Annotated in this window: 56 protein-coding genes and 1 tRNA gene (1 of these 57 cut by a window edge); 35 read left to right on the plus strand and 22 right to left on the minus strand. The window is 64.5% G+C overall.

Annotation, left to right across the window (positions count from 1 at the left end; all coding sequences use genetic code 11):
- The 5 genes from hflK to FG93_RS19870 all read left to right on the plus strand — a co-directional run.
- The coding region (gene hflK, locus FG93_RS19850) for an FtsH protease activity modulator HflK (RefSeq protein WP_043237446.1) at positions 1 to 1,117 on the plus strand (1,117 nt) is incomplete at its 5' end.
- Positions 1,114 to 2,031 (plus strand): protease modulator HflC, encoded by a 918-nt coding sequence (hflC, locus tag FG93_RS19855; RefSeq protein ID WP_043237449.1) that lies wholly within the window; start codon positions 1,114 to 1,116, stop codon positions 2,029 to 2,031. The genes hflK and hflC, both read left to right, overlap by 4 nt.
- Before the next feature lie 19 nt (positions 2,032 to 2,050).
- Positions 2,051 to 2,242: a DUF2065 domain-containing protein gene (locus FG93_RS19860; protein WP_043237452.1), complete on the plus strand. Its 192-nt coding sequence runs from the start codon at positions 2,051 to 2,053 to the stop codon at positions 2,240 to 2,242.
- Between the two features lie 125 nt (positions 2,243 to 2,367).
- Positions 2,368 to 3,891 (plus strand): Do family serine endopeptidase, encoded by a 1,524-nt coding sequence (locus tag FG93_RS19865; RefSeq protein ID WP_052513960.1) that lies wholly within the window; start codon positions 2,368 to 2,370, stop codon positions 3,889 to 3,891.
- A gap of 149 nt (positions 3,892 to 4,040) precedes the next feature.
- Positions 4,041 to 4,382, plus strand: a complete 342-nt coding sequence (locus FG93_RS19870) for a DHCW motif cupin fold protein (RefSeq protein WP_043237455.1) — start codon at positions 4,041 to 4,043, stop codon at positions 4,380 to 4,382.
- A 200-nt stretch (positions 4,383 to 4,582) separates the two neighbouring features.
- Here FG93_RS19870 and serB read toward each other — a convergent pair whose 3' ends face one another.
- The gene (serB, locus tag FG93_RS19875; protein WP_043237458.1) at positions 4,583 to 5,470 is read right to left on the minus strand and encodes a phosphoserine phosphatase SerB; all 888 of its coding nucleotides are present in this window, start codon (positions 5,468 to 5,470) and stop codon (positions 4,583 to 4,585) included.
- Positions 5,471 to 5,488: 18 nt separating this feature from the next.
- Here serB and miaA point away from each other — a divergent pair, with 18 nt between their 5' ends.
- Entirely contained in the window at positions 5,489 to 6,409 is a 921-nt protein-coding gene (gene miaA, locus FG93_RS19880; protein WP_052513986.1) for a tRNA (adenosine(37)-N6)-dimethylallyltransferase MiaA, read from the plus strand.
- Positions 6,410 to 6,411: 2 nt separating this feature from the next.
- Here the strand turns inward: miaA and FG93_RS31315 are convergent, their stop codons facing one another.
- Positions 6,412 to 7,872, minus strand: a complete 1,461-nt coding sequence (locus FG93_RS31315; protein ID WP_052513961.1) for a diguanylate cyclase — start codon at positions 7,870 to 7,872, stop codon at positions 6,412 to 6,414.
- Positions 7,873 to 8,191: 319 nt separating this feature from the next.
- Here FG93_RS31315 and FG93_RS19890 point away from each other — a divergent pair, with 319 nt between their 5' ends.
- From FG93_RS19890 to FG93_RS19910, 5 genes are all read left to right on the plus strand, one after another.
- On the plus strand, positions 8,192 to 9,952 hold the full coding sequence (locus FG93_RS19890) for an acetolactate synthase 3 large subunit (protein WP_043237460.1): 1,761 nt from the start codon (positions 8,192 to 8,194) through the stop codon (positions 9,950 to 9,952).
- A 30-nt stretch (positions 9,953 to 9,982) separates the two neighbouring features.
- Complete coding sequence (locus FG93_RS19895; protein WP_043237461.1) at positions 9,983 to 10,690, plus strand: aspartate/glutamate racemase family protein; 708 nt, start codon at positions 9,983 to 9,985, stop codon at positions 10,688 to 10,690.
- Positions 10,687 to 11,376: a glutathione S-transferase family protein gene (locus tag FG93_RS19900; RefSeq protein ID WP_043237465.1), complete on the plus strand. Its 690-nt coding sequence runs from the start codon at positions 10,687 to 10,689 to the stop codon at positions 11,374 to 11,376. Before FG93_RS19895 ends, FG93_RS19900 begins: the two co-directional genes overlap by 4 nt.
- A gap of 135 nt (positions 11,377 to 11,511) precedes the next feature.
- Positions 11,512 to 12,054, plus strand: a complete 543-nt coding sequence (ilvN, locus tag FG93_RS19905) for an acetolactate synthase small subunit (protein ID WP_043237466.1) — start codon at positions 11,512 to 11,514, stop codon at positions 12,052 to 12,054.
- 9 nt (positions 12,055 to 12,063) lie between these two features.
- Complete coding sequence (locus FG93_RS19910; RefSeq protein ID WP_043237471.1) at positions 12,064 to 12,285, plus strand: hypothetical protein; 222 nt, start codon at positions 12,064 to 12,066, stop codon at positions 12,283 to 12,285.
- A 116-nt stretch (positions 12,286 to 12,401) separates the two neighbouring features.
- Here FG93_RS19910 and FG93_RS19915 read toward each other — a convergent pair whose 3' ends face one another.
- The gene (locus FG93_RS19915) at positions 12,402 to 12,947 is read right to left on the minus strand and encodes a DUF924 family protein (RefSeq protein ID WP_081881669.1); all 546 of its coding nucleotides are present in this window, start codon (positions 12,945 to 12,947) and stop codon (positions 12,402 to 12,404) included.
- Between the two features lie 199 nt (positions 12,948 to 13,146).
- On the opposite strand from FG93_RS19915, the gene FG93_RS19920 reads away from it, so the two are divergent.
- Both FG93_RS19920 and ilvC read left to right on the plus strand, forming a co-directional pair.
- Positions 13,147 to 13,803, plus strand: a complete 657-nt coding sequence (locus FG93_RS19920; protein ID WP_043237476.1) for a TetR/AcrR family transcriptional regulator C-terminal domain-containing protein — start codon at positions 13,147 to 13,149, stop codon at positions 13,801 to 13,803.
- 21 nt (positions 13,804 to 13,824) lie between these two features.
- Positions 13,825 to 14,844, plus strand: a complete 1,020-nt coding sequence (gene ilvC / locus FG93_RS19925) for a ketol-acid reductoisomerase (protein ID WP_043237478.1) — start codon at positions 13,825 to 13,827, stop codon at positions 14,842 to 14,844.
- Between the two features lie 417 nt (positions 14,845 to 15,261).
- Here the strand turns inward: ilvC and FG93_RS19930 are convergent, their stop codons facing one another.
- Positions 15,262 to 15,633, minus strand: coding sequence for a helix-hairpin-helix domain-containing protein (locus FG93_RS19930; RefSeq protein WP_043237480.1), 372 nt, complete (start codon positions 15,631 to 15,633; stop codon positions 15,262 to 15,264).
- Positions 15,634 to 15,844: 211 nt separating this feature from the next.
- Complete coding sequence (locus FG93_RS19935; RefSeq protein WP_052513962.1) at positions 15,845 to 16,369, minus strand: DedA family protein; 525 nt, start codon at positions 16,367 to 16,369, stop codon at positions 15,845 to 15,847.
- Positions 16,370 to 16,566: 197 nt separating this feature from the next.
- On the opposite strand from FG93_RS19935, the gene FG93_RS19940 reads away from it, so the two are divergent.
- Together FG93_RS19940 and FG93_RS19945 are read left to right on the plus strand one after the other, a co-directional pair.
- Positions 16,567 to 17,451: an ABC transporter ATP-binding protein gene (locus FG93_RS19940; RefSeq protein WP_052513963.1), complete on the plus strand. Its 885-nt coding sequence runs from the start codon at positions 16,567 to 16,569 to the stop codon at positions 17,449 to 17,451.
- Positions 17,448 to 18,239, plus strand: a complete 792-nt coding sequence (locus tag FG93_RS19945) for an ABC transporter permease (protein ID WP_043237488.1) — start codon at positions 17,448 to 17,450, stop codon at positions 18,237 to 18,239. Before FG93_RS19940 ends, FG93_RS19945 begins: the two co-directional genes overlap by 4 nt.
- A 17-nt stretch (positions 18,240 to 18,256) precedes the next feature.
- Here FG93_RS19945 and FG93_RS19950 read toward each other — a convergent pair whose 3' ends face one another.
- A complete protein-coding gene (locus FG93_RS19950; RefSeq protein WP_081881670.1) occupies positions 18,257 to 19,174 on the minus strand; it encodes a LysR family transcriptional regulator in 918 nt (305 codons plus the stop codon).
- A gap of 93 nt (positions 19,175 to 19,267) precedes the next feature.
- Here FG93_RS19950 and FG93_RS19955 point away from each other — a divergent pair, with 93 nt between their 5' ends.
- The 8 genes from FG93_RS19955 (at position 19,268) to FG93_RS19990 (ending at position 27,747) form a co-directional block, all read left to right on the plus strand.
- A complete protein-coding gene (locus tag FG93_RS19955; protein WP_043237496.1) occupies positions 19,268 to 20,239 on the plus strand; it encodes a carbon-nitrogen hydrolase family protein in 972 nt (323 codons plus the stop codon).
- A gap of 165 nt (positions 20,240 to 20,404) precedes the next feature.
- Positions 20,405 to 21,436 (plus strand): ABC transporter substrate-binding protein, encoded by a 1,032-nt coding sequence (locus tag FG93_RS19960; protein WP_043237505.1) that lies wholly within the window; start codon positions 20,405 to 20,407, stop codon positions 21,434 to 21,436.
- 58 nt (positions 21,437 to 21,494) lie between these two features.
- Positions 21,495 to 21,902 carry a nuclear transport factor 2 family protein gene (locus FG93_RS19965; protein ID WP_043237507.1) on the plus strand — a complete coding sequence of 136 codons (408 nt, stop codon included), beginning with the start codon at positions 21,495 to 21,497 and terminating at the stop codon, positions 21,900 to 21,902.
- Positions 21,903 to 22,003: 101 nt separating this feature from the next.
- Positions 22,004 to 22,852 (plus strand): pyridoxal kinase PdxY, encoded by an 849-nt coding sequence (gene pdxY / locus FG93_RS19970; protein WP_043237728.1) that lies wholly within the window; start codon positions 22,004 to 22,006, stop codon positions 22,850 to 22,852.
- 17 nt (positions 22,853 to 22,869) lie between these two features.
- Complete coding sequence (locus FG93_RS19975; protein WP_043237508.1) at positions 22,870 to 24,000, plus strand: endonuclease/exonuclease/phosphatase family protein; 1,131 nt, start codon at positions 22,870 to 22,872, stop codon at positions 23,998 to 24,000.
- The gene (locus FG93_RS19980) at positions 23,997 to 24,896 is read left to right on the plus strand and encodes a PhzF family phenazine biosynthesis protein (RefSeq protein WP_043237510.1); all 900 of its coding nucleotides are present in this window, start codon (positions 23,997 to 23,999) and stop codon (positions 24,894 to 24,896) included. The genes FG93_RS19975 and FG93_RS19980 overlap by 4 nt, the downstream gene beginning before the upstream one ends.
- Before the next feature lie 13 nt (positions 24,897 to 24,909).
- Positions 24,910 to 25,629, plus strand: coding sequence for an NUDIX hydrolase (locus FG93_RS19985; protein ID WP_152579526.1), 720 nt, complete (start codon positions 24,910 to 24,912; stop codon positions 25,627 to 25,629).
- Between the two features lie 48 nt (positions 25,630 to 25,677).
- A complete protein-coding gene (locus FG93_RS19990) occupies positions 25,678 to 27,747 on the plus strand; it encodes a M3 family metallopeptidase (protein WP_043237512.1) in 2,070 nt (689 codons plus the stop codon).
- Positions 27,748 to 27,843: 96 nt separating this feature from the next.
- Here FG93_RS19990 and FG93_RS19995 read toward each other — a convergent pair whose 3' ends face one another.
- Positions 27,844 to 28,179, minus strand: coding sequence for a hypothetical protein (locus FG93_RS19995; protein WP_043237514.1), 336 nt, complete (start codon positions 28,177 to 28,179; stop codon positions 27,844 to 27,846).
- A 77-nt stretch (positions 28,180 to 28,256) separates the two neighbouring features.
- Complete coding sequence (locus FG93_RS20000; protein ID WP_043237518.1) at positions 28,257 to 28,898, minus strand: YoaK family protein; 642 nt, start codon at positions 28,896 to 28,898, stop codon at positions 28,257 to 28,259.
- 421 nt (positions 28,899 to 29,319) lie between these two features.
- On the opposite strand from FG93_RS20000, the gene FG93_RS20005 reads away from it, so the two are divergent.
- Complete coding sequence (locus tag FG93_RS20005; RefSeq protein WP_043237522.1) at positions 29,320 to 30,885, plus strand: 2-isopropylmalate synthase; 1,566 nt, start codon at positions 29,320 to 29,322, stop codon at positions 30,883 to 30,885.
- A 116-nt stretch (positions 30,886 to 31,001) separates the two neighbouring features.
- Here the strand turns inward: FG93_RS20005 and FG93_RS20010 are convergent, their stop codons facing one another.
- Positions 31,002 to 31,826: a class I SAM-dependent methyltransferase gene (locus tag FG93_RS20010; RefSeq protein WP_043237524.1), complete on the minus strand. Its 825-nt coding sequence runs from the start codon at positions 31,824 to 31,826 to the stop codon at positions 31,002 to 31,004.
- Positions 31,827 to 31,922: 96 nt separating this feature from the next.
- Positions 31,923 to 32,405, minus strand: coding sequence for an Lrp/AsnC family transcriptional regulator (locus FG93_RS20015; protein ID WP_043237526.1), 483 nt, complete (start codon positions 32,403 to 32,405; stop codon positions 31,923 to 31,925).
- Between the two features lie 122 nt (positions 32,406 to 32,527).
- On the opposite strand from FG93_RS20015, the gene phhA reads away from it, so the two are divergent.
- From phhA to FG93_RS20030, 3 genes are all read left to right on the plus strand, one after another.
- Positions 32,528 to 33,403 (plus strand): phenylalanine 4-monooxygenase, encoded by an 876-nt coding sequence (gene phhA / locus FG93_RS20020; RefSeq protein ID WP_052513965.1) that lies wholly within the window; start codon positions 32,528 to 32,530, stop codon positions 33,401 to 33,403.
- A 135-nt stretch (positions 33,404 to 33,538) separates the two neighbouring features.
- Complete coding sequence (locus tag FG93_RS20025; RefSeq protein WP_043237530.1) at positions 33,539 to 34,813, plus strand: solute carrier family 23 protein; 1,275 nt, start codon at positions 33,539 to 33,541, stop codon at positions 34,811 to 34,813.
- Between the two features lie 143 nt (positions 34,814 to 34,956).
- Positions 34,957 to 35,032, plus strand: a tRNA-Lys gene (locus tag FG93_RS20030).
- A gap of 390 nt (positions 35,033 to 35,422) precedes the next feature.
- Here FG93_RS20030 and FG93_RS20035 read toward each other — a convergent pair.
- A complete protein-coding gene (locus tag FG93_RS20035; RefSeq protein WP_043237532.1) occupies positions 35,423 to 35,818 on the minus strand; it encodes an Ohr family peroxiredoxin in 396 nt (131 codons plus the stop codon).
- A gap of 149 nt (positions 35,819 to 35,967) precedes the next feature.
- On the opposite strand from FG93_RS20035, the gene FG93_RS20040 reads away from it, so the two are divergent.
- On the plus strand, positions 35,968 to 36,435 hold the full coding sequence (locus tag FG93_RS20040) for a MarR family winged helix-turn-helix transcriptional regulator (RefSeq protein ID WP_043237535.1): 468 nt from the start codon (positions 35,968 to 35,970) through the stop codon (positions 36,433 to 36,435).
- Between the two features lie 80 nt (positions 36,436 to 36,515).
- On the opposite strand, the gene FG93_RS20045 is transcribed toward FG93_RS20040, so the two are convergent.
- Together FG93_RS20045 and FG93_RS20050 are read right to left on the minus strand one after the other, a co-directional pair.
- Positions 36,516 to 37,490, minus strand: coding sequence for a pyridoxal-phosphate dependent enzyme (locus FG93_RS20045; RefSeq protein ID WP_043237538.1), 975 nt, complete (start codon positions 37,488 to 37,490; stop codon positions 36,516 to 36,518).
- A 128-nt stretch (positions 37,491 to 37,618) separates the two neighbouring features.
- Positions 37,619 to 38,296: an HPP family protein gene (locus FG93_RS20050; protein WP_052513966.1), complete on the minus strand. Its 678-nt coding sequence runs from the start codon at positions 38,294 to 38,296 to the stop codon at positions 37,619 to 37,621.
- Positions 38,297 to 38,606: 310 nt separating this feature from the next.
- Between FG93_RS20050 and FG93_RS20055 the strand changes: the two genes are divergently transcribed.
- On the plus strand, positions 38,607 to 39,119 hold the full coding sequence (locus FG93_RS20055; protein WP_043237541.1) for an MgtC/SapB family protein: 513 nt from the start codon (positions 38,607 to 38,609) through the stop codon (positions 39,117 to 39,119).
- 357 nt (positions 39,120 to 39,476) lie between these two features.
- On the plus strand, positions 39,477 to 39,731 hold the full coding sequence (locus tag FG93_RS32960; protein ID WP_043237544.1) for a hypothetical protein: 255 nt from the start codon (positions 39,477 to 39,479) through the stop codon (positions 39,729 to 39,731).
- A gap of 3 nt (positions 39,732 to 39,734) precedes the next feature.
- Here FG93_RS32960 and FG93_RS20065 read toward each other — a convergent pair whose 3' ends face one another.
- The 6 genes from FG93_RS20065 to FG93_RS20090 all read right to left on the minus strand — a co-directional run bounded on the left by FG93_RS20065 (position 39,735) and on the right by FG93_RS20090 (position 46,661).
- A complete protein-coding gene (locus FG93_RS20065) occupies positions 39,735 to 41,123 on the minus strand; it encodes a M20 family metallopeptidase (RefSeq protein WP_043237547.1) in 1,389 nt (462 codons plus the stop codon).
- Between the two features lie 17 nt (positions 41,124 to 41,140).
- Positions 41,141 to 42,154 (minus strand): ABC transporter ATP-binding protein, encoded by a 1,014-nt coding sequence (locus tag FG93_RS20070; protein ID WP_043237549.1) that lies wholly within the window; start codon positions 42,152 to 42,154, stop codon positions 41,141 to 41,143.
- A complete protein-coding gene (locus FG93_RS20075) occupies positions 42,151 to 43,137 on the minus strand; it encodes an ABC transporter ATP-binding protein (protein ID WP_043237552.1) in 987 nt (328 codons plus the stop codon). Before FG93_RS20075 ends, FG93_RS20070 begins: the two co-directional genes overlap by 4 nt.
- Positions 43,137 to 44,033: an ABC transporter permease gene (locus FG93_RS20080; protein WP_052513967.1), complete on the minus strand. Its 897-nt coding sequence runs from the start codon at positions 44,031 to 44,033 to the stop codon at positions 43,137 to 43,139. The genes FG93_RS20075 and FG93_RS20080 overlap by 1 nt, the downstream gene beginning before the upstream one ends.
- Positions 44,034 to 44,035: 2 nt before the next feature.
- A complete protein-coding gene (locus tag FG93_RS20085; protein ID WP_043237557.1) occupies positions 44,036 to 44,953 on the minus strand; it encodes an ABC transporter permease in 918 nt (305 codons plus the stop codon).
- A 178-nt stretch (positions 44,954 to 45,131) separates the two neighbouring features.
- Positions 45,132 to 46,661 carry an ABC transporter substrate-binding protein gene (locus FG93_RS20090; RefSeq protein WP_043237559.1) on the minus strand — a complete coding sequence of 510 codons (1,530 nt, stop codon included), beginning with the start codon at positions 46,659 to 46,661 and terminating at the stop codon, positions 45,132 to 45,134.
- Between the two features lie 170 nt (positions 46,662 to 46,831).
- Here FG93_RS20090 and FG93_RS20095 point away from each other — a divergent pair, with 170 nt between their 5' ends.
- Positions 46,832 to 47,803, plus strand: a complete 972-nt coding sequence (locus FG93_RS20095) for a LysR family transcriptional regulator (RefSeq protein ID WP_043237561.1) — start codon at positions 46,832 to 46,834, stop codon at positions 47,801 to 47,803.
- Positions 47,800 to 49,239, plus strand: a complete 1,440-nt coding sequence (locus FG93_RS20100) for an SNF2-related protein (RefSeq protein WP_052513969.1) — start codon at positions 47,800 to 47,802, stop codon at positions 49,237 to 49,239. Before FG93_RS20095 ends, FG93_RS20100 begins: the two co-directional genes overlap by 4 nt.
- Positions 49,240 to 49,257: 18 nt before the next feature.
- On the opposite strand, the gene FG93_RS32965 is transcribed toward FG93_RS20100, so the two are convergent.
- The gene (locus tag FG93_RS32965) at positions 49,258 to 49,395 is read right to left on the minus strand and encodes a hypothetical protein (RefSeq protein ID WP_161783853.1); all 138 of its coding nucleotides are present in this window, start codon (positions 49,393 to 49,395) and stop codon (positions 49,258 to 49,260) included.
- 161 nt (positions 49,396 to 49,556) lie between these two features.
- On the opposite strand from FG93_RS32965, the gene FG93_RS20105 reads away from it, so the two are divergent.
- On the plus strand, positions 49,557 to 50,318 hold the full coding sequence (locus tag FG93_RS20105; protein WP_043237565.1) for an SDR family NAD(P)-dependent oxidoreductase: 762 nt from the start codon (positions 49,557 to 49,559) through the stop codon (positions 50,316 to 50,318).
- On the opposite strand, the gene puuE is transcribed toward FG93_RS20105, so the two are convergent.
- Positions 50,305 to 51,747: an allantoinase PuuE gene (puuE, locus tag FG93_RS20110; protein WP_043237567.1), complete on the minus strand. Its 1,443-nt coding sequence runs from the start codon at positions 51,745 to 51,747 to the stop codon at positions 50,305 to 50,307. The two genes, FG93_RS20105 and puuE, sit on opposite strands and share 14 nt — an antisense overlap.
- Positions 51,748 to 51,876: 129 nt before the next feature.
- Positions 51,877 to 52,233, minus strand: a complete 357-nt coding sequence (gene uraH / locus FG93_RS20115) for a hydroxyisourate hydrolase (RefSeq protein ID WP_043237570.1) — start codon at positions 52,231 to 52,233, stop codon at positions 51,877 to 51,879.
- A gap of 171 nt (positions 52,234 to 52,404) precedes the next feature.
- Between uraH and FG93_RS20120 the strand changes: the two genes are divergently transcribed.
- Complete coding sequence (locus FG93_RS20120; RefSeq protein WP_043237572.1) at positions 52,405 to 53,640, plus strand: urate hydroxylase PuuD; 1,236 nt, start codon at positions 52,405 to 52,407, stop codon at positions 53,638 to 53,640.
- A gap of 166 nt (positions 53,641 to 53,806) precedes the next feature.
- On the plus strand, positions 53,807 to 55,015 hold the 5' portion of the coding sequence (locus FG93_RS20125) for a hypothetical protein (protein ID WP_152579527.1). Its footprint extends 1,248 nt past the window's final position; only the first 1,209 of its 2,457 coding nucleotides appear in the window; its start codon is at positions 53,807 to 53,809; the stop codon falls past the right edge of the window.

Raw genomic sequence — 55,015 nt, forward strand, 5'->3', positions numbered from 1 at the left:
ACCCTGGGGCCAGCGCGGAGGTGGTGGCGGCGGCGGCCCATGGGGGCAGGGCCCCGGCGGCAGCGGCGGTGGTTCACCACCGGACCTGGAAGAGATTTTGCGCCGCAGTCAGGACCGGCTGAAGGATCTGCTGCCGGGCGGCAATCTCGGCGGACGCGGTCTGGCTCTCGGCATCCTTGCGCTGATCGTGATCTGGCTGTTCACGGGCTGGTATATCGTCCGGCCGAACGAGGTCGGCCTCAACCTTCGCTTCGGCAAATATATCGGCAAGACCGGCGAAGGCCTTAATTACAACTGGCCCTACCCGATCGGCAGCGTGATCAAGCCGCAGGTCACCAATGTGATCACGACCGAAGTCGGATTCCGCACCATCGAATCGGTGCGCACCTCGCGCCAGACCGATGTCGGCGAAGAGAGCCTGATGCTGACCGGCGACGAGAACATCGTCGATATCGACGTGATCGTGCAGTGGCAGATCGATCCGGCCGCGCCGGAGAACTACGTCTTCAACATCCAGGATCCGCCGGGCACGGTGAAGGCCGTGGCCGAGAGCGCGATGCGCGAGGTGATTGGCCAGCGCAACATCCAGCCCGTGCTGACGACGGACCGCGCTGCGATCGAGACCGAGGTGCGCCAGCTGATGCAGGAGACGCTCGACAGCTACAAGGCTGGCGTGCAGATCCGCCTCGTCCAGCTGCAGAAGGTCGATCCGCCGCAGCAGGTCATCGACGCGTTCCGCGACGTTCAGGCGGCGCGCGCCGACCAGGAGCGCCTGCGCAACGAAGCGCAGACCTATGCCAATCGCGTCGTGCCGGAATCGCGTGGTCGTGCGGCGCAACTGGTCCAGTCGGCTGAGGCCTTCAAGGAGCAAACGGTTGCGGAAGCCCGCGGCCAGGCCAGCCGCTTCAACGCTGTCTATCTGCAGTACAAGGCGGCGCCGGCCGTGACCCGCGAGCGTCTCTTCCTCGAGACGATGGAGCGTGTGCTCGGTGGCACCGACAAGATCATCCTCGACCAGAGGGGCAACGGGCAGAGTGTCGTGCCTTACCTGCCGCTGAACGAACTCCAGCAACGGCGCGCTGCGCCGGGTGCGCCGCAGGCGGGAGCGACCCGATGAACGGTTCCATCCTGCGCATTGGTGCGCTCGTCGTCCTCGCTGCCGCGGCGATCGGCTTCTACGCGTTCACTTTCGTGGTGTCGCAGACACAGTCGGCCATCGTGCTCAAGCTTGGCGCCGTCCGGGCCGTGAAAACCGAGCCGGGGCTTTACCTGAAGTGGCCGGCTCCGATCGAGACGGTGACGCTGCTCGACAACCGAATCCTCGATCTCGACCTGCCCGCACAGGAAATCATCGCGTCGGATCAGAAGCGGCTCGTCGTCGACGCCTTCACGCGCTACCGGATCTCCGATCCGCTGCGCTTCTACCAGGCGGTCAACAACATTCCGCGGGCGAATTCGCAGCTTGCCTCGATCGTCAACGGTCAGGTTCGCGCGGTCCTCGCCGATGCCAGCTTCATCTCGGTGGTCCGGACCGACCGGTCGCGGCTGATGAGCCGCATCCGCGACGATGTGAACCGCGAGGCGGCGCGCTTCGGCATGACGGTCGTCGATGTCCGCCTGCGTCGGGTCGATCTGCCGCAAGCGAACTCGCAGGCGGTGTTCCAGCGCATGCAGACCGAGCGCCAGCGTGAAGCGGCCGAGGCGCGCGCGCTGGGCGCCCAGCAGGCGCAGGAGATCAGGGCTCGTGCCGAGCGTGACGCGACCGTGATCGTCGCCGAAGCTCAGCGCCGTTCGGACGAGGTTCGAGGCGAGGGCGAGGGCGAGCGGAACAAGGTCTTCGCCGAAGCCTTCGGCAAGGATCCCGAGTTCTTCACGTTCTATCGCTCGATGCAGGCCTATGAGGCGAGCATCAAGCCGGGGGACACGCGGATGCTGCTTTCGCCGGATTCGCCATTCTTCCGCTACTTCAACGACCCTACGGGGCGCCCCCAGAGCTCGGCTGCAACGCCGGCCCCGGCGGCCAATCCCTGATCGATAGCGAGCGTCGCGTATGCTGGATTTCATCGCGGCGCTCGGCCTCGTCTTCGCCATCGAAGGCATCCTGTTCGCCGCGATTCCAAATCTGGCGAAGGATGCGTTGCGCAGCGCTGCGGAGACACCAGCAGACCGGATGCGGCTGATCGGTATCGGTTCAGCTGTATTCGGGGTTCTGCTCGTCTGGCTGGTGCGCATCGGGGTGTAGGAGCGGCGGTCGGAGTGTCTGGTGACATGATTGTGTGTCGCCCTTCCGCCGCAATTTGAGGTTCAATCTCTAGGCCAACATCCTGGCCGCATGATCGGCCTGCTTCTTCACGAGGATCCTGATTGATGGCACTGAAAATCGTTTCCGCTTCCGGGCATGTGCGGGCCGCACTCGTGGCCGGCGCCGCAGCGCTGCCGCTGCTGGCGGCGCCCGTGGTCGCCCAGCCGCCGATTGCAGCGTCGCCACTCGTCCAGGGGCAGATTTCGCTCGCCGACCTGGCCGAGCGGGTGATGCCCGCGGTGGTCAACATCTCGGCCGTCACGACGAGCGACACACGCGGCCGCAACCTGCCGCAATTGCCGCAGCTCGGCCCCGACACACCTTTCGGCGATCTGTTCGAGGAGTTCTTCAACCGCCGCGGCCAGGGCCAGCAGGGCCAGGGTCAGGGCCAGCCGCCGCAGCAGCGACGGTCGCAATCGGCGGGTTCGGGCTTCGTGATCGATTCCTCCGGCATCGTCATCACCAACAACCACGTCATCGGCGACGCCAACGAAATCACGGTGATCTTCAACAGCGGACTGCGCCTGAAGGCGGAGATCATCGGCAAGGACACCAAGGTCGATCTCGCGGTGCTGCGTGTGAAGCACGACAAGCCGCTCGACGCCGTCAAGTTCGGCGATTCCGACAAGATGCGGATCGGCGACCCCGTCATGGCGATCGGCAATCCGTTCGGCCTCGGCAGCTCCGTGTCGTCGGGTATCGTCTCGGCCCGCAATCGCGATATCCAGCAGGGCCCCTACGACACCTATATCCAGACCGATGCGGCCATCAACAAGGGCAATTCCGGCGGCCCGCTGTTCAACATGGCCGGCGAGGTCATCGGCATCAACACCGCGATCCTGTCGCCGACCGGCGGCTCCGTCGGCATCGGCTTCGCGGTTCCCTCGTCGCTGGCGGTCAACGTCGTCGATCAGCTCCGTGAATTCGGCGAGACCCGCCGCGGCTGGCTCGGCGTCCGCATCCAGAGCGTCGACGACGCCACCGCCGAGGCGCTCGGCCTCGGTACGGCGCGCGGCGCGCTCGTTGCCGGCATCGACGACAAGGGCCCGGCCAAGCCGGCGGGCCTTGAGGTTGGCGACGTCATCGTCAAATTCGACGGCAAGGAAGTGAAGGATTCGCGCGACCTGCCGCGGATCGTCGCCGGTACGCCGGTCGGCAAGGATGCGCCGATCACTGTGGTTCGCAAGGGCAAGGAAGTCGTCAAGACGGTCAAGCTCGGCCGTCTCGAGGATGGTGAGAAGGTCCAGCAGGCCGCCGCCAAGCCGAATGCCGAACCTGCGAAGCCCGCCGTGACCACGGCGCTCGGTCTGGAACTCTCGCAGCAGACAGACGAGCTCAGGAAGCGCTACTCGATCAAGGACGGCACCAAGGGCGTTGTGATCACCAAGGTCGATCCCAATTCCAATGCCGCGGACAAGCGCATCTCGATCGGTGAGCTGATCGTCGAGGTTGGCCAGGAGGCGGTCAACTCGCCTGAGGACGTGACCAAGCGCCTGGATACGCTGAAGAAGGAGGGCAAGAAGTCGGCCCTGCTTCTGGTCGCGAATGGGCAGGGTGAGGTCCGGTTCGTCGCGGTCACGATAAACTGACCCACCTGTCTTCGACAGGTTCAAGGGCGGCCCTTCGCGGCCGCCCTTTCTGTTTTTCCGGATGGGTGATCAGGCCGATGATCAATTTGCATTGGTTGCGCTCCGCCCGGTGTGCGATCAGGGGCGACGAGCAGCGGAGCGGATGTGCCATGCGGATGAGCGAGATTCCTTTCGGAACGGTCGATTGGAGTTCAGTGGAACCGGAGCGTCACCCGGGCGAGGCGGGCGAGGCGATTTGGCGCACGCGCTACTTCGGACCGGCGGAGAATGCGATCAGGGTCCGCATGGTCGAATACTCCGCGGGCTACGTCTCGGATCACTGGTGCTCGAAGGGGCATGTCCTGCTCTGCCTCGAAGGCGAGCTGGAGACCGTGCTGGAAGACGGGCGCGCCTTCACGCTCCGGCCCGGCATGAGCTATCAGGTCGCCGATCAGGCCGAGGCGCATCGCTCGCGGGCGCCCAGGGGGGCGAAGCTGTTCATCGTCGATTAGATCGCCGTGCGTCCATTCGGACGCAGGAGCGGCGATCTAACTCTTTGTTTGAGCATCGGATTTTTTCCGAAAACCGATTCCACTTTTCGGTCCGATGCTTTAGATCATCGGACCGAAAATCGTATCCGGTCCGATGATCCAACTTTCTGTGTTTGCATCGGCTTTCCCGAAAACCGCAATCCACGTTTCGGGCCGATGCTTTAGATCTGGATGATCTCGTCGCCACGATAGCCCTGTGCATAGAGCAGAGCTGTCAGATCCGCGTGGTCAAGCCGGGCATCTGCGGCAGCCGCAACTGCCGGTTTGGCTCTGAAGGCGACGCCAAGCCCGGCCTCGCCGAGCATCGCGAGATCGTTGGCGCCGTCGCCGACCGCCAATGTCGCCGCTCTTGGAAGGCTGCGCTGCTCGCGCAGTTCGACAAGCGAGTCCAGCTTGGCCTGTTTGCCGAGGATCGGGGCTTCGACTTCGCCGGTCAGGACGCCGTTGGCGACGAGGAGCGTGTTGGACCGATCCTCGTCGAAGCCGATGGTTGCACCGAGCGGACCCGTGAACACGGTGAAGCCGCCCGAGACCAGCGCCGTGTAGGCTCCGTTGGCACGCATGGTGCGCACCAGTTGCCGGCCTCCGGGCGTCAACGTGATGCGCTCGCGGATGATTTCGTCCACCACCGAGGCCGGGACGCCTTTCAGCAGCGCAACGCGCTCGCACAGCGCCGGTTCGAAGGCAATCTCGCCGCGCATGGCGCGTTCGGTGATGCTCGCGACCTTGTCCTTGAGCCCGACATAGGCGGCGAGTTCGTCGATGCATTCCTGACCGATCATGGTCGAATCCATGTCGGCGAGGAAGAGTGCCTTGCGGCGAGTCGCAGCCGGCTGGACGATGACATCGACCTCGCTTCCGTCGAGCGCTGCACGAATGTCGGCTTCGAGCTTGCGTGCGTGCGGCCGATCCGCGAAGAGGTCTGCTGCGACCTCGCCATCAAGGCGGGATTGCCGGGTTACGCCGGATACGGCATTGGCCAGACGCGTCAGCAGGGCGTCGCTCAGCAGCGCCTGGCCGTGAGCGGAAACAAGTGTCGCGACGAGCATGAGAAGGACCGGTTGAGCGTGGCGTACAGGGCGGTGCTCATCGCAGGTCCTACGGCGAGCGGCAAGTCCGCGTTGGCGATCGAGATTGCGCGCCGCTTCGGCGGGACGGTCGTCAATGCGGATTCGATGCAGGTCTATGCCGATCTGCGCATCATCACTGCGCGGCCGACGATCGAAGAGGAAGCGATGGTTCCTCACCGTCTCTATGGCCATGTCGACGGCGCCGTGAACCATTCGGCAATGCGCTATGTCGCAGATGTCAGCGCTATCCTCGGCGAACTGGAGCGCAATGGATCGCTTCCCGTGCTGGTCGGTGGGACCGGGCTCTACTTCAAGGCCTTGACCGAGGGCCTTTCGGAAATCCCGCCGGTGCCCGAGGCTGTTCGCTCGGCCTTTCGCGCCCATGCCGAGGCGCGCGAGACAGCCGCGCTCCATATCGAACTTCAGGGCTGCGATCCCGCCATGGCCGAGCGGCTGCGGCCGAGCGACCGCATGCGGATCATGAGAGCGCTGGAAGTCTTTGCCGCGACCGGACGGTCGCTGGCGAGTTTCCAGGGGGCCCGGAAGCCCGGCCCGCTGGACGGGGGAGCGCTGCTCCGGCTGTTCGTCTCTCCCGAACGCGACCTGGTGCGTGCTCGCATCGATCGACGCTTCGAGCAGATGATGGGGGAGGGCGCCCTCGACGAGGTTGCGGCGCTACGGGCGCGCGGACTCGATCCGCTGCTGCCGGTCATGCGCGCGCATGGCGTACCCGGCCTGATCGCCTATCTCGACGGGGCGCTCAGCCTTGATGAGGCCATCGCGAGGGGGCAGGCCGACACGCGCGCCTATGCGAAGCGCCAGGTCACATGGTTCCGTCACCAGATGGCAGGCTGGCACGCTGTTGCGCCTGAGGCGGCTCTCGGCCTTGCGCTGCGCGAGCTGGAAAATACGGCCTGAGGTCAGGCGGCTTCGGCGACGTCGGTCCCCGCGAAGCGGATGCAGTCACGGCCTTCGTGCTTGGCGCGGTACAGGGCGCTGTCGGCGCGCGCAAAGAACTCCGCGAAGCTCTCCGCACCCTCGAGGGTCGCAACCCCAAGGCTCGCGGTGACACGCAGGGACATCGTCTCGGAGGTCGGCAACTCGCGCATCGCCAGCGCATCCTGGATACGATGGGCGATGCGGATGGCGGCTGTGGATCCCGTGCGTGGCAGGAAGACGGCGAACTCCTCGCCGCCGAAACGCCCCACCAGATCGCGCTCGGGCCTGACCAGACCAAGCAGAAGATCGGCGAAGGCCCTGATCACCGCATCGCCTGCCACATGGCCATGCGTGTCGTTGACGCTCTTGAAGTGGTCGATGTCGACAATGATCAGGGACGTATCGTCACCGTCAGTTTCGCACGCGAGGATCTCGCGATTGGCCTTCTCGATGAAGGAGCGCCGGTTTAGAAGTGCGGTCAGCGGATCTGTCTCGGCAAGGCGGCGCAGTTCCTGCTCGCGTTCCTCGCGCTGGCCGATTTCATGAGACAGCGCACGCCGGGTCGCGCGCTCCCGGCCGATCTCGAGTGCCAGCGTCGCGGCACGGCTTTGCAGTGTCAGGTTCGCGATCATCAGCTCGGAGATGTCGGTGAGCGTGATCACCAGCCCGTCGCCGAGAGGAGCCAGCGCGAGCTGGAGCCAGATCTCACGGCCATTCACGGTGAAACTGGATTCGAAGATGTCATTGCGGCGCAGCTCGATGGCATAGAGGCAGCGGCGCCAGATCATGGCGTCAGAGAGGAAGGGCAGGCTCGTGCGTGCGTCCGTGTCGAGCAGGTTTTCGTTGGGGTGACCGGCCATCAGCGCCGCGCGGCGATTGGCGGTGATGATGATCGTGCGCTCGATGTTGCCGTCATCGTCGCGCACGGCCCGCAGTGCGACAATGCCGCTTGGCGAGGTTTCCAGAACCGTGGTCAGCAGTTCCTCGCGGAACTGCAGCGGGCGACTGAATACGACGAGGAAGCGATCACCGTTCGCGGCGCTGGTCGGCAGGACCAGGCGCTCCCAAAGGCAGACCCGGACGGTCTTGAGCGAACGATGCACGGTGTACATCGGCTTGCCGTCCGCCAGGGCCTGATCATAGCATTGGATCGTGAACCGGGCGACCTGAGGGGTCATTTGCGAGATGCGTTCGCCCTGCCTGCTGCCGCCGACATAGCGCGTGATCTCGCGGCCGAAATGCTCATAGCAATAATCGCCGTCTCCGATGGGGACGCAGACCATGAGGTCGTCGCCGAAGCGGGGCATCAGGTCCTGGAGCAGTGCCTCGTAAGGGACGCCGCCTTTGCCAGGGGCGTGCAGGGCAAAGCGTTGCAGAAGTTCGGCTACTTCCGGCGCATGGGCGCGTTCGACAATGTTCTGGGTGTGCACTTCCTGATACATGGCGGCCCCGTTTCGCGCGCAAGGACCTTAGCAAGGTCGTTCTTGAAAAAGTGTTCCCTTTCGTCATGGGATTTTCGGAACCGGCGGCCATTGAGCTTTTGCGGCTTGACCCTGCCAAACCGGTCGTCTAGCGTGCCGCAATTATCGCAAAGGGTGTCGGGCGCGATGCGCAAGCTTATTATCGTACGGGTGCGCTGGTAGGGGGCGGTTGAACAAACCGCTTGGCCCCTGACGCCAGCGCACGCCCAGGCCCCTCCGCGGGCCTTTTTTATTGCCCGATTTTCCCTGAACTGACCCGAAGACCCCCGAGGAGAACGACATGAGCGAGATGATGACCGGCGCGGAAATGGTCGTCCGCGCGCTTCAGGATCAAGGCGTCGAACATCTGTTCGGCTACCCCGGCGGCGCCGTGCTGCCGATCTATGACGCGCTCTTCCTCCAGGACAAGGTCAAGCACATTCTGGTTCGGCACGAGCAGGGTGCCGTCCATTCGGCGGAGGGCTATGCGCGCTCCTCGGGCAAGGTTGGCTGTGTTCTGGTGACCTCCGGTCCCGGCGCGACCAATGCCGTCACCGGACTGACCGACGCGCTGCTCGACTCGATCCCGGTTGTCGTCATCACCGGGCAGGTCCCGACGCATCTGATCGGCTCCGACGCCTTCCAGGAATGCGACACGGTCGGCATCACGCGCTCCTGCACCAAGCACAATTATCTCGTGAAGAGCATCGCGGACCTGCCGCGCATCCTGCATGAGGCCTTCTATGTCGCCGCCAACGGCCGTCCCGGGCCCGTCGTCGTCGATATCCCGAAGGACATCCAGTTCGCAAAGGGCGAGTATACCCGCCCGCGCGACAACCAGCACAAGACCTATCGTCCGACGGTCAAGGGTGACCTGAACAAGATCAAGGCTGCGGTCGAGTTGATGGCCAAGGCCAAGCGGCCGATCTTCTACACCGGCGGCGGCGTCATCAATTCCGGCACGCACGCCTCGGCGCTGCTGCGCGAACTGGCGCGGCTGACCGGCTATCCCGTCACCTCGACGCTGATGGGCCTGGGTGCCTTCCCGGCGGCCGACAAACAGTGGCTCGGCATGCTGGGCATGCACGGCACCTACGAAGCCAATCTTGCGATGCATGACTGCGACGTCATGATCAATATCGGTGCGCGCTTCGACGACCGCATCACCGGTCGGCTCGACGCTTTTTCGCCGCGCTCGAAGAAGATCCATGTCGATATCGACCCGTCCTCGATCAACAAGAACGTCAAGATCGACATCGGCATCGTGGGTGATTGCGCGCATGTGCTGGAAGACATGGTCCGCATCTGGCGTGAGACCAGCCCCCAGGTCGACAAGGAGGCCTTGAAGGGCTGGTGGGAGCAGATCAGCGGCTGGCGTGCGCGCAACAGCCTCGGCTACAAGCAGTCCGGCGCGGTCATCAAGCCGCAATACGCGATCGAGCGGCTCTATGAGCTGACCAAGGACCGGGACACCTACATCACCACCGAAGTCGGCCAGCACCAGATGTGGGCGGCGCAGTACTTCCGCTTCCAGGAGCCGAACCGCTGGATGACCTCGGGCGGGCTCGGCACCATGGGCTACGGCCTGCCGGCGGCAATCGGCGTGCAGATGGCCCATCCGAAGGCGCTTGTCGTCGACATCGCCGGCGAAGCCTCGATCCTGATGAACATGCAGGAGATGTCGACGGCGGTGCAGCACCGGCTGCCGGTCAAGATCTTCATCCTGAACAACGAATACATGGGCATGGTTCGACAGTGGCAGGAACTGCTGCATGGCGGGCGCTATTCGGAGAGCTATTCGGCTTCCTTGCCCGATTTCGTGAAGCTCGCCGAAGCCTATGGCGGCCACGGCATCCGCTGCTCGGATCCGGAACAGCTCGATGACGCGATCCGCGAGATGATCGATACGCCGAAGCCGGTGATCTTCGATTGCCTCGTGGCGAAGGAAGAGAACTGCTTCCCGATGATCCCGTCGGGCAAGGCCCATAACGAGATGATCCTGCCCGATTTCGAGGGAAATACAGGCGATATCATCGACGCCAAGGGCAAGCAGCTTGTCTGACGATCAGCAAGCAGGCGAGGAGATGCGGGCATGAGCACGATCGGCTTGATCGGCGGCATGAGCTGGGAATCGACGGCGGTTTACTACCGGCTGCTCAATGAGCGGGTGCGCACGCTTCGGGGCGGGCTGCACTCGGCCGATGTGCTGCTGCATTCGCTTGATTTCGCGCCGATCGCCGAGATGCAGGCAAGCGGGGATTGGGCTGCGGCCGGGCATCTTCTGGCCGACAGCGCCATCCGGCTGGAGCGGGCGGGCGTAAACTGCATCCTGCTCTGCACCAACACGATGCACAAGCTCGCGGACCGGATCACGGCCGCGACACGCGTGCCCTTCCTGCATCTTGCGGACGTGACCGCGACGGCGATCCGCAAGAGCCCGTCGCGGCGACCGCTCTTGCTGGCGACGCGCTTCACGATGGAACAGGCCTTCTATCGCGAGCGTCTTGCCGCGTTCGGCGTCGAGGCCATGGTCCCCGATGCGGAACAGCGCGACGATGTCCATCGCATCATCTACGAGGAGATCTGCCGTGGCCGGATCGAGCCTGCCTCGAAGGCACGCTATCTCGATATCGTCGCAGCAGCCGTAAGGCAGGGCGCGGACGGCGTGATCCTTGGGTGCACCGAGATCACCCTCCTGGTCTCGCAGGCGGATTTCGACATCCCGGTCTTCGACACGACGGCGCTGCATGTCGAAGCCGCGCTCGATTTCGGCCTGGAAACGGCGAGCCAGGCGGCATGAAGCTCCTGATCGGAAACAAGTGCTATTCGTCCTGGTCGCTGCGGGCCTGGCTCCTGCTCAGCGCCAAGGGCATTGCGTTCGATGAGAAGCTCGTCCTGCTCGACGAGCCCGGCTTCAAGGAGGCGATCTTCGCAGAGGCTCCGGGCAGCGGCGGCACCGTGCCGACGCTGGTGGACGGGGATATCGCGGCGTGGGAGACACTCGCGATCATGGAATACCTGCATGATCGGCATTCCGATCTCGGGATCTGGCCGAGGGAGCGCGCAGCACGAGCCCATGCCCGTGCCATATCGAGCGAGATGCATGCCGGGTTCTTTGCCTTGCGCCGGGCCTGTCCGATGAATCTCGGCAAGCGCTTTGCTGCACGCGATCGTGGGGCCGAGGTTGCCAGGGATGTCGCACGGATCACCGCGCTCTGGGGCGAGGCTCGCTCCCGCTTCGGCGAGGCGGGGGGAGGGCCGTTCCTCTATGGCGCCTTCTCCGCAGCCGACGCCATGTACGCGCCGGTCGTCACCCGGCTCGATACCTATGCGATCCCGGTCGATCCGGTCAGTGCCGCCTATATGGCCGCGGTACTCGCCCATCCCTCCTATCGCGACTGGCTGAAGGCTGCCCTCGCCGAACCCTGGATCGTAGCCCAGGACGAAGTCGACGAGCCCGCCACCGCCAATCTCCGTCACGTCTAGATCATCGGACCGGATATCGCATCCGGTCCGATGATCTAACCTCCTGTGTTTGCATCGGCTTTCCCGAAAACCGCAATCCACTTTTCGGGCCGATGCTTTAGTTCCGAATTCCGCTTCAGCTCCTGCAGGTGTCCGATGCCGACGTCAGCCACGCATTATCCGAACGCTCCCAAGATCCAGCCGATCGCCCGCCACACGCTGGCGGTGATCGTCGACAATGAACCGGGCGTTCTCGCCCGCATCGCCGGGCTGTTCTCGGGTCGCGGCTACAATATCGAGAGCCTCACCGTCTCCGAAACCGAGCACGAGAAGCACATCTCGCGCATCACCGTGGTCACCTCGGGTACCGCCAACGTCATCGAGCAGATCAAGGCGCATCTCGACCGGCTGGTGCCGGTGCACCGGGTCGTCGATCTGACGCTTCAGGGCGAGGCGCTGGAGCGCGAACTCGCCTTGGTCAAGGTCGTCGGCAAGGGCGACCATCGCGTCGAGGCAATGCGGCTTGCGGCGGCGTTCGGGGCACGGACACTCGATGCGTCCCTGACCTCCTTCGTCTTCGAACTCACGGGCTCGACCGAGGAGATCGAGCGGTTCATCAAGCTGATGACCGTGGTCGGGCTCACCGAGGTCTCGCGCACGGGCATCGCGGCGATGAGCCGTGGCCCCGAGGCGATGTGATCGAAGGCAATGGACGCGGCTTCGCTCAACATGGTGGCGCTTGCGCTCGGGGCGGCCGGATTCGGCTGCTTCGCCTGGCCGATCATCCAGCGGCTCAATGGCAAGGCGCCGGCGGAAGCACCAGGCAGCGGCAAGAGCCTGCGCTCGCCGCTGTGGTGGGCCGGCTTCGTACTGACGGTTGCGGCGATCTTCCTGCAGCGCATCGCCAGTCAGCAGGCGGGAGGAGTTTAGATCAACGGACCGGATATCGTCTCCGGTCCGTTGATCTCACTTCTGTGTTTGCATCGGATTTCTCCGAAAAGTGGATTCCACTTTTCGGTCCGATGCTCGGGTGTCCCGCGCCAGCCTCAGCCGCTGAAGCCGCCTGTATCAAGGAACGCGCGCTCTTCGGTCGTCGTGTCGCGGCCGAGAACAGCGTTGCGATGCGGGAAGCGGCCGAAGTCGCGGATGATGTCGCGGTGAATGATCGCATATTTGGTGCTGTCCTCATCGCCCGAGGCGCGGCTCAGTTCGATGCAGCGTTCCTGATGGTCCAGCTCTTCGGAATGCATGAAGGGCATGTAGAAGAAACGCCGCTCCGGGTTGGTGAAGTGCTGGTCGAAGCCGCGGGCGATGGCGCGCTCGGCGACCTCGACAGCGAGATCGTCGCTGGCGAAGGCTTCGGGCGAGCCGCGGTAGAGGTTGCGCGGAAACTGGTCCAGCAGGATGAGCAGCGCATAGGCGCCTTCGGGGGTCTCTTCCCAGGCACTGAGCCCGCCTGCCGCTGCGGCGCGCTGGGCCTCAAGAAAGCGACCGCGGATCTCGTCGTCGAAGGCGTCGTCCTTGGCGAACCATTTATCCGGCCCGGCTTGTCGCCAGAAGGCGACGGTCTCGGCAGCCGTAGGCAAGCTCATATCGTATCTCCCAGATCGCATAACGCGTTGGCTGTGAACCGCAATTGTGCCAGCGGACCGGCAGGTCGCGGCGCAGGTTGACCGATTTCGCGCCGAAGTGGAACCCGGCTCAGCCCCGTGCGAGGATCTTCGCGCGCTGGCCCTTGCGCTCGGAAAAGCCTTCCTGTAGAGACCGAACCGTAACGTACGGTACTGATCCTTGGGCGCCATTTCCGACACAGCGAGCGAAGGACTGACGGCCCGGCAACAGGCCGTGCTCGATGCTGTCCTTGGCCTGATGGTCGAGAAGGGCGATCACCTGACGATGACGGCCGTCGCCCGGCGTGCGAGCTGCTCGAAGGAAACCCTCTACAAGTGGTTCGGTGATCGTGACGGCCTGCTGACGGCGACTGTACAGTGGCAGGCCTCGAAAGTGCGCGCCGGCAACTATGATCGCCAGAAGCTCGATGCCCTGACGCTGCGCGATAGCCTGACGCGTTTCGCCGCGAACTGGCTCAATGTGATCACCAGCGACACCTCGATTGCGCTGAACCGGATTGCCATCAGCCAGGCCGGATCGAAAGCCGGCAATCTCGGTGGGATCGTGCTGGCAAACGGACGTGTCGCCATCGGCGAGCGCCTGAAACCGGTTATCGACGCAGGCCGCGAGGCTGGCCTCCTGGCTTTTGACGACACCGAGACGGCCTTTCGCACGTTCCTCGGCCTCGTCGGGCGCGATGTGCAGATCAGGCTGCTGCTGGGTGATGCGCTGGTGCTGAGCCCGGCGGAGAACGAGCGCGATGCAGCGCGCGCCACCGATCAATTCCTCACTCTGTACGGCGCGGTTGAAGCCGCGCCGGGCAAAGAAAAACCCTAACGCGAGACCAAGGAGCAACCTATGCGCGTTTATTACGACCGCGATGCGGACATCAATCTGATCAAGGGCAAGAAGGTCTGCATCGTCGGCTACGGCTCGCAGGGCCATGCGCATGCGCTCAACCTGCGCGATTCCGGCGTGAAGGACGTCATCATCGCCCTGAAGGCCGGTTCGGCCACCCGCAAGAAAGCCGAGGAAGCCGGCTTCAAGGTCATGACCCCGGCCGAGGCGGCCAAGACCGCTGACATCATGATGATGCTGACCCCTGACGAGCTGCAGGGTGACATCTATCGCGACGAGCTGCACGGCAACATGAAGGAAGGCGCGGCGCTGCTCTTCGCGCATGGCCTCAACGTGCATTTCAACCTGATCGAGCCGCGCAAGGACCTCGACGTGCTGATGGTCGCGCCGAAGGGCCCCGGCCACACCGTGCGCTCGGAGTATCAGCGCGGCGGCGGCGTGCCGACCCTGATCGCGATCCATCAGGACGCCACCGGCAACGCTCATGATCTCGGTCTGTCCTACGCCTCGGCTAATGGCGGCGGTCGCGCCGGCATCATCGAGACCACCTTCAAGGAAGAGTGCGAGACCGATCTCTTCGGCGAGCAGGTCGTGCTCTGCGGCGGTCTGGTCGAGCTGATCAAGGCCGGCTACGAGACCCTGACCGAGGCCGGCTATGCGCCTGAGATGGCCTATTTCGAGTGCCTGCATGAAGTGAAGCTGATCGTCGACCTTATCTACGAGGGCGGCATCGCCAACATGAACTACTCGATCTCGAACACGGCCGAGTTCGGCGAATATGTCACCGGCCCGCGGATCATCACCGCCGAGACCAAGGCCGAGATGAAGCGCGTGCTGACCGATATCCAGTCGGGCAAGTTCACCCGCGACTGGATGCTCGAGAACAAGGTCAACCAGACCTCGTTCAAGGCGACCCGTGCCCGCATGGCCGCGCATCCGATCGAGGAAGTCGGCGCCAAGCTGCGCGACATGATGCCCTGGATCAAGGCCAAGGCGCTGGTCGACAAGACCAAGAACTGATCGGCTTCAGGCCCTGATCCGCGGCCTTGGCGAGCCGATGCAATTTCGCTCGCCAAGCAGCTGACAGGGCTAACAAATCGTTGATTCCGAGAGGGCGGATGCAGTAATGTGTCCGCCCTCTCGCCTTTCCGGGCGTGGAACCGGTTCGAGTCCGATGCGTTCGTAAGGGCAGTCGTACGTGGAGGCGGCCCATGAGGACGGTGAATCTGACCAATGTGATCGATAGTCCTGTCTGCTCGCGAGCCTTGCTCGCAGTGTCGCTCGTGATTGTATTCGCCGCTGTGTTCGGGCTTTTCGGATACTGACAGGCCTGCGCCAGGCCGCCAGGGTCTGGCGAAGAACGCGGTGCCATCAAAAAGCAGAAAGGCCTCCGGCGCAGAACGCCGGAAGCCCTTATCTCTGCGGGGACAGCCGTGTTCAGAAGGTGATCTTGTCCTTGATGTCGGATTCGACATTCGCGGGCAGGACATTGCGCTTCACGAGATCGTTGAAGTCCTTGAATTTCGCTTTGGCCCGTTCCTCGATGATCTTCTTGGAGCGTGCTTCGCCGATACCCTTGAGGGTGTCGAGTTCAGCAGCGGTTGCCGTGTTGACGTTGATCTTCTTGACCTGTGCGGCTGCAGGCTGCGCAGGCTTGGCGGCTGTGCCAGCGGCGGGCGCGGCTGGCGTCGCAACGGGGGCCGGGGCACGTGCGGGGGCGCTCGGCTGTGTGGCTGGCTGTTGTGCGAAGGCGTAGCCGGCGGTCAGCGCGAGGGCGACGATCGGCGAGATGATGCGCGAAAGGCTCATGGTTGGACTCCATAGTCCTGTCCCGGGAGCGTAGCATCGGACGGGCGCCGGGTCGCCCGCCTCGACAACGCCGGCGGCTTGGAGCCATCCGGCGTGCCGCGCCAGGTTCGCACTGGTGAGTGGCGATACCGCGACGCGACGCCCTCAATTCGCGCCTTCCGGCCTGAACCCGTGCTGAATGTCGCGTTCAGTGTTCGGACGGCTTTCGGGATCAGCGCGTCACGAACTCGGCCAGCCGTCCGGCGCCATAGAGCAGGCCAAAGCCCCAGGCGAAGGACGCGGCCCAGTTCGCGAGCTGGAATGGCAGGAACGGCATTTTCACGATGCCGGCGACAATGGCGATGACCGCGCGTAGCGGGCCGAAGAAGTGGCCGATGAGAATGCTGAAGATGCCCCATTTTTCGAAGAAGGCATGTCCCTTCTCAAGCAGCTCCGGGTTCTTGTTGAGCGGCCAGGTTTCTCCGATGCGCGGGCCGAGCACGAGGCCGGCCCAATAGGAGATCCAGAAACCGCAACCTGCGCCGAGCGAGGCCGCGAAAGCCAGCGGAACCAGATCGAGACCGGAAGCTCCCGCCGCCGCTCCGAAGGCCGTGAAGAACACGGTGGCGGGCACGAGCCAGGACAGCACTGCGACACATTCGGCGAAGGCCACCAGAAAGACGATCGGGATCGCCCATTGCTGGTTGGTGCGCATGAACTCGACGAGTCCCTGCATCAGGCTTTCGAGTTGCAGCATGAGGGCCGAGATCTTTCAGGCGAGGGCGCTGGCTTATCGCTGTCCCCGGGAGCATATGCAACTGCCGCCCTCTGCGGCGAATATGCCAGCCAAGACCAAGGTTGGGTTGCCTTCCGGAGGCGATCCCCTAGAGTTTCGCCAAACGAACGCGATATTCGGCCAGCGCGCTAGCGTAGCAGGCCGTCGGGGAACGCTTTATGGAGCTTCAAGACCGCCTGCACGCTGATGCGGGCCCTGCTGGCGCGCCCCTTGTGGATGCTGCGCCAGCCGTCAGTCTCAGCGGCATCGACATCACTTTCCAGCTTGCAGGTGGGAATCGCTACAAGGCGGTGACCGGCATCAATCTCACCGTCTCGGCCGGCGAGTTCGTCTCGGTCGTGGGGCCGACCGGCTGTGGAAAGTCGACCTTGCTCAATGCTGCGGCCGGGCTGCTGACCCCATCCGCCGGCAAGGTCGGGATATTCGGCAAGCCGCTCTCGGGGCTGAATGTGCGCGCGGGCTATCTCTTCCAGCAGGATGCGCTGATGCCGTGGAAGACGGCGCTGCAGAATGTCGCCGTGGCTCTCGAACCGATGGGCGTGCCGGCTGCGGAGGCAAATGCCCGCGCCCGCGACTGGCTTGGCCGCGTCGGCCTGCGGGCCTTCGTCGATCGCTATCCGCACATGCTCTCGGGCGGCCAGCGCAAACGCGTCAGCCTCGCGCAGATGCTGATCCGAAACCCCGAGATTCTGCTGATGGACGAGCCCTTCGGGCCGCTCGATGCGCAGACGCGGCAGATCATGGGGAATCTGCTGCTGGATCTCTGGTCGAAGGATCGAAAGGCGCTGATCTTCGTCACACATGATCTCGAGGAGGCGATCGCGCTCTCCGACCGCGTGGTGGTTATGTCGGCGGGGCCAGCGGCCGGAATCGTTGCCGATTACAGGGTCACCCTGCCGCGCCCGCGCGACATCGCCGAGATCAGGCTGGAAAAGGCCTTCCACGAGATCCATCGCGACATCTGGTCGTCGCTGCGCGTCGAGGTGCAGAAGGCTTATGCCATGGGCGAGGGCAAGGAACTGATGCAGGGAGACGCCTCGTGAATCGCCTGACGCTCCTTGCGCTGCAGATCCTCGTCGCCGTCGTGTTCCTGCTGATCTGGCATGTCTTCACCGTCTACCCGCTGCTTGGCGAGACCAAGACGATCCAGTTCTTCTTCTCGACGCCGCTGCAGGTTCTCGGTCGAACCTGGACCCAACTCACTGGCGGCGACATCTATTTCCATCTCGGCATCACGCTGACCGAGACCGTACTCGCCTTCGTCATTGGCTCGGCGGCTGGCATCTTCTTCGGCTTCACCTTCGCTCGCCGGCAACTGATGGCGGCGGTGTTCGACCCCTATATCAAGGCGGCCAATGCACTGCCGCGCGTGGTGCTGGCGCCGATCTTCGCGCTCTGGTTCGGCCTCGGCATCTGGTCGAAGGTGGCACTCGGCTTCACGCTGGTCTTCTTCATCGTCTTCTTCAATGTTTACCAGGGCGTCCGCGAGGTCTCGCCGACGGTGCTCGCCAATGCCCGCATGCTCGGCATGAACGAACGCCAGCTCTTCCGCCATGTCTACTGGCCGTCAGCCCTGACCTGGATGTTCTCCTCGCTGCACACGTCTGTCGGCTTTGCGCTGGTCGGTGCGGTCGTCGGCGAGTATCTCGGCTCGTCGGCCGGCCTCGGCTACAAGATCCACGAAGCCGAGAGCGTCTTCGATGTCACCGGCGTGTTCTCGGGCATGCTGATCCTGGCGCTCTTCGTCATCGTGATCGATTCCCTCGTCACCCTCGTCGAGAAGCGCCTGCTGGTCTGGCGGCCGGGACAGAGCGCGACCACGACGACGTAAGCCCACGCAGCCGGCTCTCACCCCGCGCTTGCCGCCTCGGGGCGCGGCTGGCGAGCCACGTGCCCGGCCGCGGCGCTGCTTTCGATCAGCGTCAGGAAGGCTGTCGCGACCGGATGGAGCGTCCCGGCCGGCAGGGTCACGGCGTGCAAGATGCGTCGGAGGTTCGGGCGGAGGGGGATCGTGACGACGCCGCGGCTGTCGTCGAGGGCGAGCTCGGGCATGATCGTCAGGCCAAGCCCTTCACGCACCATGCTGAGCAGGGTTGCGTTGTCGCGCACGAGGCAGGCGATCTCGGGATGGCTGGCTGCTGCCGTCAGGAGTTCCTGGATGAGCGTTTCGCAGCCCCCTCCCGAGAGCAGCATGCGTTGTCCGTCCAAGGCACTGAGGGGGAGCGAGGCGCGCGATGCAAGCTCGTGATCGGTGGGAACGACCACGAGGTAGTCGTCGGAATAGACCGGGCGCGCTGCCAGTTCGGGATGGGTGCGGCTGGTGATGCCGATCTCGACCACGCCGGCCTGGACCCAGGCTGTGACCTCCGGATCCGTCCCCTCGTACAAGGTCACCGCAATTCCGGGATGCTCGGCACGCAGGCGCCGCAGCCATGAGGGCAACAATCGGATGGCGGCGCTCTGTACGACGCCGATCCGCAAGGTGCCGCTCAGCTTGCCGGCAAGTCCGCCGCATGTGCCGAGCCGCGCTACGGCCGCGAGTACCGCACGTGTCTCGACAAGTGCCGCTGCGCCGGCTGTGGTCAGCGCCAGCCCGTCGCGGCTGCGTAGCAGCAATGTCGCGCCCAGCGCCCTTTCCAGTCCCGCCACGGCCTGGCTCACAGCCGATTGGGACAGGCAGAGGCGGTCGGCTGCCACCGTGAAGCCGCCATGTTCGACGACACCGGAAAAGCAACGCAGCTGCACCAGAGTGACATTAGGTGTCATGATCGATGGCTATTCCAAGGATTAATTGGACTGATCTCGTCCGCGTCCTTAACCCGGCCTCCGCAACGCACTCAAGGCCGGGGATGAGGGTCGATGACCGCCGTATCAGACAAACTGACCGTGGGCTTGGCCCAGATCGCTCCGGTCTGGCTCGACCGCGATGCCACCCTGGGCAAGGTCGTCGACTGGATCGAACGTGCTGCGGCGGCTGGATGCGGCTTCGTCGCCTTCGGGGAGGCGCTGGTGCCGGGCTATCCCTTCTGGATCGAACACACTGACGGTGCGCGCTTTGAATCGTCGCTGCAGAAGGACATTCACGCGCATTATCTGGATCAGGCCGTGCAGATCGAGGCCGGTCACCTGGCTCCGGTCTGCGCTGCGGCGGAGCGCGGTGGCGTCGCCGTCATGCTCGGCATCATCGAACGCCCGGCAGATCGAGGCGGGCACAGCGTCTATTGCTCGCGCGTGCATATCGGAGCGGATGGCATGGTCGCGTCGGTGCATCGCAAGCTGATGCCGACCTATGAAGAGCGGTTGAGCTGGGCGCCGGGCGACGGACATGGTCTGCAGGTGCACCGTGTCGGGGCGTTCACGGTTGGCGGGCTGAACTGCTTCGAGAACTGGATGCCGCTGTCGCGAGCGGCCCTGTATGCGCAGGGCGAGAATCTGCATGTGGCACTCTGGCCGGGAAATCAACGCAATACGGTCGACACAACCCGCTTCCTGGCGCGCGAGGGACGCAGCTACGTGCTGGCCGTCTCGGGGCTGATGCGCAAGCAGGATGTGCCGGCTGGCAGTCCTGCTGCTGCCATGCTGGACAGCTGCCCCGAGATCCTGGCCGATGGCGGCTCGGGAATCGCCGGGCCGGACGGAAAATGGGTGATAGAGCCCGTGACAGGGCGAGAGGAGCTACTCGTCGCGACGCTCGACCATCGCGAGGTCAGGCGCGAACGCCAGAACTTCGATCTGGCCGGGCACTATGCCCGTCCGGATGTGACGCGCCTCGTCGTCAGCCGGCATCGGCAGGGCGTTGCCTCGTTCCTGGACGAGGTGGCGCCGTGGTGACGTGAGCCCACCAGGGTTCGCCCTGGAGGAACTCGACGAAAGTTCCGTTCCGGACGCCCCGCTGATCGGGGAGGCGAGGTTGCCCGTGCTGGGCAATCTCGCCTATCGTCGGGGCCGACTGCGCCAGTTGAGAAGCGCAAACCGATCCCATCAGGAGGAAATTCGATGAGCTTCACCCGTCGCGGCGCGCTTGCCGCGCTCGCCTTGTCCACCTCTCTCGGCTTCCTGCCGTTTGGCGCACAGGCCCAGACGGCCGAGAAGCCGAATGTCACGCTCGGTGTCGGCGGCAAGCAACTGCTCTATTATCTCCCGCTGACGGTCGCGGAGAAGAAGGGCTTCTTCAAGGAGCAGGGGCTCGACGTCACGATCAACGATTTCGGCGGCGGCGCGAAGTCGCTGCAGGCCTTGGTCGGCGGCTCGGTCGATGTCGTGACCGGCGCCTATGAGCACACCATCCGGATGCAGGCCAAGGGCCAGGACATCCGCGCCGTGGTCGAACTCGGGCGTTTCCCGGCGATCACCATCGCCGTGCGCAAGGAGCTTGCCGATAAAGTCAAGTCCGCGGCCGATTTCAAGGGCTTGAAGATCGGCGTCACGGCTCCCGGCTCCTCGACCTCGCTCACAGCGCAATATGCCATGGTCAAGGCCGGCCTGAAGGCGACCGACGCGCCGATCATCGGCGTCGGCGCCGGTGCGAGCGCCGTTGCCGCGATCAAGCAGGGCCAGGTCGACATCATCTCGCATCTCGATCCCGTGACCTCGAAGCTCGAAGCGGATGGCGATGTCGTCGCCCTGATCGACACCCGCACCGAGGCCGGCACCAAGGCGCTGTTCGGCGGCTCAAACCCTGCCGCCGTGCTCTATCTCAAGAACGATTTCGCCGAGAAGAACCCGGTCACGACGCAGAAGCTCGTCAACGCGCTGGTCAAGTCCCTGAAATGGCTCGAGACGGCCAAGCCCGAGGATGTCGCCGATCTCGTCCCCGCGGAATACCATCTCGGCGACAAGCCGCTCTATCTGCGCGCGGTCAAGAACTCGCAGGAAAGCTATTCGCGCACCGGTATTTCCACGCCAGATGCGATGAAGAGCATGTATGACTCGCTGAAGCTGCTCGATCCTGAGCTCGCGACCTCGAATGTCGACCTGAGCAAGACTTTCATCGACAGCTTTGCGAAGAAGGCTGCGGCCGGATCGTAGTCGCTCGACTCCTTGCTGCGCAGCGGTCAAACTCGGCTCTTCCGTTGGGAGAGCCGAGATGAGCGAGCGCGCTGCAATAGAGACCTTGCTTCTGAGTGCCTATGAGGCGCGGGTGCGGGGCGATCTCGATGGAGTGATGACCTACTTTCACCCCGATTGCCGGTTTCATTTCATGGGATCAGAGGATCTCGGCCCGATGTGCAGCCCTCATACGGGCTGCGCTGCGGTTCGGGAGCAGATGGCCGGGCTGATCGGCACGTTCGCCTTTTCGAAATTCAGGACGCTGGGGCTGGTCGTCGAAGGCGATCGCGCTTCGTTTCACTGGAGCGCCGATGTCACCCATATTCCAACGGGCCGTAGCCAGAGCTTCGAGGCGGTCGACCTGATCACGATTGAGGACGGCAAGGTGCGAAGCCTGACGCAGTTCACCGACACGGCCGGCGTGATACGTCTCGGCTCCGCCTGATCTCTGTTTGTCATCGGCTGCATCAACGCTTTCGATTTGCTCCCGGCGCGGCAATCGCTAGGTTCGCCGCGTCGCTTCGTTGAAGGCTTGTGCTGCACGCCATGAACATCCTCTCGATCCAGTCTCATGTCGCATTTGGCCATGTCGGCAACGCCTCCGCCGTTTTCCCGATGCAGCGACTTGGGGTCGAGGTCTGGCCGATCCAAACGGTGCAGTTCTCGAATCATACGGGCTACGGGGACTGGAAAGGCCGGGTCTTCGACGGCGGCATGATCGACGAAGTGATGGAAGGCATTGCCGAACGCGGCGTGCTGCCGGGCTGCGACGGGGTGCTCTCGGGCTATATGGGCTCGGCCGATATCGGCCACGCGATCCTTTCGGCGGTCGAGCGAGTCCGTGCGGCCAATCCGGATGCGCTCTATTGCTGCGACCCGGTGATCGGCGATGTTGGCCGCGGCATTTTCGTGCGGCCGGGAATTCCCGAATTCATGCGCGAACAGGCGGTGCCGGCGGCCGATATCGTCACGCCGAACCAGTTCGAGCTCGAACTCCTGACCGATATCGAGGTGAAGACAATCGCCGACGCGCACCGCGCCGTCGAAACCTTGCGTGACGCCGGGCCGAAAGTCGTGCTGGTGACGTCCTTGGTCACGGAGGAGACGCCGGCGGATGCGATCGACCTGATGGCGGCGGACGCCAAGGGGGCGTTCCGGGTGCGCACACCGAAGATCGACCTCAGCGTCAATGGTGCGGGCGATGCGATCGCCGCCCTCTTCTTTGTCCACTATATGCGCGAGGGATCGGCTGCCGCTGCACTTAGCAAGGCCTCGTCCTCGATCTACGGCCTGCTGAAGCGGACAAAGGAGGCTGGCTCGCGCGAAATCCTGACCGTCGCCGCGCAGGACGAGTTCGTGACGCCATCGCAGCTCTTCATGCCCCAAGCGATCTGAGCCGCAGGCTGAAGCTGATGAAACTGCGCGTCGGCACCTTCAATGTCGAAAACCTGCTGACGCGCCACCGCTTCGCGAATGGCGGACGCATCGACACCACCGCGGCGATGTCGCTTTTCCATTTTCCGCGCGCCGATCAGCGCGATGCCGTCGAGCGCTCGCTCGCGGTGGCGCTTGAAGACGACAAGCGGCAGATGACGGCGCTGGCCATCGCCGAGTCGCAGGCCGATATCTGGATGCTGCAGGAAGTCGACTCGCTCGCGAGCCTGCAGGCGTTCTTTGCCAATTACGTCCATCGCATCGCCGATTATCGCTACAGCCATTTCGCCTTGATCGATGGCAATGACAGGCGCGACATCGATATCGGTTTCGCTGCCCGGCGCGATCTGCTGGCGCCGCAGGCGGTCCGCGTCGTCTCGCACAAGGACCTCAGTTTCGCCCAGGCCGGCGCCTATGATTCATCGCTCGCGCGTTTCGGCATCAGGCCGGGCGACAGGGTCTTTGCCCGCGATTGCCTTGCCGTCGAGCTGAGCTTCGGCGACCGTTCGCTGACGCTGTTTGGCTGCCACTTCAAGTCGATGAACAATGGCCGCGACGATGGCCGGCAGGAGACCCTGCCGATCCGGCGGGCCGAGGCTCTGGCCGTCAGGCACATCGTCAAGACGTGGTTCGGGGCGCCATGGCGCGAGGCCAACTGGATCGTGCTGGGTGATCTCAACGGCTATCGCCATGGCCTTGGCCCACTGGGCGAACTGGTCGATGAAGGTGATAGCGGCATCGAGCCATTGCTCGAGGATTTCGCCGTCGACCCGATCGTGCACCTGCCCCGGCATGAGCGCTGGACGCATTTCCGGCGCTACTGGTCGGAGGCCGAGCAGCGGCTCATCGATAGCCATATGCCGCTCGATCATATCCTGTTGTCACCGGCGCTGGCGGCGGCGAACCCGCAGCCAGTCATGCAGATGATCCGGCGGGGTTTGCCCTATCGTGTGCCGCTCGATCCGCGCGAGCCCGATCGTTCGATGGCGCGGCTTGCGACCTGCAGCGACCGCTATCCGCGTGTTGGCTGGGACAGGCCGAAGGCATCGGATCATTGCCCGCTGACCATCGACCTGGTCGTGCCTGCCAGCAAGGGAGGGCTGCCGTGAAACGCCGCTTCTTCACGCTCGACGTCTTCACCCGAGCCCGTCACGCCGGCAATCCGCTGGCGGTGGTGCTGGATGCCGAAGGCCTCGACACCGAGGCGATGCAGGCAATCACGCGCGAGTTCAACCTGTCTGAGACGGTTTTCGTCGCACCGCCCATCGACCCCGCCAACCGTGCCGCCATTCGGATCTTCACACCGGGCCGGGAATTGCCATTCGCCGGCCATCCTACGGTCGGTACCGCGGTCCTGCTCGCGCTGCGTGACGCACAGGAGGGCAGGGCAAAGGACAAGCTGGTGCTGGAAGAGAGGATCGGCGCCGTCTCCTGCAACGTCTCGGTCCGGGATGATCAGGGCAGGGCCGTGTTCACCCTGCCGCGATTGCCGGAGCGGCTCGGAGAGGCGGCACCAGTGGCGGAGCTTGCAACTGCGCTTGGGCTCGATCCAGCCGAGATCGGCTTCGATGCCCATGAGCCGGGCGTTTTCTCGGGAGGTGTGGGCTTCACCCTGGTTCCGATCACGAACCTTGAGGCGATGGGCCGCATCACGCTCGACATGATGCGGTGGAACACGGTGATGAAGCCGGCCGAGCATCCCAACGCCTTCGTCTATTGTCGGCAGACCCGTGACGCGGCCCATCACTTCCATGCCCGCATGTTCGCGCCAGGGATGGGCATCGGCGAGGACCCCGCGACCGGTGGCGCAGCCGCCGCCTTCGCCGCCGCCGTGATGGCCTTCGATCGTCCCGGCGATGGCGAACATCGCCTCGTCATCGAGCAGGGTTACGAGATGGGGCGACCGTCGCAGATCGAGCTCCGCCTGCGGGTAGAGCGCGGTGGACTCGTTTCGGCCAGCATTGGCGGCGAAGCTGTGCTGGTGAGCGAGGGCGTGCTGCTGTGAGCGGAACCGAATGATGAATGGTGTTGTCGACGGAACAATCGTTCCGCTCGCACGGGTCGAGGCCGTGGTCGAGCCGCATGACTGGGGCTTCGCCCGGGAGAACCATGGCGCCATCGCGACGCATTGGGCCAAGATCAGCGCTGGCAAGCCGGCGATGTTCAATGGCAGGATCATGCTGCAGCATCGCGGCGCGATCGCGGATGGCGTGTTCAGCGCGCGCTATTTCGAGACGGACTACGCCGCCTTCATGACCTGGCGCGATCTTGGCCATCCCGGTCCGGTTGTTCGCAACGGTTATGCGATGGCGGCCCTGCGGGCGGCGGATGGCGCCTTTCTCTGCGGGAAGATGGGTGACCACACCGCCAATGCCGGCAAGGTCTATTTCGCCGCCGGCACGCCCGATCGCGAAGATCTCAGGGACGACGGCACGCTCGACCTGGCCGGCAGCGTCACCCGCGAGCTCTGCGAGGAGACTGGGCTGACCCTCGACGAGATCGAGGTGGAGGAAGGCTGGACGGCGGTGATCATGACCGGCCGCGTCGCCTTCATGCGGCCGGTGGTGCTGACCTGGGCGGCCGAGGAGGCACGCCAGATCATGCTGTCACGCATCAGGGAACAGGCGGAGCCTGAACTCGCCGACATCGTGATCGTGCGCAACTTCGCCGAGAGCGAGCATCTCGACATGCCGCCCTTCATGCGGCGCTATCTCGCCCATATCTACGCCCAAGACTGAATCTACGCCCAAGACTGACCTTCCCTTGTTTTTCCGGAACGGAACGAGATGACCGCGCCAGAAGCCTTGCCGCTACCCGCCGACAATCCCTTCGCCGCTGTCTGGGAGACGCCCTTCGGCCTGCCGCCCTTCGCGATGATCAAGCCGGAGCACATCACGCCGGCGTTCGAGGCGGCTCTGGCCAAGCACAAGGCGGAGATCGCTGCGATTTCCGGCGATCAGGCAGAGCCCGATTTCGCCAATGTGATCGAAGCGTTGGAACGGTCGGGCCGCGCGCTCAGCCGCGTCGGCGGTGTCTTCTACAATCTTGCCGGCGCTGACACGAACGAGGCGCTGCAAGCGATCGAACGCGAGATGTCACTGGTCACCTCGCGGCACTGGTCGTCAATCATGATGGACCCGGCCTTGTTCGCCCGAGTCGATGCCGTCTTTGCGAAGCGCGAGAGTCTGGGGCTCGACGCCGAGCAGAAGCGCTTGCTGGAGCGGACCTATCGCGGCTTTGTTCGCTCGGGCGCGCAGCTTGGTCCCGAGGAGAAGAAACGCCTTGCGGCGATCAACGAGCGGCTGGCGGGGCTCGGCACGCAGTTTAGCCAGAACGTGCTCAAGGACGAGTCCTCCTATGCGCTTGTCCTCGATGACGAGGCCAAGCTCGCGGGCCTGCCGCCTTTCCTGCGGGCGGCGATGGCGCATGCGGCCGGCGACCGTGGCCACGACGGCAAGCACGCGGTCACCCTTTCGCGTTCGATCATCGAGCCATTCCTGACTTTCTCCACCCGTCGCGAGCTCCGGGAGGAGGCCTTCGTGGCCTGGAGCAAGCGCGGCGAGAATGGCGGCGAGACGGATAACCGCGCGATCGTCGCGGAGATGGTCGCGTTACGGTCCGAGAAGGCGAAGCTGCTTGGCTTCGAGACCTTCGCGCATTTCAAGCTCGACGATTCCATGGCCAAGACGCCGGAGAATGTCCGGGGGCTGCTCGAACTGGTCTGGAAGCCGGCCAAGGCGCGGGCTGCGCAGGAGGCGGCGGACCTTGCCCTGCTCGCGCAGGAAGAAGGCGAGAATGGCCCGATCCGGCCTTGGGACTGGCGCCACTATGCCGAGAAGGTGCGCCAGAAGACCTATGCGCTCGACGAGGCGGTGCTGAAGCCCTATCTCCAGCTCGACCGCATCGTCGCTGCGGCCTTCGACACGGCGGGCAAGCTCTTCGGCCTGACCTTCGAGGAGAAGCGCGATCTCGCGGGCTATCATCCCGATGTCCGCGTCTGGGAGGTCCGCGAGGCGGGCGGCCGGCATATCGGGCTCTTCCTCGGTGATTATTTCGCCCGCGCATCGAAACGTTCGGGCGCCTGGATGAGCGCCTATCGCGGCCAGCGTAAGCTCGGCGGCGAGGTTCGGCCGATCATCGTCAATGTCTGCAATTTCGCGAAGCCCGCCGCCGGCAAACCGGCACTGCTTTCGATCGACGACGCGCGTACGCTGTTCCACGAGTTCGGCCACGCCCTGCATGGGCTTTTGTCCGACGTGACCTATGGCTCGCTCGCCGGCACCTCGGTCTCGCGCGATTTCGTCGAGTTGCCTTCCCAGCTTTACGAGCACTGGTTCCTGACGCGGGAGGTGATGCAGGCCTATTGCCTGCATGCCGAGACCGGCGAGCCGATCCCCGAGGTGCTGATCGACAAGATCAAGAAGGCGCAGACCTTCAACCAGGGCTTTGCGACGGTGGAATACACCTCATCGGCACTGGTCGACCTCGCCTTCCATTCACTGAAGGATCCGGCAACGGTCGATCCCCTTGCCTTCGAGGTGGCAGAGCTGAAGCGGATCGGCATGCCGGCCGAGATCATCATGCGCCACCGCACGCCGCATTTCACCCATGTCTTCTCGGGCGACGGCTATTCTGCCGGCTATTACAGCTACCTCTGGTCCGAGGTGATGGATGCCGACGCTTTCAACGCATTCACCGAGGCCGGAAACGTCTTCGCTGCCGATGTCGCCGGCAAGCTGAAGCGTTTCATCTATTCGGCAGGCGATACGCGTGATCCGGCCGAGGCCTACACGCTCTTCAGGGGCAGGCTGCCCACGCCGGATGCCCTGCTGGAGAAGCGAGGGTTGGCGGCGTAGTCCGAGCGTACACTCTCCGCATCATGCCGGCTTGTGCCGAGCAGCCCCGTCTTGAACTGCCGGGGCGAAGCGTAGGGACGTGGTGTCGGACTGGTCTTACGGATAACCGAACCGTGACTTGGTGGCGCGCACCTGGGAGATCGCGCCCGCTTCATTGCCCGCCGCGCAGGTCGAGCGGGCGTTGGCGATCTCGGCACTGACGCGGCTGTGCACGCCCTTGGTCGTGTGGCCGGTCGCGAGGTCGTTATCCATCACCGCCTGGAAGCGCTCGACTTCGCCCGAGCAGCCCGATCCGCTCGGCATGCGGAAGGTGCCTGGCGTCACGCCCGGTGCTGCCTGCTCCGGTGCCGGGGCGGGCGGGGGGCTGGCGGTCTGGCAGGCCGCGAGCAGGAACCCGGCGAAGGCGGGGATCAAGAACGAAATGGCGCGCATCGCATGCAGGCTCCGGCTAGCGAATGGCCGGGACAATGACCGATTCCCCGCGCCGTTCCAATCGCCCCGCTCGGCGTTCAGTCCGTCAGCAGGAGGCGGGAAGCAGCCAGTGCCAGGAGCGCCGAGAACGCGGCGGCCAGCCAGATTGCGTCGAGCCCGATCATGTTATGGGCGAGCGCGCCGGCAACCGCTCCGCTCAGCAGCCCGAGCCAGAGCGTGAAATGGCGCAGCCAGGCGAGGCGAGAGCCGCCAAGCAGGGCCCCGGCAATGCGTTGCCCCATCTTCACCAGCGTGCCCGTCATGTAGGTCAGTCCGATCGTGACCTCGCCGTCGCGCTGGAAGACCGAGTTTTCCATGCCCATGGCGATGGCGAGCATGGCGATACTGATATCGGCTTCTCCCAGCCTGTCGGACAGCGCAGCAATGAAGAGGCAGGCCGTCAAAGCCGCCAGCACGGCGGCATGACGCTTCGCGCGGGCGAAATGCCCGACGAGCGAACCGAGTACGACGCCGCCAACGAAGAGCATGATGATGCCACCCGCCAGCGCGATGCCGCCGAGATGGCCGTTGGCGAGTTCGATGCCGAGCCGCGTCGTGTTCCCGGTCATGAAGGACACGAAGAAACCACCCAGGCTGATGAAGCCCAGCGCATCGACATAGCCGGCAAGGCAGGTCAACCCGACCGCAAGACCGATCGTGCGGCGGTCGTAGCGCATCATCGGATATCTCTCCCCAGCCTGCCCGGCGATCGAATGCGATTCGCAGGACGCGGACAACCTATGCCGCGCCAGCGACGGCGGCTCGGGCAGGATAGTGGGACCGCGGCCGACATGACGCTGCAAACTTCGCAAGCGTCACATGCTTGCGCACGGCGGGTGCTTTCGGTTACATCGTGTCCAGTCGAACGAGGAACGCCCGTGGCCGCATCTGCCACCCATGCCTGGATCCTGAACCGCGCCGTGGCGCGGACGGGCGGCATGCGCGCTCCGCTTGGCCTTGGTCAGCTTCTTCTCCTTAGCCGCCCCTGAGGGCCGGCCGGGCATGCATGCCTGGGCGCTCAGGGGAGTGACGAGAACCGCCTTCCAGACCTAAAGCGCCCATCCGAACGACCGCGGCGCGACCCATTTCAGGATCACGACCATGACCAACGCTTCCCAGACCGCCTCGTCCAAGGACCGGGTGCTGATCTTCGATACCACTCTGCGTGACGGCGAACAGTGCCCCGGCGCCACCATGACCTTCGAGGAAAAGCTGGAGGTCGCGGATGTGCTGGACGCCATGGGCGTCGACATCATCGAGGCCGGTTTCCCGATCGCGTCCGATGGCGATTTCGAGGCTGTCTCGGAAATCGCCAAGCGGATCAAACGTGCGACCGTTGCCGGGCTGGCGCGCGCCATCAGCGCCGATATCGCACGGGCAGGCGAAGCCGTCCGCCACGCGGTGAAGCCGCGCATCCACACCTTCGTCTCGACCTCTCCGATCCATCTGCAGCATCAGATGCGCAAGACCGAGGATGAGGTTCTGGAGATCATCACCAGGACTGTCGCCCAGGCGCGCAACCTGGTCGAGGATGTCGAGTGGTCGGCAATGGATGCGACGCGCACGCCGCTCGAGTATCTCTGCCGGGCGGTCGAAACCGCGATCAAAGCCGGTGCGACAACGATCAACCTGCCCGATACCGTCGGCTACGCGACGCCGGACGAGTATCGCACCATGTTCAGCTCGATCCGCGAGCGCATACCGAATGCCGACAAGGCGATCTTCTCGGTGCACTGCCATAACGATCTCGGCCTGGCTGTCGCCAACTCGCTGGCCGGCATCGAGGGCGGCGCGCGGCAGGTCGAATGCACGATCAACGGGATCGGCGAGCGCGCGGGCAACGCGGCACTGGAAGAGGTGGTGATGGCGCTGCGGGTGCGTGGCGACGTGCTGCCCTACGATACCGGCATCGAGTCCGCCATGCTGATGCGCGCGTCGAAGGCGGTCTCCACCGCCTGCTCCTTCCCGGTTCAGTACAACAAGGCGATCGTCGGTCGGAACGCCTTCGCCCATGAGAGCGGCATTCACCAGGACGGCATGCTGAAGCACCAGCAGACCTATGAGATCATGACGCCCGCCTCGGTCGGCGTGACCAAGACCTCGCTGGTGATGGGCAAGCATTCGGGCCGCGCCGCCTTCCGCTCCAAGCTGAAGGAGATGGGCTACGATCTCGGCGATAACCAGCTCGAGGACGCCTTCACCCGGTTCAAGGCCTTGGCCGACCGCAAGAAGCACGTCTATGACGAGGATATCGAGGCGCTGGTCGACGAGAACATCGCGACCGCCCATGACCGCGTGAAGCTGGTCTCGTTGACGGTGATCGCCGGCACGCGCGGCCCGCAGCGGGCGATGATGAAGCTGGATGTCGAAGGGCGCGTGGTCGCCGAGGAAGCGGAAGGCAACGGGCCGATCGACGCGGTGTTCAAGGCGATCAAGGCGATCGTGCCGCACGAGGCTCATCTGGAACTCTATGACGTCCATGCCGTGACCGAAGGCACCGATGCGCAGGCCGAGGTTTCGGTCAGACTCTCCGACGGTGGCGCGTCGGTCACTGGCCGCGGTGCCGACCCCGACACGCTGGTTGCTTCGGCCAGAGCTTATCTGGCAGCGCTCAACAAGCTGATCGCGCGCGGTGCACGCGTGCATCCGCAGGCGGCTGCGGAGTAGACCGAGCGACCCTTCAGCTGCGGGTCCCGGGGCGACGCGACAGGTTCGCCCCGGGGGCCTGCAGTGAGAGCGCTGGTGATGTTCCGGTCGCCTGCGACGGGGCCGGGGAAGAAGCGTCAACCGGGCTTGCTACCAACGGCGACCAAGGCGGGCGACGGCACGGCATAGATGCCGTTGCGCTCGAATGCAGAAACCCGTTCGCGCAGGTACTCCTTGATCCTGACCAGATTCTCCGGGCGCTGCCGGCGCAGAACTGCCGCGGCGCGGACCGTGCCGGATGAAATGGCGTCGATGATCGCGTCGGGAGATGACACGCGCCAGACCAACGGGACTTCCGTGGTTGATACGTTCACGAAACCAGCTCGGGCGAGCAATTGTGTTGCGAAGTTCGGTTGGCCATAGCTGAAGAAGTTGGGGCCGGGAGGCAGCCCTACGTCCAGTGAGCCATGGGCGTGAATGGCATCGTAGACCATCGAGAAGCCGATGCACTTTGCCGCGTCGCACCACGAGGCATAGGCGAAACGCCCGGCGGGTTTGAGAGTGCGGTAGGCCTCGGTGAGTGCCTTGTCTGGATCGGGCAGGTGGGGCAATCCAAAGGCGTTCAGGACGGCATCGAACTCGCTGTCAGCAAAGGGGAGGGCCTCGGCATTCCCCTCCACAAAGCGGATTCCGGGATAGGTCTGCTGTGCCAGCCGAATCTGGACTGCGGAAAAGTCCAGGCCGATGGCGTCTGCGCCATGGTCACATGCGGCGGCTGCGACATATCCCACGCCACAGGCGACATCGAGAACCCTGTCTCCGGCCTTCAGATCGGCAGCGCGGATCAGTTCGGGGATGCAGCCCGAAGTCACTTCGCCAAGGTTGCGATGATAGGCGAGCGCGACGGTCGCCGTGCCCCAGCCCGTATGCTCTAAATCGCCAAAGGCACTGGATGCGGCCATGAAACGGGCCTCCCCATCACGCCCCGCTTGGCCGCGGTCGCGCGGCGGGCATAGGGGCTGAGGATAGCACGGCCGGAGCGATGCGTCCGCACGGTGTCACACCGGCCAGCCCTCATCCGGCTTGATCGTCGCCAGCACGAAGGAGGAGCGCATGTCCGCGACGCCAGGTAGCGTCAGCAGGCGCTGCATCGCGAACTCGCCATAGGCCTCGATATCATCTGCGACGATGTGCACCAGCAGGTCGCATTCGCCGGTCATGGCCTGGCAGGAGATCACCTCCTCGAAGGACTTGAGCTTCTCCACCAGCTTTGTCCTCCAGTCGGGGTCGGATTGCGAGAGCTTGACGAAGGCATAGGCTTCGACGCCGTGGCCGAGTGCGCGGCGGTTCAGCTTCGCGCGGTAGCCGGTGATGATGCCGTCCTCTTCCAGCGCCTTGAGTCTGCGCAGGCAGGGCGAGGCGGCCATGCCGATCTCTTCTGACAGCGCCGCGTTGGTAATCCGGCCATTGCGCTGGAGGGCACGCAGGATGCGGCGGTCAGTCTCGTCGAGCCGGGAGGGGTTTGCAGCATGATGGAGCATGATCGGACCTCAGTTGCTAGTTTCAGGTCATATTTTGCCAATGAACACGCTAGCGGACAAGAAATGGTCAGGACATGACCGCCCGCTCGGAACATCCTCCTGTCATGCAAGGGAGGTACGCCATGTCGACTGATCCGTTCCCCCGCTCGGGCTTGAAGCCGCATGAGATTCCGGAAGATTTCGTCGTCGATCAGCGCTTCGACACCTATTCAAAGGACGATCACGAAACCTGGTCGCGGCTGCATCGACGCCAGGCCAAGCTGCTGCGCGACCGCGTCTGCGACGAGTACTTTGCGGGGCTCGCCGCGCTGGGCATCGCTTCTGACGGCATCCCCGATTTTCGCGATCTGAACCGCGTGCTCGAAGCTGCGACCGGTTGGACGGTCGTGGCTGTGCCGGGCCTGGTGCCGGACCGGGTCTTCTTCACGCATCTGGCGGCGCGCCGCTTTCCAGCGGGCTTCTGGATCAGGCGGCCGGAGGAGTTCGACTATATCGAGGAGCCGGACATCTTTCATGACATCTTCGGCCATGTGCCGTTGCTGATGAACCGGTCCTATGCCGATTTCGTCGCGGCCTATGGCGAGGCGGGTTTGCGCCTGCGTGAGGCCGCTGATCTCGCGCGGCTGGCACGGCTCTACTGGTACAGCGTCGAATTTGGGCTGATCGAGACCAAGGCAGGCCTGCGCATCTTCGGTGCCGGCATCGCCTCCTCGCCGGGCGAGACGATCTTCGCGCTCGAGAGCAAATCACCCAACCGCATTGCCTTCGATACCGTCCGCGTGATGCGCACGCTCTACCGCATCGACGATTACCAGCAGAGCTATTTCGTGATGCCCGGATTCGACACCATGCCGGCGCTTGACGAAACGTCCCTGGCGATGGCCCTGTCCCAGGCGCGGGCTGGGGCCGACATCGATCCGGAAATGGCGCTGCCGACAGATCGTCTCTTCCAGCGTGGTGATCAGAGCCACCATCAGCAAACGCAGATCGCCTCCTGAAACACCGAAGAGAGCCGGTTTTCCCCTGAAATCACCGCGATTTCGCCGCCGCCGTCTTGGCGGCGGCATCGCGCTTGCCTTCTATGACGTTTGGTGACGCGAGCATGGTCGCGGCTTGGCTGGGGAGCGTGAGGCATGGCTGGCTATTTTCCGAACTGGACATTGAAGACCACCGGCGCGGTGATGCCGGATGAGCGGCTGCCGACCGGGCAGACCATCATCGCCGGGCTGCAGCATGTCGTTGCCATGTTCGGCGCGACGGTTCTGGCGCCGCTCTTGATGGGATTTGATCCCAATGTCGCGATCTTCTTCTCGGGCATCGCGACGCTGCTCTTCTTCGTCATCACCATGGGGCAGTTGCCGAGCTATCTCGGCTCGTCCTTCGCCTTCATCGGCGTGGTGATCGCGGCGACCGGCTATGCCGGCTCCGGCGCCAACGCGAATATCGGCGTGGCACTTGGCGGCATCATCGCTTGCGGCGCGGTCTATTTCGCGATCGGTCTGATCGTGCAGGCCGTCGGCACCAACTGGATCGAGAAACTGCTGCCGCCTGTGGTCACCGGCGCGGTTGTCGCCGCGATCGGCCTCAATCTGACCTCGGTCGCGATGAACATGATCTCGGCGAGCCCCTATACGAAATGGATCGCGTTGTTCACCGTCGTTGCAGTCGCGCTGGTCGCCGTCTACGGGCGCGGGCTGGCGCAGCGCCTGCCCGTGCTGATCGGGGGGCTCGCGGCCTATGTGGTCTATGCCGCGACGGCCTCATCCTTCGGCGCCCCGACAATCGATTTCGGCAAGATTGCCGCCGCGCCCTGGTTCGGGTTGCCCAGCTTCGTCACGCCGGTCTTCGATCTCAAGGCGATGGCGATGATTGCGCCGGTCGCGATCATCCTGGTTGCGGAAAATCTCGGGCATATCAAAGGCATCGCCGTGATGACCGGCCGCAACCTCGACCCGCTGATCGGGCGTGGTTTCATGGCCGACGGCCTCGGCACCATCATCGCCGGGTCGGGCGGCGGCACGGGCGTCACGACCTATGCCGAGAACATGGGCGTGATGGCGGTGACGCGGGTCTACTCGACGCTAGTCTTCGTGGCTGCGGGCGTGATCGCACTGGTGCTCGGCTTCTCGCCCAAATTCGGTGCGGTGATCGGCACGATCCCGGTCGCAGTGCTGGGTGGTCTCGCCGTCGTCGTCTTCGGTCTGATCGCTGCGACCGCAGGTCGGATCTGGGTCGAGAACAAGGTCGATTTTTCCGCGCCGAAGAACCTCATCACGGTTGCGACCGCGCTGATCCTCGGCGCCGGCGATCTCAAACTGCCGATTTTCGGCTTCGAACTCGGCGGAATCGGCACCGCGACCTTTGGCGCGATTGCGCTCTACCACCTGCTCAATCGCCGGACGGCGTGAGGTTTTCTCGCAGTTGCACACAGGCATTTAGCCGGAGTGCATTTTTCTGCTCAAACGGGGTGGACAGGGCAGGGGGCGTTTGTTACACGCCCCCTGCCTGACGCGGTTCCGGCCGGCAGCAAGGCAACGTCTTCGTGGCGTATGGGTGATTAGCTCAGTTGGTAGAGCAGCTGACTCTTAATCAGCGGGTCGTAGGTTCGAGCCCTACATCACCCACCACGAACCTTTCTTGAAAACCAAATAGATAGCCCGTTTGGGCGCTGGCCTGATGCCGGATTGGCTTGGCCATTTTGCGGTTCGTCCTGCAAGCTCAGTTGCCCATCCGTGCCGGGCCAGCCAAGTTTTCGCTCCAGCTGGGCAACGGCAGCTTCGGTCGATTCAGCCGGGCCGCCGCGACAGTACGGATCAACAATAGCCTTGCCGCCCGCTATGAGCGCGTAACGCGTGGTGGCTTGTCATGCTCACCAGCAGCCCACCTGGCCGTTACTGCCGACAGCGCTATTCATGGCCTGCACTTCTGATGAGCGTGGCCATGTCAGCTTATGAGGGATGGTTTCGTGAAACGGCCGACGCGTCCGAAACCGGCGCGCCGGCCCATCGTGCGCCCGTTCAGACGAGCGTCGTCTGGATGGCGATGTTGCCGTGGACGGCCCTCGAGTAGGGGCAGATCTCGTGCGCGGCCTCGATCAGCGCCTGCGCAACGTCGCGTTCGACGCCAGGGACGCTGACGGCCAGGCGGGCTGCGAGGAAGTACTGGCCGCCTTCCAGATTCAGGTCGATCTCGGCGTCGACCGAGGGCTCGACCGGCAGGGTCACCTTCTTACGTGAGGCGGCAGCCTGGATCGCGCCGATATAGCAGGCCGACCAGGCGGCGCCGAAGAGGTTCTCGGCGGCGGGATGCGGCTGCGCGAACTTGATGTCGAGGAAGCCGTCGTCGCTGCGCGCGGCGCCGTCGGCGCCGGCGGTGTTGTGGGTCTTGCCGGTGAAGAGAACCTTGGCGGTCATGGTGGTGTCCTTTCCGTGGGATTGAATCGGTAGCGATACAATCGATGGCGCTGTAAATAGGGAGACCGCTGCCGATGTCAAGATCTTCCGATTTAATCGGTTGCGATATATGTGATGTTGAACGATCACGACCCCGCGAGGCCACCGTCATGTCATCCGCCGCTTCTCACGACTCCGACACGTCCGGGCTGGACGATTTCCTCTGCTTTGCGGTCTATTCCGCGAACCTGGCCTTCGGCCGTGCCTACAAGCCGATCCTCGAGGCGCTCGGGCTCACCTCCTACACGCAGTTCATCGCCATCGTGGCGCTCTCCGAGCAGGACACCCAAAGCGTCGGCAGCCTCGGCGAGAAATTGTTCCTGGAATCGAATACGCTCACGCCGATCCTCAAGAAGCTCGAGGCCCTGGGCTATGTCCGCCGCCGCCGGGACCCGGCGGATGAGCGCCAGGTGCTCGTCAGTCTCACGGCCGAGGGACGCGGCATCCGCGAACGGGCGCGCGGGATGAGCCTCTGGGACGCCGGTGGTCTCGGCGATGAGTCGACTTCAGTGCAGCAGGCGGTGGTCAGGCTACGGGACAATTTACTGCGAACCGTGCACGGCCAACACGCGGCATAGGCTCCAGATGCGCTATCCGCTGGTCGAAGGTGTGCTCGGATGGGCGCATGCCGCTGACGGACCCGCATGCGGGGACCGGATCAGTCAGAACAGCTCTGCTCGAAAATCGCCGGCGTACCGCCGGTGTGCAGGATGCAGGCCGCTTCATCGGGAGGAATGACGCCGTTCTCCACCTGCATCAGAAGTCCGGCGAAGGTTTTGGCTACGTAGGTCTGTTCAAGTACCAGCGCCTCGTACCGGGCAAAGAGAGCCGCTGCCTGAACCGATGCTGCCGTGGGGGAGCCGTATCCATTGCCGAGCTGTCCGAGGTCGATTCGGACGTGGTCGAGACAATCCGGCGGCGGTGCCCGGCCAACAAGTCCAGTAAGGTCGCCGACAATGTCGTCGAGACGGCGCCGAAGGGTGCAGGCGTCGTACTCGACGCTGATGAGATGGAAGGTCCATGGCAGTCCGAGAATGGCCGCGCCGAAGATCATTCCCGCTTCCGTCACGCCCATCGAGCCAGGAAGCACGATGTGCCGTAGGTCGAGGTTCAGCGCTTGGGCTTGTTCGGAAAGCTCCTGCGCCGCCCGGACATAGCCCAACGCTCCCAGAACCGGATCGCCAATGAGATAGGGCCGGCGTCCCGCGGCCTCGAGTTCGGCAACTGCCTGCCGTGCCAACCGCCCGCGCTCCCCTTCGCCAACTGGTCCGAGCATCCGGATCTCCGCTCCCAGTCGTTCCGTCAGCAGGGCGTTGCCGCGCAGGGGAGCCGATGCGTCAGCCGCATAGAGCACGAGCATGTCGAGGCCGATTTTCGCCGCCGCCGCCGCGGCCAGCCGGCATTGGTTGGAGGGGAGGGCGCCAGCCACCACCAGCACGTCGCTCTTTTGCGCGAGCGCTTCGCCGATCCAGAATTCGAGACTGCGCACCTTGTTGCCGCCGAAGGCCAGCGGCATGCAATCGTCGCGCTTGACCCAAAGCTGCGGATGCCCGGTCACGCTGCCGATGCGGGGCATTGGCTCGAGCGCCGTCGGGCCGCCGACAAGATCGATCCGCGGAAGCGCGCTCAGCATGACTCAGTCCAGGTCCAGGATGCGGGGGGCGCCGACGCGACGCCGAGCATGGCGAGACAACCGAAGCGCCCTATAGCAATAAACGAGGTCGGCGGCGGTGCAATCCAGCAGTCGATGTCGGCTGACGTTCAGGATGTTCGGGCTTGCCGACGTGCAGCATTTGCCTCCGCATATTGCAGCAACCGATCCAGATCATCGCGAGCGATGTCAAAGGTCTCGCCCATTTGCGACAGGGCTTCGTCGATATCCGCAGCGCTGAAGGGCGGAGTTGCGCCCTTCGGGAGCTTGTTCAGCTCGCTTCGCGCTACGCGATGGGGATATGAGCGGCGCGAGAGAGCATGAAATGCCACGCCGAGCGCAACCAAGGCGAGAGAATTCACCCCGACCGGAATCAGCGGGAACAGATAGCCCCATTTGGCGACAGCGGAACCACCAAGTGCCGCAGTCAATGCAACCGCACCGCCCGGAGGATGAAGCGACCGTGTGACCGACATGACGGCGATCGCAAGCGCCACAGCGAGCGCCGCGGCGAGGGTGACGTCCGGAACGGCCCAAGCGACGCAGAGACCGACGCAGGCCGAGATGACATTGCCGCCGATGACGGGCCAGGGCTGGGCGAGAGGACTTGTCGGAACAGCGAAGATCAAGACCGCGGAGGCCCCAATCGGTGCGACAACCAGCGGAGAAGGGGCCGGGAAGACAAGACCGGTTGCAGCGGTCAACGCGATGGCGGCGAATGCACCCGCACAGGCGATCAGACGTTCCGAGATCGTGGCGCCGGCGAGAATGGGACTGAAGAGTTTCACGCTGCCCGCGCTGGTCCAATCGTTCGGGAGCGCTGCTTGTAATATGGGCATTGCGCACAAATCAACGGCAATTACTTTAATTCACGTGATGCCTCGTTAATTGGCATCACGGCGCTATTGTTCTCCAGCAAATGGTCGGTTTGACTCGGGGTGTCGCCAATCCGACGCCGGACAAGTCTTTCCGGCAAAACGCTGCCTGCCTTTGGGCAGTCACCTCCTTGACGCTGGTTGAGGGTACGAGCGCACTGTTGATCGGTCCTCCCGGTGGGTAGAGAAAGGAGGCTTCGCCGCGTCGTCGGAGCCGCCTCGCATGCTGACCGAACTCGACATTCTCCTGAAACTCCTCTGCGGAGCGCTTGCCGGCATTGCGGTAGGCTGGCAACGGACGCTGAGCCACAAGAGCGCGGGCATCCGCACCTTCGGGCTGGTTGGTGTCGGCGCGGCCGCGGCGGCGGCCATTTTCAGCGGCGAGCTCTATGGGGCGCCCCATCCGGATGCCGCGAGCCGCGTCGTGCAAGGCGTCCTGACCGGCATTGGATTCCTGGGAGCGGGCGTCATCATTCGGCGTGAGAACGACCGCACGCCGCATGGGCTAACCACAGCGGCTGCCGTCTGGGTCACGGCGGCGCTCGGTTCTGCGGCTGGGCTTGGGCATTGGCGGGTGGCGCTGACCGGCACGGCCATAGCGCTCGCCTTGTTGGTCATCGACCATTCGCTCGAGCGCTGGGTGCAGGGACGGTCGCCGAGGGACGATCAATCCTCGGAAGGAAACGGATCCGGCACCAAGGCAGGGACGGAGTCCGGAGATTCTTCGGGGCCCTGATCGGGAGGCAGTTCCTCCGCGCTCTGTCGTGCGGCGCCAGTGCTATCGACCGGGTCGTGAGCTGCGCTTTCGGAGCGGTTGGTCCCATGGCGGGCCGTCCGCGGCGTGCGCTCGGCTACGCAATTTTGGCTGTCGGTATTGGCCGCTGATTCGGCAATCCGCTCGTCGCCGAGGCGGGCGGGGTTTTCGCGCGGCCGGTCTGCCTTGTTCATGTCTCCTCAGTTCCCGGCAATTCCCCTCAAACTCGAGGATTCGCGGGAATAAGTCGCAGTCGCGGCCGTTGTTCCCGGCCCGCGACGATCCGCGCCGCGAACCTTCGCGGCTTCGCCGCGTTGATGATCGAACAAGGAGTTCGTGATGTCCGCGACGACTGCAGATTGGCTCAACTCGCCGGGCGTGCCGCAGCCGCCGTTTCCGCCGCCGGAGGCACCGCCACTGACGCCGGGAGAAGTGCCGCCGGCTCCACCGGTCGAATCACCGCCGGAGGAGGAGCCGGTCGGCGTTCCGCGCGATCCGCCGCCGGAGCTGCCGCCGAATGCGCCCCCGGAGAGGCCTCCGGCAACGCCATTCGATCTGCCGCCCGACAGGCCGCCGCCCAAGCCCGTCGAATAGAGCTCAGAGCGCCGGCGTGCTGCCGTCGCCGAGATCCCAGTAAAGGCCCGCCATCATGCCAAGCCCCTCGCGCGCGATGGCGACGGGCAGGTGTTCGTCGGGAGCATGCTGGGAGCAGCCGGGATAGGAATGCGGCACCCAGATGGTGCGCAGGCCCAGGATCTCCGAGAAGATGTCGTTTGGCAACGAGCCGCCGAGATTGGGCAGCAGCGCCGGCTTCTTCTCGGTGGTCCTGGCGATCGAAGCGAGCGCCCAGTGCACCCAGGCATCCTCGGGGTCGAGACGGGTGGCGTTGAAGATCTCGTCACGGGCGAGCGTGACCTCGACCATGCCGAAGCCGTGGCGCTTGAGGTGACGACGGAGCGCCGGCAGCACCTCCTGCGGATCGATGCCGACCACGAAGCGGAGTTGGCAGCGAGCCCAGGCACTCGGCGGCACGGCGTTCACGGGGGTTTCCGGCACGCCGGACTTCATCGCCAGCACGTCGAAGGAGCACCAGCCGAAAACCTGCTCGGCGGGCGAGAGGCCGGGCTCGCCCCATTCCGGATCGATTGTCGGGCCGTCCGGGCCGCCATCGACCTCGCAATCGGCGAGCGCCTTGCGCACAGGCTCGGGCAGTTCCTTCGGCACCCATTCATGGATCCGGATCTGGCCTGTCGGCGAGGCAATCGACGCGATGGCATGGGCCAGCTGGATTGCGGGATCGGAGAGGATGCCACCCCAGTTGCCGGAATGGTGGCCGCCTTCGCGGGCATTGATGGTCAGATCGAAGGTGACCCCGCCGCGCGAGCCGAGAAACACGGTCGGGCGCTCGGCATTGAGGCGCGGGCCGTCCGAGCCGATCAGCACGTCCGACTTGAACAGCTCCTTCTGCTCGGTGCAGAGCTCGCGCAGGCCGGGCGAACCGCATTCCTCGCCCATCTCGATCAGATACTTGGCGTTGAAGCCGAGCTTGCCGCGCGTTTTGAGGACGGCGCGCAGAGCGTTGATGTTGATGACGTGCTGACCCTTGTTGTCGACGACGCCACGGCCATACCAGCGGTCGCCGCGCTCCGTCAGCGTCCAGGGCGAGAGGCCCTCGCTCCATTGCTTGTCGAGGCCGCGGATCACGTCGCCATGGCCGTAGCCGAAGATCGTCGGCAGGCTCGGGTCCTCGATGCGCTCGGCGAAAAGGAACGGGCCCTTGGCGCGCGGATGGTTCAGCGTCTTGCAGGTGAAGCCGAGCGATTCCAGCAGCGGCTGCATTTCCTTCTCGAGATACTCGCTCAGAACCGGAGCACGCTCGGGGTTCTGGCTCTCTGTCGGCATTGCCACGAGGCGGGCAAGGTCGCTCTTGAACTTGCCGCTGTCGAAATAGTCATACGCATGCGCAATCGCCTTGGCGCGGGTCATGGTCGTCTCCTCGGATGTCAGGATGCTGTCGCGCCTGAGGCGGCGGGTTCGTAAAGATGGCAGGCGACCAGCCCGCTTTCGTCCTGGCGCAGCTTCGGCGTCACCGTCGCGCATTGCGCCATCTTTGCCGGGCAGCGCGGATGAAAGGGGCAGCCGGGCGGAGGATTGAGCGGATCGGGGAAGGTGAGGCCGAGGCCGGTTTCCGGAATGCCCTTGCCCGGCTCAGGCGTCAGCACGGAGGCGAGCAACGCCTTGGTGTAGGGATGGCGCGGCGCCTTGAAGAGGGACGCGGTGTCGGTCAACTCGACGACGCGGCCGAGATACATCACGGCGACGCGGGTCGCGATATGCTCCACCACCACGAGATTATGGCTGATGAAGACATAGGTCAGGCCGAGCTCGCTGCGAAGGTCGTTGAGCAGGTTGAGGATCTGCGACTGCACGGAGACATCGAGCGCCGAGGTCGGCTCGTCGCAGACCACCATCTCGGGCTTGAGGATCAGCGCACGCGCGATGGCGACGCGTTGGCGCTGGCCGCCCGAGAGTTCGCGCGGATAGCGGTCGGCGAAGCGCTTTGGCAGGCCGACCTTCTCGAGGATGTCGATGGCGCGCTTGCGCCGTTCGGCCGCTGTGCCGATGCCCTGCACGGCGAGCGGCAGCGCGACGATCGAGGCAATCGTCCGGCGCGGGTTGAGCGAGGAATAGGGGTCCTGGAAAACCGGTTGCACCCGCTTGGCCATGCCGAGCCGCCCGAGCTTGCCGACATTCTCGCCGGAGAGCGCGATCTCGCCACTCGACGGCGGCAGCAGGCCGAGCAGCATGCGCGCCAGCGTGGACTTACCGCAGCCGGACTCGCCGACGATGCCAAGCACTTCACCCTTGGCGATCGCCAGCGATACGCCGTTGACCGCGTGCAGTGTGCGCTTGCCCTTGAACAGGCCCTGGCTGACCGAGAAGGAACGGGTCAGCTCGCGGGCTTCGAGCAGGATTTCGGATTGCGGCAGGTTATTGGTCGAGAGAGCGCCGCTCATGCTGCGTCCTCCAGTATGCAGCGCCAGCTCTGGCCGTCAGGCCGGTGGCGCAAGGGTGGGGTTTCGGCACATGCGGGCTGCGCGTGCTTGCAGCGATCGCGGAAGCTGCAGCCCCTGATCTCGCCGACGAGCGAGGGAACGACACCGGGGATGACGCCGAGCTTGCCGCCGGGCTCGGTACGTCCGGGGACGGGGATGCAGTCGATCAGCCCTTGCGTATAGGGGTGGCGCGGCTGGCGGAAGATTGCCTCCGTCGGACCTTCCTCGACGATCTGCCCGGCATACATCACGCCAACCCAGTCGGCGATCCGCGCGACGATGCCGAGATCATGCGTGATCAGCACCATGGCGATCCCGAGCTCCTGCTGGAGATCGGCAAGCAATCTCAGGATCTGCGCCTGGATGGTGACGTCGAGCGCGGTGGTCGGTTCGTCGGCGATCAGCAGTTCCGGGCCGCACATCAGCGCCATGGCGATCATCACGCGCTGGCGCAGGCCGCCCGAGAGCTGGTGCGGATACTGGCCGAGACGCTGGGCGGCATTGGCGATGCCGACCTTGTCGAGCAGATGGGTCGCGCGTTCGCGTGCTTCGGCCTCGCTCGCCTTCTTGTGCAGGCGATAGGCCTCGGTCATCTGGTCGCCGATGGTGTAGGCGGGGTTCAGGGCCGTCATCGGTTCCTGGAAGATCATCGCCATGCGGTTGCCGCGCAGGCTGTTGATGCGCTTGGCGCCAGCCCTGGCGAGGTCTTCGCCGGCAAAGCCGAGCTTGCGGGCGCTGCGCTTCGCGGCCTTCGGCAGCAGGTCCATGATTGCAAGCGAAGTCATCGACTTCCCGCAGCCGGACTCGCCGACGAGGCAGAGCGTCTTGCCGCGCTCGACCTTGAAGGAAAGGTCGCGGACGGCATGGAGCGGGCCGCGCGGCGTGGCGATGTCGACGGTGAGACCATCGACTTCCAGAATCACTGTATTGTCAGAGGTTTGCATCAGTTGCGGCCCTCCGGCGAGATCACGTCGCGCAGGCCGTCGCCGGCGAGGTTGATCGCGAAGATGAGCAGGGCGAGCGCAGTGCCGGGCAGGGCGATCAGCCAGAACGAGAAGAACATGTAGGCCTTGGCTTCGGAGATCATCAGGCCCCAGGAGGGCAGGGGCGGTTGCACGCCGAGCCCGAGGAAGGAGAGCGCCGCTTCGAGCAGGATCGCGCTTGCCGCTTCCAGCGTGGCGACGACGATGAGATGCGGCGCAATGTTGGGGAGCACCTCGCCGAGGATGATGCGCGCGGTCGAGGCGCCGGCGGCCTGTGCGGCAGCGACATAATCGAGCGAGCGAACCTGCTGGGTCGCGCTGCGCATGACGACCGCGAACCGGTCCCATTTCAGCAGGCCGAGCACCAGAATGACGATCCAGAGCGAGGAGCCGACGATGGCGACGACCGCGAGTGCGACCAGGATCACCGGCATCGACAGGCGCGTCGTCACCAGGAAAGTCATCAGCATGTCGATCCGGCCGCCAAAATAGCCGGCGAGCAGGCCCATCGTCGTGCCGATCAGGCCCGAGATGATGACGACGCTGATGCCGATCAGCAGCGAGATCCGGGCGCCGTAGAGCAGGCGCGAGAGATAGTCGCGTCCGAGCGGGTCGGTTCCGAGCGGGTGAACCCAGTTGCCCTTCTCGTACCAGAACGGCGGCACATTGCGGGCCGTCAGGTTCTGCAGATAGGGATCGTGCGGCGCCAGAACCGGTGCGAGCAGCGCGATCGCGATGAAGAGCAGCAGCAGGCCGACGCCAAAGACGAAGGCCTTCTGGCCGAGCATGCGGCGCAGTAGCTTGCGGGTTTCGGAAAGCTCGGGCGCGTCGGGAGCAGAGAGTGCGGTTTCGCTCATGATCAGGCCACCCTGATGCGCGGGTCGAGCCACGCATTGGCGATATCAGCCGCGAGCGTCAGCAGGACGTAGACGACCGAGAGCAGCAGGACGACGACCTGCATGACCGGGAAATCCTTGTAGGTGATGCTCTGATAGGCGAGGTAGCCGAGCCCATCGAGCGCGAAGATCGTTTCGATCACCACCGAGCCGCCGAGCAGGAAGCCGAGCTGGACAGCTGCGAGCGCCACCACGGGGACGACCGCGTTGCGGAGCGCGTGCTTGAACACGACCTTGCCAGGGGGCAGGCCCTTGGCGCGGGCGGTGCGGATGTAATCGGCGGAGAGCACTTCGATCATGCCGGCGCGGATCAGCCGCATGAAGGCCGGCGCGGCGTAATAGCCGAGCGCCACCGTCGGCATGACGTAGTGCAGCCAACTATCGGAGCCGGAAACCGGCAGCCAGCGCAGGGTGATCGAGAACAGCATCACCAGGATCAGTGCGAAGAAGAAGTTCGGCATCGCCTGGCCGACGACGGCGATGGCCAGCGCCACACGATCGATCCAGCTATTGGCGTAGATCGCAGCGAGCACGCCGAGCGGGATCGAGATCAGCAGCGCGAAGGCGAGCGATGTCAGGCCGAGGATCAGCGTCACCGGCAGTTTGGCCATTACCAGCGAGGCGACGTCCGTCTTGAAATAGATCGACGTGCCGAGATCGCCGGAGAGCGTCCGCCAGAGCCAGTCGAGATACTGCACGACGATCGGCCGGTTCAGGCCGTAGGTTTCGCGGATCAGGTCGATATCGGCCTGCTGCGCGCCTTCGCCGGCGATCGCGACCGCGACATCGCCCGACAGGCGCAACAGGAAGAAGGCGATGGCGGAGACGGCAAGCGCGACGAGCAGCGCCAGGCCCAGCCGTTTGAGAATGAAGCCTAACACGTGGTGCTTCCAATGATGTTCATGGGGAACGGAATCCCTGGTCATCCCGGCCGGAGTGCAACGGGCAGCCGGGATCCATACCTGAATCCCTGTTCGAGACGTTTTGGCATGGATCCCGGATCGGCGCAGTCAGCGCCGATCCGGGAAGACGCGTCGCTCGATCGGAGCGGAGAGCGTGTTACTTCCAGCTCATTTCCCAGAAGCGGACGAGCTCGTCTGGATAGGCCTTGAAGGTCAGATCCTTGTTCGCGACGTAGTAGACCGGCAGCGAATAGAGCGGCGCGGCATAGGCCTTGTCGGCGATGATCTTCAGCGCCTCCTTATAGGCCCCCTTGCGGACCTCCGGCGCGACCGAGTTGTTGCCCTTGTTCAGCAGGTCGCGGACCTGCGGATCGCGGGTGATGTCCTCGCTGCGGAAGGCGAAGTAGTTCGGTGTGTTGGCCGAGACGTCATTGACCGAGAAGGAGCCCCAGGTTTGGTGCGTCAGCATCGCCTTGTTGGTGGCGATCAGCTCGCGCATCGCGGCGTATTGCAGGAAGCGCAAGTTGGTCTTGATGCCGACGGCCTGGAGATAGCCGATCAGCGCCTCGGTCTGGTTGCGCTCGCGATAGGCGACGATGTCGAGAGTGAGGTCCTTGACGCCAGCCTCGGCGAGCAGGGCCTTGGCCTTGGCGGGGTCGTAGGGATAGCGCGGGGCGCCCTCGTCCGTGCAGCCGAACTGCGAGGGGAAGCAGATCGTATTGATGACGCGCGAGCCGTCGCCGACGATGTTCTTGACCATCGCTTCGCGGTCGATGGCGTGGATGATCGCCTTGCGGACGCGCTCGTCCTTGAGCGCCGGGGAGGGCGTGTTCTCGAGGATGTTCATCTGCATGAAGACGATGCGCATCGTCTCGCCGGAGACGACCTGCAGCGTCGGCACGGTCTTGAGCTGGTCGGCCTGATCCTTGGGGACGTGCATGATCAGGTCGCCGCCGCCCGACAGCATCTCGGCCATCTGGGTCTGGCGGTCGGGGATGAAGCGGATGTCGATCTTGCCGACCTTGGCCTGTGTCTTGGGCGAATCCTTGAAGTAGTCCTTGTTGGTCTCAAGCGTGATCGACTTGCCGGGGACGTAGTTCGTGACCTTGTAGGGGCCCGAGCCGACCGGCTTCTCGTTCTGCCCCTTGGGGCCGACCTTCTCGTAATACTCGTTCGGATGGATCACGACCGGGCCGGCGAGATACTCGATCGCAGCCGGGAAGATCTCCTTGGTGGTCAGGCGGACCTTGTACTTGTCGAGCTTCTCGGCCTTCTCGATCCAGTTGACGTTGCCCTGGGTGACGACCTTGCTCTCGGGCTTGGCGACGAAATTCAGGGTGTAGACCACGTCATCGGCGTCGAATTCCTCGCCGTTGTGGAACTTCACGCCTTCGCGGAGTTCGAATTCGATGGTCTTGTCGTCGATCTGCTTCCAGCTCTTGGCGAGCTGGCCCTTGTATTCGTTGGTGACCGGGTCGCGATAGACCAGCGTGTCCCAGACATTGGCGCCGATGATGACGCCGATGCGGACGTTGTTGAAGAAGGGGTCGACGTTCTCAGGTGCCTGATCATAGGCGAAGCGGACGGTGTTGGCGGTCTTCTGGGCGAATGCCGGCGTGGCCGATCCCGCCGCGGCCAGAGCCGTCGAAGCCAGGGCCAACGCGATGGCCTTCGTGACAAATCTCATACTTCTTCCCCTCGCAGCGTTGTCGCTCGTCTTGGTGGAGCCACGGGCGGCAACGGTCCATCCGTCGCTCTGCACGCAGTTTGAAATCTGCCTAAGGAAAGTGCTTGCCGCCATAAGAATGAATAGAAGGGATCGTTGCCGAATTGGCAACGCATCGCTAAAGCCCGAGCATGCAAACTCCAGCCTTGCGATATTTCCTGGCCGTGGCGCGAACAGGTTCCGTCAGCGCTGCGGCGCAGCGTCTGCGCGTTGCCGGTTCGGCGGTCAGTCGGCAGATCGCCAATCTTGAAAAGGAACTTGGTGCCGGCCTGTTCGAGCGGCGCTCGCACGGGATGATCCTGACTCAGGCCGGCCAGACGCTTGCCGCCTATGCCCAGCGCCTGGAACTCGAGAGCGAGCAGATCGTCAATGAAATCCGCGAGTTGCGCAGCGCGAGCAAAGGCCTGATCCGCCTCGGCGTCACCGAGGGCTTTGCCGTCAGCTTCATCCCGGAAGTCATTTTCGCCTTCCGCAGGCGCCATCCCGATGTTGCCTTCGACCTCAAGGTGATATCGCCCCAGGTCGTGACCGAGCATATCCGTACCGGTTCGATCGATATCGGCCTGACCTTCGTCCTGCAGCCTGAGCGTGGCGTCACGATCAACTGGCAATGTGCGGCCCAGACCTATGCCTTCGTCGCGCCGCATCATCCGCTGGCGACCAAGACGCCGATCCATATCGAGGACATTTTCGCCCATCCGATCGCGGTGCTCGATGGCGAGGCGACGGTGCGCAGGATCGTCGATATCTACTTCTCGGCGCGGGGCCTGACTGTCGACCCGGTGCTGGTCTCGACCAATGTCGCGAGCCTCAGACATCTCTGCAAACTCGGCGGCGCCGTGATGTTCGCCAGCAGCATTTCCTTCGGCGCCTCGGTCCGCGATGGCTCGGTGGTGGCGCTGCCGCTCAGGGATGGCGAGTTGCCGCCGCGCAGCCTGCAGGTGCAGACTATGTCGGGCCGCGTGCTGCCGCGGCTGGTGACGAACTTCATGGCGGTATTGATCGAGGAACTGCAGAACGCCGATGCCGTGGCTGCTGCGGCGACGCCGCGGGCAGGGCAGGCGGCTAAGCCTGCAGAAGCAAGGGAAGCACAGGGCGCATGACGAAGCCGACCGGAAGAGGCGTGATCCCGTTGGAAGTCATGATCCCGCACCCGCACCAGCTTGTTGCGCGCGATGCGATCCTTTCGGCACGTGCGGCCGGCAAGCCGGGCTTCCTGCTCGGCGACCTGACCGGACTCGGCAAGACGCTTTCCGCCTGGCTCGCCGTTGCCGCGATGCCGGAGGACGAGGTTCTGGTGATTTGCCCCAAGGGCGCGATCCCGCAATGGCGGCGCACCATCGTGCATGCCGGCCTGCCGCCGAAGAAACTCACGCTGATGAATTTCGAGCGGACGAAGTCGCTGCTTGCGCCCCCCGCCGACAGCAAGAAGCGCTCGACGCGGGCAAAGAACAACGAGCTCGCCAAACTCGGGACGCCGAAGCGGGTCTGGCCGATCGTCGTGATCGACGAGGCGCATCGCATCCGCAATCCGAACTCGCAGCAGGGATTGGTCTGCCGCCAGATGGCCGCGGCGGCCCGCTTCGCCATTTATATGAGCGCGACGGCGGGCCAGTCCCCGCACGAACTCTCCTATCTCGGATCGCTGCTAGCCCAGGCCGCCGGTGCTCCGAGCGCCGATCTCGACGGTTTTCGCGCGCTGATGAAGCGTCTGAAGATCGGCCGGGCCAAGGGGCGCTGGAAGAACTGGAGCTGGGAGTTGAACGAGGCCGACCGGAAGGTGATGTCTGACCTGCTTTACCGCGGCGACAACGCGATCGGATTGCGCCGACGGCCGGAAGAGATCGCCGGCTGGCCAGAGGTGCAGCGCGAGCTGGCGCCGATTGCGTTGGATGCGCCGGCACGGCGACTCTACGACGCGACATGGCGCGAGTTCCGCCGCGAGCTGGGCCTGGCCGGCGGTTCGACGCGCAAGCCGGCGGGCTGGGCGGCCGATCTGCGCTTCCGCCAGAAGGCGAGTCTGCTGCGCATTCCAGGCACCGCCGATTTCGTCGAGGACCTGCTCGGCAATGACGAGCAGGTCGCGATCTCCGTCGCCTTTCTCGAGACCAGCGCGATGCTGACGGAGACGCTGCGCGGGCGCGGCTGGAAGGTCGGTGAGATCAATGGCGGGCATACCGGGCAGGTCAACGAAGAGACGCAGCTTGCCTTCCAGACCGGCGCGCTCGACGTCGTCGTCTTTACCGTGACCGAGTCGATCTCCCTGCATCGCGGCGAGATGCCCGGTGGCGAGCGCGAGCGGTCGCTTGTCGTCCACGACATGCGGCACAGCGCGATCCAGCTCCAGCAGATCGAAGGCCGCTGCCATCGCGACGGTCAGCACGCCACGATCTTCTATGCCTATGCCGAGGATACCGTGGAGGAGATGGTCGCGGCCACCGTCATCATTCGTATGGCGGCGATGGACGGAATGGCCGGCGATGACACGCAGATGCTGGATGCGATCGCGACCCTCGTCGAGGAGCGTGCTGCCGCCTGAGTGCATTGCACCCGGATGTCACTGTTTGATGCTGCCCAGCAGGGAGTTGGTCAGGCCGACAATGCCTGCCCATATCTCGCGGGTATAGGCGCCCTGATGAACGACCGCGTCAAAGCCAATGGCGATCACGGCGATAATCAATAGAATCCGGAACATGTGATCCTCCTGGCCGAACCCTTGTTCAGAACGCGGGCCAGACCGGTCTGTTCCGCAACGCAGCATGGCTCGCCGCCGTCGGGGGGCGTCCATCTGCAGGTTGACCCCTGCATGGCGGCGGTGTCCCTTCGAGTTGCGTCAGGGATCGGTGAGGAAGCGGCATGTTCGAGGATCTGCAGGGTAAGCGCGTGCTGGTGACCGGAGCGTCTTCAGGGCTCGGCGAACATTTCGCCCGGCTTCTCGCGGCGCGGGGGGCACAGGTCGTCGCCGCTGCGCGCCGCCTCGACCGGTTGTCCGAGCTGGCTCGCTCCTGCGCTGGATTACAGGGCAAGGTGACACCGCTGGCGCTCGACATCGGATCGATCGCCGCGATCGAGACCGGCATCCTGGAAGCACGCGCCGTAATGGGTGGCCTCGATCTGCTGGTCAACAATGCCGGCGTTGCCGATCCCGAGCGCGCGCTGAGCCTGAGTGAGGCGCAATGGGATGCGCATCTCGACATCAATCTCAAGGGCTGTTTCTTCGCCGCGCAGGCGGCGGCGCGATTGATGGCCGAGCAGGAGAGCGGCGGCGCCATCGTCAACATCGCCTCGATCCTCGGCGAGCGTGTGGCACTCAGCGTCGCGCCCTATGCGATCTCGAAGGCCGGACTGGTCCAGATGACCAAGGCGTTGGCGCTGGAATGGGCGCGCCACAAGATCAGGGTGAACGCGCTGGCGCCGGGCTATGTCGTCACCGATCTCAATCGCGACTTCTTCGAGACCGATGAGGGCAAGGCCCTGATCAAGCGCATCCCGATGCGCCGCGCCGCCGACCTCGCTGATCTCGACGGCCCGTTCCTGCTGCTGTGCTCCGACGCAGCCCGCTTCATGACCGGCTCGGTCGTCGCCGTCGATGGCGGCCATCTGGTTAGTGGGCTGTAGGGCCCTCAGCCGCCGGCAACAGATCCCGCAACCGCAGCAGCGCGATCTTCTCCACCTGGACCAGCGCGGTCAGGAATTCCTGCTCCGGCGTGCTCTTCAGGCGCTCCTCGAAGGCGGCGGCGATTTCGTTCTTCATGAGCCCCTTGACTGCGATGATGAAGGGTATGCCGAAGCGGGCCTTGTAGGCCTCGTTCAACGCGGTAAAGCGCGCGCGCTCGTCGCTGGTCAGGCGGTCGAGGCCGGCCGAGGCCTGTTCGAAAGTGGATTCCGGCGTCAGTTCCTTCGCGGCGGCGAGCTTCCCGGCGAGATCGGGATGGGCGAGGAGGAGTGCACGTTGCTGGTCGCGCGAACAGGAGCGCATCGCCTTCGCCATTGCTGTGTGCAGGCCTTCCGCGCTGTCCTCATGGGGTGAGAGACCGGCGTCAAAGGTTGCTTCGGCTATCCAGGGCGAGTGTTCCCAGACCCGGCCAAAGACCTCGACGAAAAGGGCTTTCGGGAGCTTTGAGGGCTGGTAGCCCCCTGACGGCGGATGCTGCCTGATCCAGTGGCGGGCGATATCGATCCGGGTCGCGACCCAGACTCGGTCATGGCTGCGGACATAATCGAGGAAACGGGCCAGCGCCGCGGCGCGCCCCGGGCGGCCGACCAGCCGGCAATGCAGCCCGATCGACAGCATCTTCGGCGCCTCATCACCCTCCGCATAGAGGGTGTCGAAGGAATCCTTGAGATAGGTGAAGAATTGCTCGCCGGTGTTGAAGCCCTGCGGCGTGGCGAAGCGCATGTCGTTGGCGTCGAGCGTATAGGGCACCGTGAGCTGCGGGCCCTTAGGTCCGGTGATCCAGTAGGGCAGTTCGTCAGCGTAGGCGTCGGCGGTGTAGAGGAAGCCGCCTTCCTCCATCATCAGCGGTGTCGTGTTCTCGGATGAACGTCCCTGGTAGAAACCGAGTGGCCTTTCGCCGGTGAGGTCGCGCTGGATGCGGATCGCCTCATGGATATCGGCGCGCTCCTGTTCGGCGGGGAGGCTGCGATAGTCGATCCATTTCAGCCCATGGGTGGCGATTTCCCAGCCGGCCTCCTTCATCGATGTGACGATCTCGGGATAGCGCGCCAGCGCACTCGCAACGGCGAACACCGTCACCGGCAGATGGCGTTCGGTGAACATGCGCCAGAGTCGCCAGTAGCCGGCACGCGAGCCGTATTCGTAGATCGACTCCATGTTCATGTGGCGCTGGCCGGGCCAGGGAGCGGCGCCGACGATCTCGGAGAGGAAGGCCTCCGAGGCCGCGTCGCCATGCAGAACGCAGTTCTCGCCACCTTCCTCGTAATTGATCACGAACTGCACGGCGATGCGGGCATTGCCCGGCCAATGCGGATGTGGGGCATTTCGGCCATAGCCGACGAGGTCGCGGGGGTAGGTGTGGTCGCTCATGGCTGATGCTCGCGAGGGTGAATTTGACTTGGCGGGAGAGCGCCGGGATCTGGTCCGGGCGGCGATGTCTAGCCTTCTGTGTTGCATCGGCTTTCCCGAAAACCGCAATCCACTTTTCGGGCCGATGCTTTAACTTCCGCGATAGGTCGAGTAGCTCCAGGGCGAGGCCAGGAGCGGAACATGATAATGGCCATCCGCGTCAGCGATGCCAAAGCGGATCGGCACGGCATCGAGGAAAGCGGGCTCCGGCATGGTGGTGCCGAGCGAACGAAAATAGGCGCCGAGCGCGAATGTCAGTTCGTAGGTGCCGGGTTGGAGGGCCTCTCCGGTGAGCAAGGGCTGGTCGGTGCGTCCGTCGGCATTGGTCGTCGTCTCGAGGATGCGCTCGCGCTTGCCATCGGATGTCAGGCGATCGAGCGCGAGCGTCAGTCCCGCGGCGGGCCTGCCATTGACCGTGTCGAGCACATGCGTCGAGAGACGTCCCATCCCTGCGGATCCTCTGAAAATGCGCCGGCCGAACCGCTGATGTTGTGTGCTGTTCGTGGCGAAGCTTGCGTTCGGAAAAAGGCCAACCCTAGTCTGGACGCATCATGAAGGTTCCATCCCGGATTCGGCCCTGTCAATCAATTGCGCGCCCGGCGGGAGAGGGGCTTTCGCATGCTTGACGCCTATCTGCTCGAATGGGGCGGCATGCTGCTGCGCTGGCTGCATGTGATCACGGCGGTTGCCTGGATCGGCGCATCCTTCTTCTTCATCCATCTCGACGCGTCCTTGCGGCCCGGCGCCGATATTCCGGCGGGTGAGGGGGGGCGTGCCTGGCAAGTGCATGGCGGCGGTTTCTACGAGATGCGCAAATATCTGGTCGCCCCGCCGCGCATGCCGGAGGAGCTGACCTGGCATAAGTGGCAGAGCTACTGGACCTGGATCTCGGGGTTCTTCCTGCTGGTCTGGGTCTATTACGCTCAGTCGGAGCTCTATCTGATCGACCCGGCGGTCATGGCGCTGTCCCCCTTCGCGGCCGGCGCAATTGGCATCGCCGCGCTGGCGCTGGGCTGGCTGTTCTATGACTGGCTCTGCAAGTCGCCGCTGGGCAAGAACGAGGCCGTGCTCGGGCTGCTCGGCTTCGGTTACGTCATTGCCGCATCCTACGCCTTCAGCCAGGTCTTCTCCGGGCGTGGCGCGCTGATCCATACCGGTGCGCTGATGGCGACGATCATGACCGCCAATGTCTTCTTCATCATCATGCCGAACCAGCGGAAGGTCATCGCCGCGCTGACGGCAGGCGAGAAACCCGATCCGCGGCTCGGCAAGCAGGCCAAGCAACGCTCGACGCACAACAATTACATCACCCTGCCGGTGCTGTTCCTGATGCTGTCGAACCACTATCCCGTCACCTACGCGAGTTCGGCGATCATCCCGGCCCTGGTGGCGCTGATCATCATCGCGGGCGCGCTGATCCGGCATTTTTACAATGTCCGCCACGCCGATCACGCCAGATCGCCGTGGTGGACCTGGGCCGTTGCGCTGGTTGCGCTCTGGCTCGCCTTCTGGCTGGCTATGGCATCGTCGCCGGGCGGGCGCGAGCGGCTCGGACTGAGGGCCATCGAGCCGGGCAGGCCGGCACTTCTGGCGGGGATGAACCTGCCGCCGGCCGAGGTGGCGAACATCGTGACGGGGCGCTGTGCCATGTGTCATGCGCCGGAACCGTCCTGGCCGGGTATCCAGATCGCGCCCAAGGGGATCTGGCTGCATGAGCCGGAGCGGATCGCCGTTCAGGCCCGCGCCATTCGGACGCAGGCGGTGATGACCCATGCCATGCCGCCCAATAACCTGACCGGCATGACGGAGGCGGAGAGGCGTACGCTCGGAGCCTGGCTCGCCGCGCAGCGCTGACGCACCGGGCTTTCCAAAGCGTTCAGCCTGTTTCCGCCAACGCACGAAAATGTGAACCCATTCAGTTTCGGTTCACGTGGGTCTTGTCAAGGTCAGCAATACTGACAGGGCTGGAAGAAGGTTCCCACACCGGGGCCGTCCGTGCCGGGGGACCTTGGGGGTCCAGGTGAAGCGGTTTGAAGGTCAGGCCGCCGGCTATTGGCTGGCGGCGCTGGGATTTGTTTGTGCGTGGAGCATCCTGTGCTGGCCCTGGCTTTCCGGGGCGGTCACGATTCCCTTCGATGCCAAGGCGCATTTCCAGGCCCAGATCCAGTTCCTCGCCCAGGCCCTGCATAGCGGCCAATCGCCATTCTGGACACATAATGTCTTCGGCGGCTCGCCGCAGGTTGCCGATCCGCAATCCCTGATCTTCTCGCCTGCCATCCTGCTTGCGTTGCTGACGCCGTCGCCGAGCTTCCGGATGGTCGATGCCTATGTGCTGGCGCATCTGCTCGCCGGCGGGCTCGCCTTCCTGATGTTCTTCCGCGACCGCGGTTGGCACCCTGCCGGCGGCCTGCTTGCCGCGCTCGTCTTCGCCTTTGGCGCCTCGGCCGCGTGGCGCGTACAGCATGTCGGCCAGATCGCGAGCCTTGCGTTCTTTGCGATCGCCTTCTGGCTGACGGCGCGGATGCTGCAACGCTCGTCGCTGCGCGCTGGCGCGCTTGCCGGCTTTGCCGCCGGCCTGATGGTGCTGGAGCCCGATCAGGTGGCGCTGCTCGGCGCCTATGTGCTGATTGGCATGGTCGTCGCGCATTGGTTCGCCGGCGGCTGGGCCGCTGTCCGGGCGAGCCTCGCGCCGATCTCGGTCGCGAGCCTCGCCGGACTTGCGACGATCCTGCTGCCGCTGATCTGGACCTGGCTTTTCGCCGAGGCGACGACACGCCCTGAGGTCGATCTGACCGAAGCAGGACGTGGCTCGCTGCATCCGGCCTCGCTGCTGACCGCCTTCGTGGCCGATCTCTTCGGCGCGCGCGATCCGGCCGTGGATTTCTGGGGGCCCTACAGCCCGGCCTGGGATGCCAAGGAGCTCTTCCTGTCGCAGAACATGGGGCAGGTCTATTTCGGCGCGCTGCCGCTGTTGCTTCTGATCGCGCCGGGCCTCAGTCGCGGCTGGCTCTGGGATAAGGCGATCCGGCCGCTGACGCTGCTCTTCGTCTTCATGGTGCTGTTCGCGCTCGGGCGCTACACACCGCTGTTCCAGGCCGCCTATGAGTATTTACCTGGAGTGAAGGTCTTCCGTCGCCCGGCCGATGCGACCTTCCTGATCGGTGCGCTTGGTGCGCTGCTCGCAGGTTACGTGCTGCATCGCATTCTGAGCGAGGAGCGTCTCGGTTCA

Source organism: Allobosea sp. LC85 (genome assembly GCF_000735605.1).
Taxonomy (GTDB): Bacteria; Pseudomonadota; Alphaproteobacteria; order Rhizobiales; family Beijerinckiaceae; genus Allobosea.

What these genes read in the sequence shown, in the direction of transcription:
- hflC (WP_043237449.1), top strand. Translation starts at nt 1,114, where the DNA reads ATGAACGGTTCCATCCTGCGCATTGGTGCGCTCGTCGTCCTCGCTGCC.
- FG93_RS19860 (WP_043237452.1), top strand. Translation starts at nt 2,051, where the DNA reads ATGCTGGATTTCATCGCGGCGCTCGGCCTCGTCTTCGCCATCGAAGGC.
- FG93_RS19865 (WP_052513960.1), top strand. Translation starts at nt 2,368, where the DNA reads ATGGCACTGAAAATCGTTTCCGCTTCCGGGCATGTGCGGGCCGCACTC.
- FG93_RS19870 (WP_043237455.1), top strand. Translation starts at nt 4,041, where the DNA reads ATGCGGATGAGCGAGATTCCTTTCGGAACGGTCGATTGGAGTTCAGTG.
- serB (WP_043237458.1), bottom strand. Translation starts at nt 5,470, where the DNA reads ATGCTCGTCGCGACACTTGTTTCCGCTCACGGCCAGGCGCTGCTGAGC.
- FG93_RS31315 (WP_052513961.1), bottom strand. Translation starts at nt 7,872, where the DNA reads ATGTATCAGGAAGTGCACACCCAGAACATTGTCGAACGCGCCCATGCG.
- FG93_RS19890 (WP_043237460.1), top strand. Translation starts at nt 8,192, where the DNA reads ATGAGCGAGATGATGACCGGCGCGGAAATGGTCGTCCGCGCGCTTCAG.
- FG93_RS19895 (WP_043237461.1), top strand. Translation starts at nt 9,983, where the DNA reads ATGAGCACGATCGGCTTGATCGGCGGCATGAGCTGGGAATCGACGGCG.
- FG93_RS19900 (WP_043237465.1), top strand. Translation starts at nt 10,687, where the DNA reads ATGAAGCTCCTGATCGGAAACAAGTGCTATTCGTCCTGGTCGCTGCGG.
- ilvN (WP_043237466.1), top strand. Translation starts at nt 11,512, where the DNA reads ATGCCGACGTCAGCCACGCATTATCCGAACGCTCCCAAGATCCAGCCG.
- FG93_RS19910 (WP_043237471.1), top strand. Translation starts at nt 12,064, where the DNA reads ATGGACGCGGCTTCGCTCAACATGGTGGCGCTTGCGCTCGGGGCGGCC.
- FG93_RS19915 (WP_081881669.1), bottom strand. Translation starts at nt 12,947, where the DNA reads ATGAGCTTGCCTACGGCTGCCGAGACCGTCGCCTTCTGGCGACAAGCC.
- ilvC (WP_043237478.1), top strand. Translation starts at nt 13,825, where the DNA reads ATGCGCGTTTATTACGACCGCGATGCGGACATCAATCTGATCAAGGGC.
- FG93_RS19930 (WP_043237480.1), bottom strand. Translation starts at nt 15,633, where the DNA reads ATGAGCCTTTCGCGCATCATCTCGCCGATCGTCGCCCTCGCGCTGACC.
- FG93_RS19935 (WP_052513962.1), bottom strand. Translation starts at nt 16,369, where the DNA reads ATGCTGCAACTCGAAAGCCTGATGCAGGGACTCGTCGAGTTCATGCGC.
- FG93_RS19940 (WP_052513963.1), top strand. Translation starts at nt 16,567, where the DNA reads ATGGAGCTTCAAGACCGCCTGCACGCTGATGCGGGCCCTGCTGGCGCG.
- FG93_RS19950 (WP_081881670.1), bottom strand. Translation starts at nt 19,174, where the DNA reads ATGACACCTAATGTCACTCTGGTGCAGCTGCGTTGCTTTTCCGGTGTC.
- FG93_RS19955 (WP_043237496.1), top strand. Translation starts at nt 19,268, where the DNA reads ATGACCGCCGTATCAGACAAACTGACCGTGGGCTTGGCCCAGATCGCT.
- FG93_RS19960 (WP_043237505.1), top strand. Translation starts at nt 20,405, where the DNA reads ATGAGCTTCACCCGTCGCGGCGCGCTTGCCGCGCTCGCCTTGTCCACC.
- FG93_RS19965 (WP_043237507.1), top strand. Translation starts at nt 21,495, where the DNA reads ATGAGCGAGCGCGCTGCAATAGAGACCTTGCTTCTGAGTGCCTATGAG.
- pdxY (WP_043237728.1), top strand. Translation starts at nt 22,004, where the DNA reads ATGAACATCCTCTCGATCCAGTCTCATGTCGCATTTGGCCATGTCGGC.
- FG93_RS19975 (WP_043237508.1), top strand. Translation starts at nt 22,870, where the DNA reads ATGAAACTGCGCGTCGGCACCTTCAATGTCGAAAACCTGCTGACGCGC.
- FG93_RS19985 (WP_152579526.1), top strand. Translation starts at nt 24,910, where the DNA reads ATGAATGGTGTTGTCGACGGAACAATCGTTCCGCTCGCACGGGTCGAG.
- FG93_RS19990 (WP_043237512.1), top strand. Translation starts at nt 25,678, where the DNA reads ATGACCGCGCCAGAAGCCTTGCCGCTACCCGCCGACAATCCCTTCGCC.
- FG93_RS19995 (WP_043237514.1), bottom strand. Translation starts at nt 28,179, where the DNA reads ATGCGCGCCATTTCGTTCTTGATCCCCGCCTTCGCCGGGTTCCTGCTC.
- FG93_RS20000 (WP_043237518.1), bottom strand. Translation starts at nt 28,898, where the DNA reads ATGATGCGCTACGACCGCCGCACGATCGGTCTTGCGGTCGGGTTGACC.
- FG93_RS20005 (WP_043237522.1), top strand. Translation starts at nt 29,320, where the DNA reads ATGACCAACGCTTCCCAGACCGCCTCGTCCAAGGACCGGGTGCTGATC.
- FG93_RS20010 (WP_043237524.1), bottom strand. Translation starts at nt 31,826, where the DNA reads ATGGCCGCATCCAGTGCCTTTGGCGATTTAGAGCATACGGGCTGGGGC.
- FG93_RS20015 (WP_043237526.1), bottom strand. Translation starts at nt 32,405, where the DNA reads ATGCTCCATCATGCTGCAAACCCCTCCCGGCTCGACGAGACTGACCGC.
- phhA (WP_052513965.1), top strand. Translation starts at nt 32,528, where the DNA reads ATGTCGACTGATCCGTTCCCCCGCTCGGGCTTGAAGCCGCATGAGATT.
- FG93_RS20025 (WP_043237530.1), top strand. Translation starts at nt 33,539, where the DNA reads ATGGCTGGCTATTTTCCGAACTGGACATTGAAGACCACCGGCGCGGTG.
- FG93_RS20035 (WP_043237532.1), bottom strand. Translation starts at nt 35,818, where the DNA reads ATGACCGCCAAGGTTCTCTTCACCGGCAAGACCCACAACACCGCCGGC.
- FG93_RS20040 (WP_043237535.1), top strand. Translation starts at nt 35,968, where the DNA reads ATGTCATCCGCCGCTTCTCACGACTCCGACACGTCCGGGCTGGACGAT.
- FG93_RS20045 (WP_043237538.1), bottom strand. Translation starts at nt 37,490, where the DNA reads ATGCTGAGCGCGCTTCCGCGGATCGATCTTGTCGGCGGCCCGACGGCG.
- FG93_RS20055 (WP_043237541.1), top strand. Translation starts at nt 38,607, where the DNA reads ATGCTGACCGAACTCGACATTCTCCTGAAACTCCTCTGCGGAGCGCTT.
- FG93_RS32960 (WP_043237544.1), top strand. Translation starts at nt 39,477, where the DNA reads ATGTCCGCGACGACTGCAGATTGGCTCAACTCGCCGGGCGTGCCGCAG.
- FG93_RS20065 (WP_043237547.1), bottom strand. Translation starts at nt 41,123, where the DNA reads ATGACCCGCGCCAAGGCGATTGCGCATGCGTATGACTATTTCGACAGC.
- FG93_RS20070 (WP_043237549.1), bottom strand. Translation starts at nt 42,154, where the DNA reads ATGAGCGGCGCTCTCTCGACCAATAACCTGCCGCAATCCGAAATCCTG.
- FG93_RS20075 (WP_043237552.1), bottom strand. Translation starts at nt 43,137, where the DNA reads ATGCAAACCTCTGACAATACAGTGATTCTGGAAGTCGATGGTCTCACC.
- FG93_RS20080 (WP_052513967.1), bottom strand. Translation starts at nt 44,033, where the DNA reads ATGAGCGAAACCGCACTCTCTGCTCCCGACGCGCCCGAGCTTTCCGAA.
- FG93_RS20090 (WP_043237559.1), bottom strand. Translation starts at nt 46,661, where the DNA reads ATGAGATTTGTCACGAAGGCCATCGCGTTGGCCCTGGCTTCGACGGCT.
- FG93_RS20095 (WP_043237561.1), top strand. Translation starts at nt 46,832, where the DNA reads ATGCAAACTCCAGCCTTGCGATATTTCCTGGCCGTGGCGCGAACAGGT.
- FG93_RS20100 (WP_052513969.1), top strand. Translation starts at nt 47,800, where the DNA reads ATGACGAAGCCGACCGGAAGAGGCGTGATCCCGTTGGAAGTCATGATC.
- FG93_RS32965 (WP_161783853.1), bottom strand. Translation starts at nt 49,395, where the DNA reads ATGTTCCGGATTCTATTGATTATCGCCGTGATCGCCATTGGCTTTGAC.
- FG93_RS20105 (WP_043237565.1), top strand. Translation starts at nt 49,557, where the DNA reads ATGTTCGAGGATCTGCAGGGTAAGCGCGTGCTGGTGACCGGAGCGTCT.
- puuE (WP_043237567.1), bottom strand. Translation starts at nt 51,747, where the DNA reads ATGAGCGACCACACCTACCCCCGCGACCTCGTCGGCTATGGCCGAAAT.
- uraH (WP_043237570.1), bottom strand. Translation starts at nt 52,233, where the DNA reads ATGGGACGTCTCTCGACGCATGTGCTCGACACGGTCAATGGCAGGCCC.
- FG93_RS20120 (WP_043237572.1), top strand. Translation starts at nt 52,405, where the DNA reads ATGCTTGACGCCTATCTGCTCGAATGGGGCGGCATGCTGCTGCGCTGG.